This is a genomic window from Kitasatospora sp. NPDC101183, from assembly GCF_044767945.1.
Taxonomy (GTDB): domain Bacteria; phylum Actinomycetota; class Actinomycetes; order Streptomycetales; family Streptomycetaceae; genus Kitasatospora.
Window position 1 is genome coordinate 1 of record NZ_JBIWOW010000015.1, and the last position, 55348, is coordinate 55348.

Genomic DNA, 55348 nt, shown 5'->3' on the forward strand with positions numbered 1-55348 from the left:
CACCGGCGCGCAGGCCTTGCTGTCCGACGGCAGGGGCAACACCGCCCAGTGGTGGGTCGTCTGGTTGATCACCCCCCCCCCCGCGCGCCGGCCCGCCCCCGCCGGTCCGGCGCGCACCACCCTCTCCGCGTCACCCTGATCCCCGCCGCGAAGCGGCTCCCCGGCGGCGGGCCCGGAGGCCTGGTCGCAGAACCCGCCGAAAGAGGCGAACCCGCCGATGCGGTGGGAAAGTTCGGATTGCCGCGCATATCGCTTCGTGCACTTCCCTCTCCGAATCGGCTGCCGCTACAGTCGTCGCGCGACCAACGGGCCGCACTCGACACGATAGGTAACCACCATGCGCAACAAGGTAGTTGGATTATTCGTCGTCGCCGCGGCGGCCGTCGGGGCCCTGCTCCCCACCACCGCCTCGGCGGCGACCCTCGACCCGCCCGAGCGCCACTACGGTTCGCTCGGCTCTCTCGGGACATCCCAGTGCATGGTCGTCCTGGCCAACGGCTCCAACGGGAACCACCCGACGCTCTACGACTGCCTCCCGTTCGCCGACCAGAAGTGGTACTACCCCGCTCCGGGCAGCACCGGCCCGATCACCAACTCGTACTCCGGCGACTTCCTGACCGCCCAGGGCTCCACGCCCGGCACGCCCGCGTTCATGTACCAGTACACCGGCGCTACGGACCAGCAGTGGGCGGCCATCCAGATCGCCCCCGGCGTCATCCGCTTCCGGAACGCCCACAGCGGCCTCTGCCTGACCCTCCAGCGCTCCGCCGGCGCACAGGCCATGGCCTACGTCTGCGCGGACCTCTCGGACCAGGAGTGGGCGGCCGTGTAGGACCCGCCTCCACCGTCCGCGACCTCGGCCCGAGGTGACGCCAGGAGACGCCCGCGCGGGACTGACGGCACCCGTCCGGCGCCCCGGACGTAGCGGGGGCGAATCCGGCCGTGCGGGCGGAAGTTCGGACTGCCAACGGACCACCTCACGATTCAGGGGGAACCATCGTGCGCAAGCAGGTAGTTGGGGCATTCGCCATCGCCGTGGCGGCCACGGGGATGATGCTCCCCGCACCCGCCTCGGCGACGACCGGCTCGGTGGCCGGCGAGCGCGGCTACGGCCAGATCAGGGCCACCGGTCTTGGCTACGACGACTGCATGGTCGTCGTGGCGAGCGGCGCCAACGGGAACCACCCGACACTGTTCGACTGCTACCAGTACGACGATCAGATGTGGTATTACCCCACTCCTGGCAACATCGGCCCGATCGTCAACAAGTACTCGGGCCAGTACCTGACCGCCCAAGGGCTGACACCTTCCCCGGCGTTCATGTACCAGAACACCGGGCAGCCCGACCAACAGTGGTCGGCCGAGTCCGCCGATTCGGTCAACGGCCTCATCGTCCGGTTCCGGAACATCAACAGCGGTCTCTGCCTGGTCATCCAGCAGAGCGCGGGCGCCCAGGCCATGCAGTACGACTGCCACAACTACGCCGACCAGAAGTGGTACCTCCCGTAGATCCGGCCGGCCGCGCGCCGGACCGGCCCATCCGGTCCGGCGCGCACTAGCCTCTCCCGTGTCGCCCCACCCCCGGAGAGAGGCCCCCATGCCGCGCCCCACCCTCCTCCTCGTCGCCGCCCCCACGGCCTCCGCCGCCGAGGGCTGGCACGAGATCGAGGGCTACACCAGCTACCAGGCCTGCCAGGACGCGGGCGCCTCCCTGCAACGGAACGACCCCACCGTCGACCAGTGGTACTGCGCCACCTATCCGGACACCCACTCGTGGTACGACCTCGAGTACCACACCACCTCCTGACCCCGGAGCGAACGCGATGCCACTCCAGGGCGAGTACGCACCCAGCCCCGCCCAATGGATCCGCGACCAGGTCGCGCTGTACGAGAGCTCCGGCGGCACCCAGGGCACCACACTCTGGGACACGGGCCTGCCGGTCGTCATCGTCACCATGCGCGGCGCCCGCAGCGGCCACCTCCACAAGATCCCGCTGATGCGCGTCGAACACGACGGCCGCTACGCCGCCGTGGCCTCCAAGGGCGGGCACCCCCGCCACCCCGACTGGTACGTCAACATCAAGGCCAACCCCCAGGTCGACCTCCAGGACGGCCCCACCGTCCGCAGCATGACCGCCCGCGAACTCACCGGCACCGAAAAGACCGAGTGGTGGCACCGCGCCATCGCCGCCTACCCTCCCTACGCCGAGTACCAGGCGAAGACCACCCGCATCATCCCCGTCCTCCTCCTCGAACCCGATCCGCCGCCGAACCGAACCTGACCCCCGCACCCGATGCCGCCACAGCATCGGTGTACAACTCGGTGGTCAAGTCGGCTCCATCGATCCCCAGTTCAGCCAGCAGCCCCCGGACCACCGCCAAGGCCGGCCCCAGCTCGGCCTCCGACGCCGCCGCCGTCTCAACCTCAAGGAACGTGGCACCGCCCAGCTCGGGCAGCTCCACGAGCGTGGCCAACAGCTGACGGCCGTCGCGCTCGAACGCGAAGTTGCGGCACCGCTTCTCGAACACGAGGCACGGAACGAACCCCAGCCCGCGCACGATCTCGTGCACCGCCTCGGCATCCTCGACCCGGGTCTCCGCCTCCGGCTTTGATCCCGATGCCTCATCAACCCGCGCACACTTGTACGTGAGAAGCGTTCGCGTACCAGCCGCTCCGCGCACCGTACGCACCCGCAGCTCTCGATCCGCCCCCATCAGCCCGGCGTCCGGCGCGTCGTAGTACGTGTCCCGATAGACCTCGGCGCACCCCGGCCCGAACCGTGCCTCCAACTGCCGGAGCACGCCCTTCACATCCCGCACGACCGCCTTGAGTTCCGCCTCGATCGCCATCCCTGATCCCTTCACGCTGGTCCTGCACAGCCTCGGGTCGCAATTCTTCACCGATCCGTGTGAGCCGCAGGGCAACCAGGGAAGGGAAGAACCATGGGATTCGGCCTGGTTGTGCGATTCGTCGCCCACGACGCGGCGGCCGCGAGCGCGTTCGACGCGCTCGCGGAGGAAGCGCTGGAGGGCATCCGGGCCGAGGAGCCAGGCACCCTCGTCTACGTCAACCACGCCGTACCGAACGAGCCTCACGTTCGGGTCTTCTACGAGCTGTACCGAGACCGCGGAGCGTTCGAGGAGCACGAACGCCAGCCCCACGTGCGCCGGTTCCTGGCCGAGCGGGGGCAGTACCTGGAATCGGTCGAGGTCACCTTCCTCGACGAGATCGCGGGCACGCACACTACGCTCCACAAAGGGCGTTGAGGCTCCGCGCCGTGCCCCACCCGTGAGTGGGGCACGGCGCTTCGGCTGCCTCCAGCCGCTCGAACCACACCACCTTGCCGCCACCGACCGGGTGCCACCCCCACGCGTGCGTCAGGGAGTCCACCAGCAGCAACCCGCGCCCGCCGGTCGATTCCTCGTCCCGCTCCCGGGTCGGGAGGTCCGCTCGCCGATCGGCGACCTCCACCCGTACGCGCCCGGCCAGGCGCCGGACGGTCACGGTGCAGCGCTCCCCCGTGTGCAGCAGCGCGTTGGCGATCAGCTCGCTCGTGCACAACTCCACCTCCTGCCATGTCTCGCCGGCCAGTGGAACGCCCCACTCCTCCAGGATCGCCACCACCAGGCGACGGGCCGCCGGGACGGCGTCCGCCCCGGGTGTCGCGTCCTGTTCCAGGGGCACCGGGAACCGGGCGGTTCTGAGCGGGCTGACGATCATCGGGGCTCCAGCCGGTCGTGCGTCGAAGGATGTCAGGCGGTCGGCGCCGTGCCGTATCGTGCGGTTCCCCACCACCGTCCGAATGGCTGACAGCAAGTCAACGCGGGTACACAGCCCGGGAGAATCGGTCAAGCCGGTCGAGCTGGTCAAGGCGTTGAACCGGTTGAACAAGGGACGGATCGATGACGCACCGACCGCGCACACCGAACTCCGAACTCGCCTCGCTCATGCACCAGGCCCGGTGGGGCAACGACCAGGTCGCCCGCGCGGTCAACCGTGTCGGCGCCGAGGCCGGGCTGCGACTCACGTACGACAAGTCGGCCGTCTCGCACTGGCTCTCCGGCACCCGCCCGCGGACCGAGGTGCGGGAGGTGGTCCGGGAGGCGTTCGCCCGCAGGCTCGGGCGGCCGGTGACGCCCGGCGAGACCGGCTTCGAGTCGGAGGCCGACTCCCGGGCCGACCGGGGCGTCCTCGCCGACCTCATGTCCATCGGCAAGGCCGACATGGACCCGTCCCGCCGTAGCGTGCTGACAGCCGGGCTCTACTCACTCGCACTCACGATCCCGGTGTTCGACGACACCCCCGACCGGGCCGCGCACGCCGCAGCGGGCCGGACCGTACGCGTCGGCGCAGGTGAGGTCCAGACCGTCCGGACCATGACGGACCGGATCGCCGGAATCCTCGACGAACTCGGCGCCGCCCACGCCCGTCCGATGGCGGCGGCGTTCCTGGTCAACTCCGTCGGGCCGTGGCTCCAGGCCTCCGGCTCCGCGAAGGTGAAGGCCGAGCTGCTGGCGGCGTCGGCCGACCTCACCTACCTGACCGGCTGGATGGCGATGTACGAGACCGCCCACGGCCTCGGCCAGAAGTACTACATCCAGGCCCTCAAGCTCGCGCGCGAGGCCCAGGACCACGTGACGTACTGCCGCACCCTGCGCGGCATGGCCCTCCAGGCATCCAACCTGGGCTACGGCCCCAAGGCCCTGGAGCTGGCCGACTCCGCCGCCGAGGCCGCACCCGCCTCCGGACCACGCCTGCGGGCCTTCCTCACCGGCCAGCAGGCGCACGGCGCCGCCATGGTGAAGGACCGGCGGCAGGCCTTCACCCGCCTCGCTGAGACCGAGACGGCCCTGTCCCGGGCCGAGGGCCGCAACGACGCGGTCGGCGGGTACGACCAGACCGCGTACCACTTCCACGTCTCCCACGTGCTCTACGAGCTGGGCGACCTCCCGGGCGCGATCAAGGAACTCCAGCTCTCCAACCGCACCCGCCCCACCAACGAGAAGCAGGGCCGCGTCCACGGCAACGGCCTGCTGGCCCGCCGCCAGATGGAGCACGGCCACGTCGAAGCGGCCTGCGTCACCTGGGACGTCTTCCTCGACGACTACCTCACCATCAGCTCCGTACGGGGCGACGAACACTTCCAGGCCCTCGACCGCTCCCTCCCCGCCCACGCCTCCAGCCGCACCGTTCGCCAACTCCAGCAACGAGCCCGCGAGGTCGCCCACCGGAAGGCGGCATGATGGACCGCCGCGGATTCGTGGCCGCTTCCGGCATGGGCGTGCTCGCGGCGCTCGGGCTGCCCGATCCGGACGTCGTTCTTCGACGGGCGCGGGGTGGTCGAGTAGGGCGGGGCGAGGTCGCGGCTGTGCGGCGGGTGACGAAGTCGCTCGGCGATGTCGCGGCGGAGCACGGCGGCGGGCAGGCCCGGCGCCTTGCCGTCCGCTTCCTCGACGATCGGGTCGCTCCTTGGCTGAGCGACGTCCGCAGCACAGCCGTGGCGTGCGAACTGTTCACAGCGGCTTCCCAGTTGAGCCACCTCGTAGGCTGGATGGAGCAGGACGAAGGCGATCACGAGGCCGCCGGGCTGCACTACGCCCACTCCTTCCACCTGGCCGCCGAGGCAGGAGACGCCGAGTCGGCCGCCACCGCGCGCTGCGTGGGCTGACCGTCCGGGCGATCGACCGCGGGGACGGGCGCGCGGCGATCCGGCTCGCGAAGCAGTGCGTCGACCGGGCCGAGCGCCTCGACGATCCGCGGGCTCTGGCCTACTACCAGGCCACACTTGCCAACGCCGCAGCTCTCGACGGCGACCGTCGCACTGCCACACGTGCCCTCACCGCTTCCCGGACCGCGATCGAGCGTGCCACCAGCACCCCCGGCGAGTCCTGGGCCTCGCACTACAGCGCCGGCCGGTGGGCCCACGAATCCGGCATGGTCCTCGCCCGGCTCGGCGACTTCACCGGCGCGCGGGAGCACCTCCACCGCGCGCTTGACGGTCACGGCCTCGATCGGCGGCGGACCCGTGCGATCGTGCTCGCCGACCTCGGCGCCGTACGCCTGCGCCAAGGTGACGTCAGCGGTGCTCTTGCCGCGTGGCACGACTTCCTGGGTTGCGCGGACGGCATCCGCTCGGCCAGAGTCCACAGGGCAATCGGCGACATGAGAGCTGACCTTCGCTCTCACCGTGGCGTCTCCGGCGTCGCGGAGCTGGACGAGCGGGCCGCAGGCTTGGAGTGAAGCGTGACGGATGAGCAGGAGCAGTGGCGGCGGGTTCGCGGGTACCTCAACGAGAATCGGTACGCGCTGACGCAGCAACTGCTGGGGGCGGACGGCGAGTTGCCGCTGCTCACCCGGCCGCATTGGGTGCCGGTGCAGCCTGTTCCGTTGGAGCGTGTGCGGTTGCGGTGGGAGGCCGATGCGCCTGCCGCTGCGATCGATGGGCGTGACGGGGTGGGGTCTGGGCTCTACTCAGACGCGGTAAGGAACTTGGCGAGGCCGAGGCTGTTCGAGAACCGGGTCTGTTATCGGTTGCTGGAGGTTGCCGAGGGTGAGCCGTCGTTGACCTTCGGGCGGGGGCGGTACTTCGATGTCATCGACATCTGTGAGGCGGTGGCGCACGAGTACGCTGCCGCTGTTCTGGCGGGAAAGCCGGGAGATACGCCCTTCCGAGACGCGATTGCCGATCCGACGGATCTGGCGCGCCGGCCCGTCATGGCGGCCGTCACCACGTTGACCATCCGGCACGACCGCCGTACCGGCGAGGCCGAGTTCCTCCTGCACTGGCGGGACCCCGCGAAGGTCGCGACCGGTGGCGGCCTCTACCAGGTGATGCCGTGCGGGATGTTCCAGCCCTCGCACGACGCGCCCTGGAACGAGGGGAACGACTTCGATCTCTGGCGTGCGATCCTCCGGGAACTGAACGAGGAGCTTCTCGGCGGGAGTGAGGATTACGGGAGCGGCAACTCGCCGATCGATTATGCGGATTGGCCGCTCAACGAGGAACTTTCGGAAGCGCGTGAGGACGGCAGGCTGCGCCTCTTCTGGCTCGGCCTCGGCATGGACCCCCTGACCTACGTCACCGACCTCCTCACCGTCGCCGTCTTCGACGCCGACCTCTTCGACGCGACGTTCCGACTCCTCGTCACCACCAACGACGAGGGCCACCGCGTCGCCCTCGACGACGCCACCGGCCGCTCCGCCGGCATTCCCTTCACCGCCGCGCACGTGGACCGGTTCACCACCGCCGAGCCGATGCAGCCCGCCGGGGCGGCGCTGCTGCGGCTCGCGTGGCAGCACCGGGACACGTTGCTGCCTCCGGAGAGCAAATAGCTTGACCATCACACTGGTGGAAGTGTTGGAGGATCTTCATCAGAACGATCACCAACTCACCATCATGGGGGAACAGATGAGCGAGCTGACCGGCAAGGTCGCCCTCGTCACCGGCGGCAGCCGAGGCATCGGTGCCGCCGTCGCCAAGCGCCTGGCCGCCGCCGGAGCTGCTGTGGCGCTGACGTACGTGCAGGCCGAGGAGCAGGCGCGGAACATCGCCAAGGAGATCGAGGCGGACGGCGGAAAGGTCCTGGTCATCAAGGCCGATCTCACGGAGGCGACTGCCGCCAAGGACGTGGTGGAGCAGACCGTACGGGAGTTGGGCCGCCTCGACATCCTGGTCAACAACGCGAGCTTCCTCGCCTACGGCCCGATCGAGGAGGTCACCCCCGAGGACCTGGACCGCGTCCTGGCCGTCGACGTGAAGTCCGTCTTCCTCGCCGCCCAGGCCGCCTCCCCCCACCTCACCGAGGGCGGCCGGATCATCAACATCGGCTCCTGCTTCAACGGCCGCGTCCCCGGCTCCAACTTCGTCCTCCAGGCCACGGCCAAGACCGCACTGATCGGCCTGACCAAGGCCCTGGCACGGGAGTTGGGCCCGCGCGGGATCAACGTCACCACCGTTGACCCGGGCCCGATCGACACCGACATGAACCCGGCGGACGGCGACAGCGGCGACTTCCAGCGCGGCCTCACCGCCCTCGGGCGGTTCGGGGAGGCGGAGGACATCGCCGCCGCCGTGGAGTTCCTGGCGGGCCCGGGCGGGCGGTACGTGACGGGCACCAGCCTGGCCGTCGACGGCGGCTACACCGCGTAGGACCCCATCAGGGCCGCTGCTCGAAGACCACCTCCGGTTCGGCCGGCGAGGGGCCGTCGAGCAGCGGCTGCGGCACGCCCTTCAGTTGCTCGTCGAAGAACGCCGCGACGTACTCCCGCGTGAGCTGTTCGGCGCGCAGCGACGGGATCGTGCCGTCCACGCCGGGGATGCCCGCCGCGTCGGCGAGGGCGGGGACGTCGGTGAAGCTGACGTGGTTGGTGCCGGTGACGGTCAGCCAGCGCTTCCAGCCGTCGAGGGCCGCCCAGTTGGCGGCCCAGCTCGGCTCGTCGCCGGTGGCGGCGTGGTTGGCCGGGTTGCCGAGGAGCAGCACGGGGCGGTGGCCGAGGCCGTCGGCCGGGACGGGCAGGAAGAACCTGCCGTCCAGGTCGGCGGCGGCCCGTACGCGCTGGTCGGCGGCCATGGTGGCGACGGCCGCGTTGCCGCCGAGGGAGTGCCCGGCTGTGCCGATCCGGGCCCGGTCGATCAACTCGGCGTGTTTCCAGGCGGGGTGGCGTCCGGCGAGCTGGTCCAGGACGAAGGAGAGGTCCTGGGCCCGGCTGCGCACGTTGTCGGCGTCCTTCACCTGCGGCTGGGAGCAGAGTGCGCAGCCGAGCGTCCGCCCGTCGGGGAAGGTGGTGCCGGAGTCCTCGTAGGTGTGGTTGACGAGCGCGACCACGTAACCGCGGCCGGCCAGGTCGACGGCGAGGCCGGTGAGGGTCTGGCGCGGCAGCTGGAAGCCGGGCGAGAGCAGGACCAGCGGGTATCTGCCGTGTTCCGGGCGGGCCCCGGCGTTGGCATGGGTGCGGGCACCGGCGAGTGAGCTGACCGGGAAGGGGGTGCCGATGCCCTCCATGGCCAGGAAGTCCGTCGCCTCCTCGGTGGTCATGAAGGGCGCGGCCTCACCGGTCCCGGGCCGGGCGGGGTAGTACATCGACACCATCAGCTGCCGTGGCCCGGCGCTCGGCACCCACGGGTCCGGGCGGTCGCGGTCGACGAGGTGCAGCGTGTCGACGCCGACGGCGTGGGGCCCGCTCGGGCGGGGCAGTTCCAGGGAGGAGGCGGCCGACGCGGCGGCCGTTCCGGCGGCGGCGATCGGCAGCGGCAGGGCGGCCCCGAGGGCGATGGCGACGGCAACGGCCGTACGGCGCAGGCGAGTCATGGCCTCGACGGTAGGCCCGGCCGCCCCGCGCGGCCTCACCCCGGCGGCGGAGGCGACCCCCGAGATCCAAGGGGCCCGCCGGCCCGGGAACCCCTAGGGCGTGTCTTTCGGATCACGCCAGGCGGACGCCGCCGGGGCACGCACCTCGCCGGCTTCTCGTCAGTCGCCGATGCTCCGCATGGACTCCCTCCTCGGCGCCGCCGATGCACGCACCCCAACGACGCCCGCTGATCCGACGTGATCCGAAAGACACGCCCTAGTCCGAAAGCCCGTCCAGCAGCGCGAGCGCCTCCTCCACCGATCCGGCCGGGTCGGGGATCGGGTAGAGCACGCCGCGGATCGTCCGGGAGGCGTCGAGCACGAGGGTGAGCCGCTTGAGCCGGTCCACGCCGGCCGCGCGGAAGGTGGGCAGCCGCAGGGTGGCGGCGAGGCCGAGCGCGGCGTCCGACAGCAGCGGGAAGGGCAGCCGGGCGTGCTCGGCGAAGGCGGCGAGCTGGTCGGGCCGCTGGGTGCTGACCCCGTACACGGCGGCGGAGCGGGCGGCGAACTCGCCCATGCGGTCGCGGTAGGTGCAGGACTCCAGGGTGCAGCCGGCCGCGCCGGGGATGTCGCCCCAGCCGGGCGGGTTGCCGTTGCCGCCGGGGCCGCCGGGGGCGAAGGCGCCGGGGTAGCAGTAGAGGACGGTCCAGGCGTGCTCGGCGGAGACGGGGTCGACGGCCGTGCCGTCGACGGCGACGAGGTCGAGGGCGGGTAGCCGCCGCCCGACCAGCCCCAGCACCCGCCGCGTCTCGGCGGAGTCGGCGGCGCTGGTGGCGGTCAGGGTGCCGTCGCCCAGGAGGTGGCGCCCGCCCCAGTCCTGGAGCGCGACGAGGACGGGCAGCAGCCCGCGGCCGCGCTCGGTCAGGTGGTACTCGTAGCGCGGCGGGTGCGGGTGGTAGAGCCGCTTCTCCAGGACCTCGTCCGCGACCAGGCCCTTCAGTCGTTCGGCGAGGACCTTGCGGCTGATGCCGAGGCCGTTCTGCAGGGCGTCGAAGTGGTGGGTGCCCCCTGCCACGTCCCGCAACAACAGCAGGGTCCAGGTGTCGCCGACCACGCTCAGGGCCTGCGAGATCGCGCAGTCGGGGTCGCCCGCTTCCGTGTGCCGCATGGTCACCCATTATAGTGAGTTCCCAAAAGGAACTCACTACCAGCGACGGGCGGGGCGTGCATGGCGACGGCAATGGAACAGGAAGAACGGACGCACACGAAGGACACCGGCGTCTTCTGGCGCTACTGGGCGGCCTCCACGGTCACCCGCCTCGGCGACCAAGTGACGGCGGTGGCGCTGCCCCTGGTCGCCGTCGTCACCCTGCACGCCTCCGCGATCGAGGTCGGCCTGATCACCGCCGCCGCCTACGTCGCCTGGCTGGTGCTCGGCCTGCCCGCCGGCGTCCTCGTCCAGCGGCTGCCGCTGCGCGCCACGCAGGTCGCGATGGACCTCCTCCGCGCCGCCGCCATCGCCTCCGTCCCCCTCGCCTCCGCGTTCGGGGTGCTGAGCCTGCCCCAACTCGTCGTCGTGGCCCTGGTGGTGGGCTTCGCGAGCGTCCTGTTCGACGTCGGCAACATGAGCTTCCTGCCCTCGATCGTCCCCAAGGAGCAGCTCACCGCCCGCAACAGCCTGATGTCCGGCAGCGTCGCCGCGACCGAGACGGCCGGGCCCTCCCTCGGCGGCGTCCTCGTCCAACTCGTGGGCGGCGCGGGCGCGATGCTGCTGGACGCCGTCAGCTACCTCGCCTCCGCCGCACTCCTCAACAGCCTGCCGCGCGGACGGCGCGAGGAGCCCTCCGCCGACCGCCCCCGGATGCGCGAACAGGTGCGCGAGGGCTGGCGGTTCGTGGTCGAGCACCCGGTGATCAGGCCCTGCGTGGCCGACGCCACCGCCATCAACTTCGTCTGCGGCGGGCTGATGACGCTCACCCCGGTGTTCCTGGTCCGCACCCTCGACGCCCCGGCCGTCGCCGTCGGCGCGCTGATGGCCACCGGCGGCCTCGGCAGCGTGATCGGCGCCGCCCTCACCCCGCGCGTGGTCGCGCGGTACGGCAGCGCCCGGGCGCTGCTCGGGGCGACGGTCGTCGCCACCGCGTTCCTGCTGGTCCTGCCCCTGGCGGGCTCCGGCTGGGCGACGCTGCTCTTCGCCCTCGGCAACGCCGGCTTCTCCGGCGGCGTGGTCGTCACCGCCATCATCACCCGCACCCACCGGATGACCCACACCCCGCCGGAGCTGCTCTCCCGGGTGGTCGCCACCGTACGGTTCGTCTCCTGGGGCGCCATCCCGGTCGGCGCCGTCGCCGCCGGGGCGGCCGCCGAGGCCCTGGGGACGCGGACGGCGCTGCTGGTGGTCGCGCTGGTGGGGATCGCCAGCCCGGCCGTCCTCTTCACCAGCTCGATCCGGCGGCTGCGCGACCTGGCCTGATCAGCCACGACCGGTTACGAGGCCCAGGCGGAGCCCTGGATCGTCTCCACGAAGTCCCCCCGCACGAACCCGGGGACGAAGTGCGCGAGCACGTCCGCCTTGACGTTGCCGAACGTGGTCTGCGGCCGGCCCTCGATCCCGGCGGTGAACGCGGCGAGGATCCGGTTCTTGAAGTCCGGCCGCGGGTGGGCCGCGACCACGGCGGCGCGCTGCTCCTCGGTGATCGCGTCGTAGCCGATGCCCAGCACGTCCAGTTCCACCCCCCGGGTGACGAGGGCGATCTCCGGCGCCATGTGCAGCGGGATCTCGGGGGTCGTGTGCAGGGCGATCGCCGTCCAGACCCGCTCGGCGGGCTCCCCGCCGAGGCCGTGCGACTCCAGGAAGCGGCGGGCCTCGTCGGCGCCGTCGACCTCGAAGCGCTGGTCCGTACGGGCGTAGCGCTCGGTGAGGCCGAGGTCGTGGAACATCGCGCCCACGTAGAGCAGCTCGGGATCGAAGGCGAGCCCCTGTTCGGCGCCGCGCAGGGCGCCGAACAGGTACACCCGGCGCGAGTGGTCGAAGATCAGCGGCGTGGCCGTCTCCCGGACGAGTTCGGTGGCCTCGCGGGCCAGGGTGCTGTCGGGGATGCGGATGCCGGCGACGGTCTCGGTCATGGCGGGTTCCTTTCCGGGGAGGTCTTCGATGTCTCCACTCTCTCCCGGCGGCGTAGGCTGGAGCCATGTCCGTACAGACACACATCCCTCGGATCAGGACATGACCCGGCGCGTCGCCCTCCTCGTGTTCGACGGCGTGACGCTGCTCGACGTCAGCGGCCCGATGGAGGTCCTGCACCAGGCCGGCGCGTACGAGGCCCAACTCGTCTCCCCCGCCGGCGGGGCCGTCACCGCCTCGAACGGCGTCGTGCTCGGCGCCACCGCGCCGCCGGAGGCCGTCGGCCCCCTCGACACCCTGGTGATCGCGGGCGCCGACCACCTCGCCGCCGCCGGACCGGACGAGGAACTCCTCACGGCGGCAGGGAGGTTGACCGCCCAGGCCCGGCGTACGGCCTCCGTGTGCAGCGGCGCCTTCGTCCTCGCCGCGCTCGGCCTGCTCGACGGGCGCCGCGCCACCACCCACTGGCGCCACGCCCGCACCCTCGCGCTGCGCCACCCGCGCGTGCGCGTCGAACCGGACGCGCTGCACATCGCCGACGGCCCCTTCCACACCAGCGCCGGCATCAGCGCGGGCATCGACCTCACGCTCGCGCTCGTCGAGCACGACCTCGGCGCGGAGGCGGCCCGCGCCGTCGCCCGTGAGCTGGTCGTCTTCATGCAACGGCCGGGCGGGCAGTCCCAGTTCTCCACCGCGCTCGCCACGCCGCCCGCCCGCAGCGACCTGCTGCGCACCCTCACTGACGCCGTCCTCGCCGACCCGGCCGCCGACCACGGCCTGCCCGCGATGGCCGCGGCCGCCGCCGTGAGCACCCGGCACCTGGGCCGGTTGTTCCAGGCCGAGCTGGGCACCACCCCGGCGCGCTGGGTGGAGCGCGTCCGCCTCGACCGCGCGCAGCAGCTGCTCCTGGACGGGCACGGCGTCACCGCGACCGCGCGGCTGAGCGGGCTGGGCAGCGACGAGACCCTCCGCCGCGCCTTCGCCCGGCACCTGGGGACCACGCCGAGCGAGTTCCGGGAGCGCTTCGGGTCCGCGCAGGGCGCACCGGTCAGCGGACGGTGACCAGGAAGCTCTTGGTGACCCTGCCGCACGGGTCCACCGGTGGGGTCCGGCAGCCGCCCTGCGGCTCGTACGTCCAGGTCAGCGTGGTGGTCCCGGCGGCGCGGGCGGTGAAGACCTGGTCGACGCCCGGGGAGCAGCCGGTCTCGCCGCCGCAGGGTTCGACGACGACGTCCGAGCCTTGCCGGACCAGGGCGGCGTCGCCGGAGGAGGTGAGCTTCCAGCGGTACGGCGTCGTGCTGTCGACGCCCTTGACCCCGAACCGCTCACCGACTGCCACGCTCACCGGCGTGGCCGGGTACGGGCCCGTGGCCTGCCCGGCCTCCCGGAGGGTGGGCAGGGCCACCTCGGTGGACGGCCGGGCGCCGATGGGCTTGTCGGCCCCCGGCGTGGCGGGCACCTCGGTGCCGCTGTCGCAGGCGGCGAGCAGCGGGGCCGCCGCGAGCAGTGCCGCCGCCAGGACGATCGGGCTACGGCGCATCGGTGCCCCTCCCACTCCCTGAGGTCGCGGGGTTCCCCGCCTCCGCCGGCCCGACGGGCGGGGCGGTGTCCCGCACCCGCCGCCGGAGCCCGATGAACAGGGCCACCGCCTCCAGCCACCGCGAGAACAACACCTCGCGGTGCAGGTCCGCGCCCGTGGCGGCCGCCGCCCGCACCCAGCCGCGCACGAGCTCGCCCGCCTCCCGGCCCATCACCGGTTCCGGCAGGTCGAGCGCGGCGGCGAACCCGCCGGCGCGGACGATCCGGGCCAGGACGGCGAGCGGGCGGGGGCCGGTGCCCAGCGCGTCGGCCTGGTAGCAGGCCGCGATGGCGGCCTCGCCGAACAGCACCCGGCGCGGGGTGCCTTCGAGCAGCAGACCCCGGGTGAGAGCGGCCTCGACGTGGTAACCGATGACCAGCTCGGCATCGGACACGGCGGTCGCGGGCACGGCGGTCGCGGGCACGGCGGTCGCAGGCGGGATGGTCGCACGCACGACGGTCGTAGGCACAGCGGTCGCAGACGGGATGGTCGTCATTTCGGCAGTTCCACTCCGTAGGCCCGGTCGGCCTGGAAGCTCCCCGTGTTCTGCCCGGCGTTCATGTGGTTGTCGAGGAACTGGTCCCTCGTCACCCACTCCGAGTGACCCCAGGGGTTCCAGACCTGGTACCGATCGCCGTCCCGGGCGACGATCACCATTTCGTGGAAGCCCTTTCCGTCCCCGACGGCGATCGGGACGGGCTTGCCCGCATCCACGGCCTGGTCGATGCGCGGGAGGGCCGCGCGCCGGTCCTCCTCGTCCTTGAGGCTGACGTTCTGGTACCCGTTGCCGGTGGACGCGAGGTTGTGGTCGACGATCGCCCTGGTGCCCTTGTCCCCGATCCCGGGGTCGGCCTCCGGGTACGGCTTGCTGCCGTCCGCCTGGGTGCCCACGTTGTACGCGCCGATGTAGTAGTCCGAGAGGCGCTTGCTGAAGTTGGCCGAGGAGTCGGCTCCGGGGACCTCGGGCGTGTTGCCCGTGGTGAGCTGGAGCATCGTCACCGGGTCGAGCTTGAGGTGCGCGAGGCTGGTGGAGGCGGCGACGCAGTCGTTGACCTGGCCCTGGCCGTAGCCGTCGCCGGGCAGCGACTCGCCCTTGTACGTCAGGTCGACGGTGCGGGTGGTCGACTCCGAGGCGGAGGCGTCGGACCCGAGCGTCGGGACGAGGTGCTGTGCGAGCCAGGTCGGATCGTCGCCGTGCGGGTGGATCAGGGCGGCGAACTGCTGGACCTCGGCCGGGGAACGGCCGGCGGCGAGGGCCTTCCAGAGGTAGGCGGACTCCTCGGGCGACTTGGCGTCGGCCAGCAGCTTCTTGAAGGCGGCCTGGTCGGCGGCGTTCATTCCGGACAGGAACTGGTCGGCGCGTTCGAGCTGGTAGGGCGAGAGGATGTAGTCGCCGTCCTCGGAGCCGCCGGGGCCCTTCTCGTTGGCGAGGACGAGCGCGGCGAGCGGGTCGATCGCGCCGTTGTCGGCGCGTTCGGCGCGGGCCTTGGCGGCGAGCTGGCCGAGCCGGCTCGCCGCGTGGGTGCCGCCGGCCTCCGCCCGCTGGGCGGCCGTGATCCGGCCGCCCATGGCGGCGTGGGCGGGCTCGATCGCGCCGATCGCCGTCGTCACGTCGAAGAGGTCGTGGCCGACCGCCTTCTGGAGGGTCTCCAGCGCGGCGACACTGCGCGCGTCGACGCCCTGGGCCCCTTCGAGGTCGTCGGCCCAGGCGTTGAGGACGGTGGAAGCCTCCTCCAACGTCCGTTGGGAGACGGCGAGTTCGCTCGCGAGCGCCTTGACGGCCTGGGTGGCGTGCTCGGCGACGGTGCCGGTCCAGTTGTTCGGCAGCTGGTCGACGGCGACGGTACGGAGGTCACCGGAGGCGTTGGCGTACGAGGCGGCCGTGTCCGCGTACGTCTTGGCCCGTTCGCGTATGGTGCCCGGGTTCCCGGCCGGCGCCGGGACGGCCAGGGCCTTGGCGATCGCGGCGATCACCGTGGCCCCCATGAGGAACGGGCTGCTGCTTGGCTTCGTGACCGCCTGCTGGGCGGCCTGGAGGTCCTTGACCTTGCTCATCGGTCCCGCCCCTGGGCCAGCGAGGTGGCGTTCCTGTTCTCGGCGGCACGGTAGTTGGCGCCGGTGGCCGCGACCTTCTGGACCAGCTCGTCCACCGCGCGCCGGGTGACGTGGAGTTCCTTCGACCAGTTGGTGTCGAAGGTCGCCCAGGCCTGGTCCACGCCGAACTCGCCGAAGTCGGTGGAGACGTAGGGCTTCTGCGCCGTGTAGGTGCCGTTCGCCTCGCTCAGGTCCTTGACCACCGCGCCGAGGGAACCCTTGATCCGTTCCAGCCCGTCGAGATTGACCGTGTAGCCGGTCGACTGGTCCCCCACCCGGTGCCCCTTCCACTCCCCCGATGCCCGCCCCGATGCCCGCCCCGATGGGACGGGTACGCCCGATGAGCATAGACGCCGTCGCCGGGGCCCGGGTTTCGGGATCGGCGAAGTGATCGTCACCGCTCGTCGGCACGAGGGGGGTTGAGGGCCCGCGCGTCAGCGCCGGACGGCCTTGCGGGCCCTGCGCGCCAGCCTGTGGGCGCGCTGCACGGCGACGAAGCCGCCCATCGAACCGCCCAGCGTGAGGCGGTACTTGAGGCGCAGCTGCCCGTTGAGCTCGGCGACGCGCTCCGGGCCGATGGCCTCGACGAGGCGGCTGACGTTGCGCTGGTAGGCCGCCCGGTAGGCGCGGTCGCCGTCCGGGACGGACCAGAAGAACATCGGGATCTCCTCGACCAGGCAGTTGTGGTCGTAGGCCCGCAGGTACTCGGTGAACTTCGGCTCGCTCTGGGCGAGCAGCCACTCCCGGACGAGCTCCATCGAGCGGACCCGGTCGACGACCCCGCGCGGGTCGGTCTTCTTCTGGGTGATGGAGAGGTCCCCGTCCTCGCGCACGCGCCAGTGGTAGACCGGCTCGGAGATCACGTCGACGTGGTCGGCGAGGAAGTGGTGGGGCACGCTGACCGGCGCGTCCTCGTACAGGATGCCCTCGGGGTAGAGGAGGCCGGCGGCGTCGAAGAAGGAGCGCCGGTAGACCTTGTTCCAGGCGGTGCGGTCGGTGACGAGGGCGGGCAGTTCGCTGACGTGGGTGCGCAGCCTGGTCTCGCGGAAGGGGCGGCGGTGGCCGTGCGAGGGGGTGAGGCCGGTGGTGCGCAGGCGCATGGCGTTGCCGGTGGCGAAGGCGGAGCCGGTCTCGTCGAGGGTGCTGATCATCAGCCGGTAGGCGTGCGCGGGCACGACGTCGTCGCTGTCGACGAAGGTGAGGTAGTCGGTGCCGGGGGTGAGGTGGCGCCAGCCGGTGTTGCGGGCGGCGCCGAGGCCCTGGTTCTCCTGCCGCACGAGCCGGAAGCGCCGGTCCGAGGCCGCGTACTCCTCGGCGATGCGGGGGCCGCCATCGGTGGAGCCGTCGTCGACCATGACGCATTCGAAGTCGTCGAAGGTCTGCGCCGCGATCGAGTCGAGGCATTCCCTGAGGTAGCGCTCGACGTTGTAGACCGGGACGACGACGGACAGACGCGGGGCCATCAACAGGCCTTTCGCTCAGCGGATCTGCGGCGGACGGGCCCGGCGGCCGGCGACGGCCGGTCACCGGCGGTGGCCCGAGCGTAGGGATCGCGCGCGACCGTTCGGCGAACTCCGGGTGACGTCCAGCCTGCGCGGCGGTGAGGCGGCCGTGTGCGCCGTCCACTCGGAACGTCAGTCCAAGGTACCGGAATTCACACGAACGGCGCCCCGGGCCGACCGGCCCGGGGCGCCGAAGGTCACGCGTCAGGCGGAGGTGACCGCCGCGAAGCGGGTCGAGACGTCCTGCCAGTTGACGACGTCCCACAGGCGGGTGACGTAGTCCGGGCGGACGTTGCGGTACTGCAGGTAGTAGGCGTGCTCCCAGGCGTCGAAGGCCAGCAGCGGGGTGGTGCCCTGGCCGACGTTGCCGTGGTGGTCGTAGACCTGCTCGACGATCAGGCGCTGACCGGTCGGCTCCCAGGACAGGATGCCCCAGCCGGAGCCCTGCACGCCGGTGGTGGCGTTGGTGAGCTGCTTCTTGAAGGCCTCGAAGCTGCCGAAGTGCTCGGTGATGGCGTCGGCCAGCTCGCCCTCGGGGCGCTCGCCGCCCTCCGGGGAGAGGTTCTGCCAGAACAGCGAGTGCAGCACGTGGCCGGACAGGTGGAAGGCGAAGGTCTTCTGCAGGCCGACCAGGCCGCCGAACTGCTCCTTGTCGCGGGCCTCGGCCAGCTGCTCGAGGGTGTCGTTGGCGCCCTTGACGTACGCCGCGTGGTGCTTGGAGTGGTGCAGCTCCAGGATCTCGGCCGACATCGCCCGCTCCAGCGCGGAGTAGTCGTACGGAAGGTCGGGAAGCGTGTAGGTGCCCATCAGGACACTGCCCCTTTCGGCTGGTTGAACGGTGGTGATCGTGCCGGGTCCACACTATTGCGTACGGCTTGCAGGAACGAAGCATGGGCTCCTGCTTATTCCGCTCATCCGGTCGGGCACAATGGTGCTCGGACTGTGTAATGACCGACAAGGGTGAGTGACCATGACAGGATCGCCGGTGGTGCTGGGGATCGAATCCTCCTGCGACGAGACCGGCGCCGCCCTGGTGCGCGACGGCGTGCTGCTCGGGCAGGCCGTCGCCTCCTCGATGGACGAGCACGCCCGCTTCGGCGGCGTCGTGCCGGAGATCGCGGCGCGGGCGCACGTCCACGCGATGGCGCCGGTGGTCCAGCAGGCGCTGGCGGACGCCGGGCTCGGCCTCGCCGACATCGGCGCCGTCGCCGTGACCACCGGGCCCGGGCTCTCCGGGGCGCTGCAGGTCGGGGTGGCCGCCGCCAAGGGGTACGCGTACTCGCTCGGCGTGCCGCTGTACGGGGTCCACCACCTCGCCGGGCACGTCGCCGCCGCGACGCTCGACGGCGGGCCGCTGCCGAACCCGTGCGTGGTGCTGATCGTCTCCGGCGGCCACACCTCGCTGCTGCTGGTGCGCGACCTCGTCCGCGACCGGATCGTCCACCTCGGCGACACCCTGGACGACGCGGCCGGCGAGTGCTTCGACAAGGTCGCCCGCATCCTCGGCCTGCCCTACCCCGGCGGCCCCGCGATCGACCGCGCCGCCCGCGAGGGCGACCCGTCGGCCGTCCGGCTGCCGCGACCGCTCACCGGGGCGAAGGACGATCCGTACGCCTTCTCCTTCTCCGGCCTCAAGACGGCCGCCGCGCGCTGGGTGGAGGCGCAGAGCGAGCCGAACGTGCCGGACGCGGCGGCCTCGCTCCAGGAGGCGATCGCCGACGTGCTGACGCGCAAGGCGGTGCGGGCCTGCCTCGACCACGGGATCGGCACCCTGGTGGTGGTCGGCGGAGTGGCGGCCAACTCTCGGGTGCGGGCGCTGGCCGAGGAGCGGTGCGCGCGGGCGGGGATCGCCCTGCGGGTGCCGCCGCTGCGGCTGTGCACGGACAACGGGGCGATGGTGGCCGCGGTCGGGGACCTGCTGGTCAGGGCGGGTGCGGAGCCCGCGCCGGCCGATCTGTCCATCGATCCGTCGGCGCCGCTGGAGTTCGCGGCGCTCGCTCCGAGGGCGGCCGTCCGGGCCTGACATCCGGACCTGACATCCGGTCCGCTTCTTGACCGTCTCTTGGCGGAATCTGGAAGGTTCTGACAACTAATCCGGCCCAGGGGGTTCCCGAGTTCCGGCGCCATGTGCCATTTTACATGTCACACATTTAGAGCGGTCGTGCCCCCAACACCACGACCGCAACCGGCTTCCGGAGACCCTCACCCATGCGTCCCTTCCGCATAGCGAAGGCGAACGCGCGCAGACTCCCTGCGCTCGGCGCCGCCTTCTTCCTCGCGCTCGGCCTGTTCGCACCCCAGGCCCACGCGACCCCCGCCAAGACCCCCGCCCCCACGACCCCCACCACGACCAAGAGCGGCACGCCGCGGTCGATCCCCCTCCCCAAGTCCCCCGACACCCCGCGCGACGCCCGTCCGCTCGTCTCCGACGCGCAGGCGAAGCCGACCGCCCCGGCGGCGGGCAGCGCCGCCGAACACCGCGTCGCCGCACGGCAGTTGGCCGCCGCGCCCTGCGACGTGTCCGGCTTCACCGGCAAGACCGGCGCCGCGCTCGTCCAGCAGGTCAAGGGCGCGAGCCTCGACTGCGTCAACACGCTGTTCCAGCTCACCGGCAACGACGCCAAGGCCGCGTTCAACGAGGCCCAGATGGTGACGGTCGCCAACGCGCTGCGCGACACCTCCGCCACCTACCCCGGCGACAACTCCACCTCCGCCTCGCAGCTGGTGTTCTTCCTGCGCGCCGGCTACTACGTGCAGTGGTACAACCCCGACGCGGTGGGCGCCTACGGCACCAACCTGCAGAGCGCCGTCCGCGGCGCCCTGGACGGCTTCTTCGCCGCCCCGCACAGCAAGGACGTCACCGAGGCCAACGGCGGCACCCTCGCCGAGGCCGTCACCCTGATCGACAGCGCCCGCGAGAACGCCCGCTACACCGGCGTCGTCAAGCGGCTGCTCGCCGACTACACCACCTCCTGGTCCGGCTCGATGGCGGCGGCCGTCGGCAACACCGAGACCGTCATCTCCCGCGGCTTCGAACTCCCCGAGTTCACCGCCGCGCTGAAGGCCGACCCGTCCTTCGCGACGACGGTCTCCTCCTTCGTCACCCGCAACAGCGCCCAGATCGACGGCGGCGACATCGTCACCAAGATCGGCATCGACCTCGGCAACTGGGTCGCCGACGACACGCTGCGCGCCCAGGGCCGCCCGCTCGTCAAGGACCTGATCAACCGCTACCCGCTGGTCGGCAAGACCGGTCCGCTCACCATGAACCTGCTCTGGTTCACGGAGAAGAAGGACGGCGGCAACTGCTCCTACTACGGCACCTGTGACGTGCCGGCCAAGCTCGTGCCGCTGGTCCTCACCAGCAACCACGTCTGCAACCCGAACCTCAGCATCCGCTCGCAGAGCATGACGGACCAGCAGTTCGCGGACACCTGCACCAGCCTCGTCAACCAGGACGCGTTCTTCCACAAGATCGTGAAGGACAACGGCCCGGTCAAGGACGACCGCAACACCAGCCTCGAGGTCGTCGTCTTCGACGACTACTACAACTACAGCCTCTACGCCTGGTCCATGTACGGCATCGACGTCGACAACGGCGGCGACTACGAGGAGGGCCACCCCGACCAGGCCGGCAACCAGGCCCGGTTCATCGCCCACCAGGCCTCCTGGCTGCGCCCCGCCTTCCAGATCTGGAACCTCAACCACGAGTACACCCACTACCTGGACGGCCGCTACGACATGTACGGCGACTTCGACGCCGGCATGACCACCCCGACCATCTGGTGGGTCGAGGGCCTGGCCGAGTACGTCTCGTACAGCTACCGCGGCGTGCACTACGACGACGCCGTCACCCAGGCCGGCAAGGGCACGTACAAGCTGAGCGAGCTCTTCGACACCACCTACGCCAACTCCAACCAGGTTCGTACGTACAACTGGGGCTACCTGGCGGTGCGTTACATGCTGCAGTCGCACCCGCAGGACGTCGACGCGGTCCTCGCCAAGTACCGCGCGGGCGACTGGGCCGGCGCCCGCACCCTGCTCAAGACCACCATCGGCACCTCGTACGACGCCGACTTCGCCACCTGGCTGAAGGCCTGCGCCGCCGACAACTGCGGCTCCCTGCCCACCACCCAGGCCCCGCTGTGCACGGCCGCCGACACCCGCAGCTACGACAAGAACTGCCGCCGCGACGGCGTCGCCGCCACCACCGGCAACTACAGCTACAACTTCCTCAACCTGCCGGCCGGCGTGAAGCAGCTGACCATCACCACCACCGGCGGCACCGGCAACGCCGACCTGTACTACAACGGCCCCTCCTGGGCCACGACGTCCTCGTACCAGTCGAAGTCCGCCGGGTCGGGCAACGCCGAGACCCTCACCATCACCAACCCGCCCGCGGGTTACGTCTACTTCAGCCTGTACGCGCAGCAGGGCTTCAACGGGGTCACCGTCACCACGACCTACAACTGAGCCCGCCACCGATGACAGGGGCCCCGCGTACGCGCTACGCGGGGCCCCCGCCGCGTTCCTCCGCGCTCCAGACGACCAGCGGCGGGCGGACGGCGGCGCAGAGCGGGTGGCCCTTGGCGTCCGTCAGCCCGAGCCGGGCCACCAGCAGACCGCTCACGGCGGCCGCCTCGACCGTCTCCCGGTCCACGGCCGCCAGCATCAGCTTCGCCCGGCGGAACAGCGAGAAGCGCTCCTCGCCGCCGCCCGTCAGCCAGTTGAGGTAGACGAACCGCGCACCCGGCACGCCCTGTACGTACCTGCCGGTGACATCCGGGCCGCCGTCCGGCAGACGCTTCACCTCGCACTCCAGCGACCAGTGCGCCGACTCCGCGTCCCCCGGCTGCGGGTCCAGCAACTCGGCCGGACGGCCCCGGCGTTGGACCGCCACGTGGATGCCGGTGTACCCCGGGAAGCCAGGGGCGCCGCCACAGGTGAGCCCGGGAAGGTCGGTGGCCTCGATCCTCAGTTCCATGCCTGCATTGTGCGCTGCCCGCAGGCGGACGGGCCGACGCCAGGGCCCGCGCGTCGTCAGCCTGCCACGCCCTGCGGCTCGGGAGTGCTCTCCGGTGTCAGCGATCGGATACGCGGTATCGGCGAAGGCAGCAGCCAGAGCACGCACAGCGCCCCGCCCACCGCGCCCACGACCAGCGTCGCCCGCAGCCCGACGAGCGTCGCGAGGAGCCCGCCGGCCAGGGCGCCCAGCGACCGGACACCGTAGTTGACCGTGCCGAACGCCCCGGCGACGCGACTGCGCATCCCGTCCGGGATCACCGACGCCTGAAGCGAGTTGAGGTTGACGTCGAACAGCATCACGCCGACCCCGGAGAGGAACTCCACCGCCGCCAGCACCCCGGCCCGCGCCCACGGCGGCCCGCCCGCGGCCGCCGCGAGCGCGATCGGCAGCGGGTAGAACACCGCACCCACGGCGATGCTGCGGCCCACACCGAACCGTCGCGACACCCTCGGGGCGAGCACGGCGCCGAGCAGCGAACCGGTCGCGCCGATCCCGAAGGCCAGACCGATGACGCTCGGGCCCAACCCGAGCCCGCGACTGGCGAACAGCACGATCAGCCCGCTGCCCGCGAGGAAGGTGAAGAAGTTGACCGTCGCCGCGCACCCCAGGGCCGCCCGCAGCACCGGGTGCCGCAGGACGAACCGCAGCCCCTCCCGGGCCCGCCGCCGCAGCGGCTCCCGCTCCCGCACGACCACCGGTTCCTCGACGGCGGTCCGGCCGACCAGCAGCGCGGAGACCAGGAACGTCAGTGCGTCGACGACCAGGGCGCCGGGCGCGGTCAGCGCCTGGACGAGGGGGCCGCCGACCGCCGGCCCGACCACGTAGGAGGCCGAACGGCTCGCGCCGAGGCGGCTGTTGGCGTCGATGTAGGACGAGCGCGGCACCAGGTGCACGAAGAAGGACGGGTACGCGGTGTTGAACAGCACCCCGGCCGTGCCGGTGAGCACCGCGACGGCGCACAGCTGGCCGAAGGTGACCACGCCGAGGAGGTGGGCCACCGGGAGGGAGAGCAGCACCGCCGCCCGCACCAGGTCCGCCGCCACCATCACCCGCCTCTTGCGGGGGCGCCGGTCGACCCAGGCGCCGAGCACGAGGGCGAGCAGGTTCGGCGCCCAGATCAGCGCCGTCAGCGCGGCCACCTGGCCGGCCGACGCGTTCAGCGCCGTCACCGCGATGAGCGGCAGCGCGAGTTCGGTGATGCGGTCGCCGAACTGCGAAACCGTCTGCCCGGCCCAGAAGCGGCGGAAGGGGCGCAGGTCCGCGGTCACTCCGCACCCTCCGGCAGGACGTGACGCAGCAGCCGGACGCCGCGCGCGTCGGCCGGGCGCTCGGCCTCCTCGCGGGTCACGTACGGGGCGAGGACCGCCTCGATCGCGTCCTCGATGGCCGCGAGCTCCTCGGCGGAGACGACGACCCGGGTGTTGGCCAGGCCCGCGAGCCGACGCCACCGCGGTTCGAGCCCCGGCTCGACCTCGGCGGCCCATCGGTTCGGCAGCTCCCCCGCCCGCAGGAACATCTCCCGGGAGAGGACGCTCGCGGCGGCCCGGCCCTCCTCGTCCGCCGGGTCCTCCGGCGTCTCGAACCGGAAGCCCCGTGCCACCGCCTCCCACCGCCGCTGGCGGCGGTCCGGGCCCGGCTCGGCGTCGCGGACCAGCCCGAAGCCGGCGAGGTGGCGCAGGTGCCAGCTGGTCACCGAGGGGGTCGCGCCCACCTCGGGCGCGAGCTGCGTGGCGGTGGCCGGGCCGTGGCGCTGGAGGCGTTCGAGGATCGCCAGCCGCACGGGGTGCGCCAGGGCCCGCATGGCCTGCGGGTCGGTGATCTCGATGTCGCCGAGTCGGTTGCTGGAGTCCATGACGTGAGAGTGTCCTCTCAGGAATTGTGAGAGTCAACTCTCAGGTATTGGGCGGGAGCCTCCTGGCCCCGGTCCGTGCGATCGGCTAGGTTGACGGGCATGACGACCGGGACGGCCTTGCGCCACACACGAATTGGCGACCCGGCCCCGCTCTGACCGGCGCCCGGGCACCCCCTCCGTCGTGATGGACCGCAGCTCCGCGCATCCACCACGACTGGAGACCCCGATGCCCACCACCGACCTGACGATCCCCACCCCCGACGGCCCCGCCGACGGCTTCGCCGCCTTCCCCGAGGGCGGCGGGCAGCACCCCGGAGTGCTGATGTACCCCGACGCGTTCGGGATCCGGCCCGTGATCCGCGCGATGGCGGAGGAACTGGCCGCGCACGGCTACTACGTGCTCGTGCCCAACTACTTCTTCCGGCACGGCGCGACGCCGCTGTTCGACCTGCCGGACTTCATCGGCGGGGAGGCCCGGGCCGGCGTCTTCGAGCAGGTGATGCCCGTACTCAGGGCTCACACCCGCGAACAGGCCCTGAGCGACGCGGACGCCTACCTCGCGTTCCTCGCCGACCGGGCCGAGGTCGCCCCCGGCCCGGTCGCCGTGACCGGCTACTGCTTCGGCGGCCTCCTCGCCGTCCGCGCCGCCGCCTCCCGTCCGGACCGGGTGGCGGCCGTCGGCGCGTTCCACGCCCCCGTGGCGGCGGACGGGCCGGAGCAGTTCGAGCGGCTCTCGGCCGAGGCCTGCTTCGGCCACGCGGCGACGGACGTGACCCCCGAGACCCTGGCGGACCTCAACCGGGCCCTGGACGCGGCGGGCGTCACGCACACCTCGGCGATCTACCCGGGGACGGTCCACGGCTTCACGATGGCGGACACGGACGCGTTCGACGCCGGGGCGCTGAAGCGCCACTGGGAGGAACTGCTGACCCTCCTCCAGCGCACCCTGCCCCAGGGCTGAAGCCGGCGTGCCCCCGGCCCGAGGGCCCTCAGGCCGGGGGTTGGAGGCCGAGGACGGAGGGGGTGCTCTTCGGGGCTGCGAGGCGGAGGAGGCCGTGGCCGATGCCTGCGAGGCCGACCATGAGGGAGGGGCTGTGGGCGCCGTGGGGGAGGCCGCAGACGAAGCCGCGGGTGTCGAGGGTGTCCAGGGCGGCGGCGGCCCGGGTGAGGGCGGAGTGGCGCCAGGTGGGGCCGGAGAGGAGGAGGGTGTCGAGGTTGCCCAGGTCGCCGTGGCAGAGCGAGGAGTTGGAGCCGAAGCCCTCGCGCAGGACGGTGGCGGCGGCGGTGTCCCGTTCGGCGAGGAGGGCCTTGGCCTCGGACGGGAGGAGGGCCGCGAGTTCGGTGCGGGCGAGGGCGATGCCCGCCGCGCCGTGGCACCAGAGGGCGGGGTAGGCGGGGCCGTCGGGGGTGCCGTCCTCGCGGACGTCGCGCCAGTTGCCCGCCTCGGCGCTGTAGAGGGTGCGCTCGTACGCGACGGCGGCGAGGGCGAGTTCGGCCGCGCGGGCGTCGCCGAGGCGGTGGCCGGCGCGGGCGAGGGACCAGGCGATGCCGGAGCCGCCGTGGGCGAGGCCGGCGAGGGGGCGGGTGACGGTGCCGGCGAGGGAGGCGGGCAGCCAGCCGACGCCGCCCTCGGGGTGCGGGAGGGCGGCGGCCGCGAGCCGGTCGACGCAGGCGGCGAGGGCGGCGGTGACGGCCGGGCCGGGGCGGACGGCCTCCCAGGCGAGCAGGCCGCCGATGGTGCCCGCGTTCCCGGCGACGAGGTCGTGGTACTCGTCCTCGCCCGCCGTGGCGACGACCCGGGCGAGCACCGCCCGCGCCAGCTCGTCCAGCTCGAAGTCGTCCTGGTGAGCGGCGAGATGGGCGAGGACGTAGAGCACCCCGCCCGTGCCGGAGAGCCCGCCGCCGAGGCGGTCGGCCCGGCGGCGGACCTGGTGGCGCAGGGTGACCCCGGCGGCGGTGGCGGCCGCGCGGTGCTCGGAGTCGCCGGTGGCGAGGGCGAGTTGGTGCAGGAAGAGGGTGACCCCTGCGGTGCCGCTGTAGAGGTCGGGGCCGAGTTCGGCGGGCGCCCAGCGGCCGGGCGGGGTCCAGTTGGGGCCGACCCAGGCGAGGTCGGCCTCGCCCCGGAAGGCCTCGGCCAGGAGCAGCGAGCCCACCTCGACGGCCTTGGCCAGCGCCCGCTCCTCCAGCCGGTCGACGGCTCCCGTACCCGGGGCGACGGGCACCGCCGCCGGGGAGCGCCGGGGCTCGCGCGCCCCGTCCGCCGTGGTCACCGAGATGCGCAGCAGCCGGAGTTGGCGCGCGAGGTCCGCCTCCCCGAGGCCGTCGACCTTGGCGAGCGCGAGGTCGAGCACCGGCCGGTCCGTCACGTCGGGGACGAGGGCGCCGGTGCCGCTGCGGGCATCCGTGCCGTCGGGCCGGATGGTGAAGAGGGGCACGTCCCCGCGCCACAGGTCGGCGCGTTCGTGGGCGAGGTAGGCGACGGCGTGCTCCTCCCAGGCGGCGAGGGCCCAGAGCCGGTCGAGGTGGCGTTCCTGGTCGAGGCCGTCGCGCAGCAGGTCGGGGTGGCAGGCGGTGGCGAGGAGGCTGCGGTACTCGAAGGTGTCGCGGCGCAGCATCCTGGTCTCGTCGGCGCCGAACGCCCGTACCAGCTTCCGCACTTCGGCCTTGTGATCGGCGAGCAGCCGGTACGCCTCGGTGAAGCCCGCCTCCAACTCCCCCACGTGGTCCGCCAGCCGCAGCGGTTGGCCGGGCGGGACGGGTCGGCTGCCGGGCGCGCGCACGGGCATCCGCCGGTACTCCAGGCGCAGTTGGTCCGTCCCCTCGTCGACGAGGACGGGCGCGGGGCGCGGCGGCAGGTTGTCCGGGTCCCAGCCGAGGGCGGAGAGGTCGGCGCCGCCGTTGCCCTCGTCCCACATGCGTTCGGGCAGCAGGCCGGAGCGCAGCACCGAGTGCTGCGCCTGGTGGCGGGCGAGGCGTTCGGAGCGGGAGAGCTCCTTGACGGGCTCGGGCAGGTCGGGGTGGAGCACGGCCTCCAGGTCGATGAGGACGGGCTGGTCGCGGACGGCGAGGAGGTTCTGGGCGTGGCAGTCGACGGCGTCGAGGAGGTACAGCAGGGCGGCGAGCGAGCCGGCGCGGTGGTAGAAGGCACTCAACTCGGCGTCGTCGCACGCCGGTTCGGCGGTGACGAAGGCGACCCAGCCGTAGCCCTCGCGGCCGAGGTGGGCGAGGTCGTGCAGCGGCAGCCGCAGCTTCGGGTTGAGCCAGTGCAGCAGGTGCTGGAAGTGCGTCTCGGCGCCGAGCGGGCGGGGCTTGTAGACGATCCGGGTGCCGCCCTCGAAGCGCAGGGAGCTGACGGTGGCGCCGCCCCGGTGGGGGTCGCCGAGGCCGGTGGCGAGTTCGACGAGGGGGCCCAACGGGCGGCCGTCGGCGAAGGTGCGGGCGAGGGCGGGCAGGTCGGCGGCGAGGCGGCGGTAGAGGGCGAGGCAGGTGTCGGCCCACTGGTCGGCGCCGGTGGCGAGGCGGTACGCGAGCACCGGGTAGTCGGCGAGCAGACGGACGGACCGGTCGGGCGCGGTGAGCCGGTCGAGGAAGTCGCGGTAGCGCGCCGCGGGGGTGTCGCCGGTCAACTCCCCGCCGAGCCGGGCGATGTGGAGTTCCGTGATGACGGTACGGACGGCGCTCGCGTGCGCGGCCTCGGTGAGCGCGGGCAGCACGAGGGCGGTCAGGGCCTCCGGTGTGCCGACCTCCGCGAGGCCGGGCAGTGCGGCGAGCCCGGCGCGCAGCCGGTCGCGGGCGGCGGCGAGGGCGGGGGCGGCGATCCGGGCGAAGGCCTGGTCCTCGGGGACGTCGAGGGTGAGCCCGGCCTCGAAGGCGTCGGCGAGGCGGACGGCCCATGCGGGGGTGCCGAGGCGGTCGGCGAGGGAGTCCGGGCTCTCGGCGAGCAGGGCGCGCAGCCCGTCCTGGTCGAGGCCGACGGCGGCGAGGCGGCGGTCGAACCAGCCGGGTTGGTCGAACGGCGCCTGGGCGCGCCAGCGGTCGAGGACGCGCCCCGCGCGGTCGGGGTCCGTCCCCTCGGCGCCGGCGGGGGCGGTGCCCCGGGCGTCGAGCGGGAGGGCCCGGGCGGCGGCGCGGCGGAGTGCGGACGTGTCGACCACGGGCGGTGCGGCCTTTCCTCGTCGGAGCGGGGTGACCGGCGGTGCGGGCCGCGAGCGGCGCGCACCGCCGGGGGTGGCGCGGGCTCAGAAGGAGCTGCACACCCGGTAACAACTGGACGCGTACTCACAGGTGTTGAGCTGCTGGCTCGCGCTCACGTACACCTCGCTCGCCGGGTCCCCGGCCGGGTGGGCGGCCTGACCGGCACCGAGACCGAGCCGGAAGTCCTCGTCCTGGAGGGCGCGGAGCTGCGCGCTGGTGGTCGGCATGCCGATTCCTCCCGGACTCAGAAGCTGCAGACGTGGGCGCAGCTGCTCCAGCCGCCGCAGGTGCTGGCCTGCACGGCGGCGGTGACGTAGACCTCGTCGGAGAGGTCGCCGGCCGGGTGGGCCTGGCCTCCCTGGCCGAGGGTGAGCCGGAAGTCCTCGTCCTTGAGCGCGCGGACCTGGTCGGCCGTGGGCTGCATGGTGCCTCCTTCTGACGTACGGTGCGGGCACGGTCGTGCCGGGTGGGGATACTGGCACCGCCCCACCGGCGGCACCAGGGTCGTGCGCGGGGCCGTACGTGATTCGGCCAGGATCGAACTAGCACCCCGGCGGCGCCCCGACCTGCCCGGCCTCCTGTCACGGCCACCGCCCCGGAGTGCCACCGGGCCCCGTACACCTGGCCGGAAACCCGGTGCCGGAGCGGCCCCCTTGTTTGAACCGTCCACGACAGGGGCAGCGGTGGCCGTGCGGGCCACCCCGGGCGCAGGATGGAAGCCACCCCTGCCCGCCCGGCCCGATCGGAGTGCGATGAGCGACCGCCACCACGTCGTCCTGCTGACCTTCCCGGACACCGCCGCCTGGCGCCCGGCCTTCGAGGAGGCCCGCCACCTGCCGGGCCTGCGGTTCGCGGCGGCCATGGAGCGCAGCGCCGACGGCCTGCTGGAGATCGAGGACACCTACACCAAGGGCGCGGGAGTGGCCACCGTCGGCTCCGGCGTGCTGGGCGGCCTGGTCGGGCTGCTCGGCGGCCCGGTCGGCGTGCTGCTCGGCTTCGCGGCGGGCGCGGCGCTGGGCAACGCGGCCGAGGAGCACGCGGCCACCGAGGGAGGCGCGGCGCTGATCGTGCTCTCCCCGCGCGTCCCGGACGGCGGGGCGCTGGTCGCCCTGGAGGCCGTCGAGCCCTCCCCCGAGGCGGCGGACGAGCTGGCGGCCCGGCACGGCGCCTCGGTCGAGCGGATCGACGCGCACGCCTTCGCCGAGCAGGTCCGCAAGGCCGAGGAGGCGGCCGAACCCGGGAAGGACCCGGAGAAGGACCCCGAGAAGGAGCCCGAGAAGGACTAGGTCATCCGGTAGAGCACGGGCATCGCGCCCACCCGGTTGACCAGCAGGTTCTGCTGCACGTACCCCCGGAAGCTGGGCCGGCTCACCTGCCGCAGCAGCAGCCGCAGCGCGCCGGTGTCCCAGCGGGCGTGGTTGACGAACACGTAGTCCGCCTCCGTGCCCTCCAGCGGTTCGAGCAGCGTGGAGTTGTCCAGCCCCGTCTTGCGGACGTACCAGCCGGCCAGGTGGTCCCACAGCTCCAGCGCCACCTCGCGGTCCTCGGCGACGAAGTGGTTGAACAGGAACAGGCCCGGCCGGCTCCGGTCCACCTCGCCGAGCGAGCGGGCGCAGCGGGCGCGCAGTTCGTGGGTGTCGGTGGCCGCGCCGGCGACGGCGGCGGCCAGCTCCCCGTACGCCTCCCCCGCCGCGACCGGCCCGAGGTCCTCGGGGGTGTCGGTCTCGACGAGGACGGCGACGTCGAACCGGGCCGGGTGGAAGCGCGGCTGCCGGGCGTAGCCGCCGGGCGGCGGCACCACCAGCGCCCGGTAGACGGTGACCCGCCGCACCGCCGGCTGCCCCTGGAGGGCGGTGGCCAGCGGCTTGAGCCGGTCGAGCAGGGCGCTGCGCGCGGCGTCGGTGCGGACGAGGGGCGGCCCGGACGGCGGTGCCACGGCGGCGGCCAGGTGCAGGTAGCCGTAGGGCGGCGGGTCGACCAGCCGCGCCCGGGGGTAGGCGGAGTTCGGGTTGAGGAGTTCGAACTGCATGATCGCTCCACAGGCGGAAGGCGGGTGGCACCCCCCTCGGGGTCGCCTACCCGACTCCCGCCCCCGCAAGCACGACCGGCGCGCCTACTCCGCCCGCAGCGCGTCCACCGTCCGCGCCCGCGCCGCCCGTACGGCCGGGAGCAGCGCGCCGACCAGGGCGATCAGCAGCCCGCCGAGGGCGAGCAGGGCCAGCAGCGGGGTGCCGAGGACGTGCAGGGCCCCGGCCGGGAAGTTGAGCCCGGAGGCGTGGCCCATGGCCGGCACGGTGAGGCCGTGCAGCAGCAGTCCGACGGGCAGGCCGACCGCCCCGCCGACGGCTCCGGTGACCAGCACCGAGGAGAGCACCACGCCGACGGTCTGCGCGGGGGTCATGCCGAGGGCCTTGGCGACGCCCGTGTCCCGGGTGCGCTCGCGGATCTCCAGGACGACGGTGTTGAACACCCCGAGCCCGGCGACGACGACCAGCAGCACGGTCAGGGTCGCGGTGAGCGAGTTGAGCGCCACGATCGAGTCCGAGGTGTGCGTCTGCCCCCCGTCGGCGGCCATGTGCAGCGGGCCGAGGGCCTCGTTGAGCGCGGTGGTGTACGCGGCCCGGTCGGTGCCGGGCCTGAGCTTGACGAACCACTGGTCCGGCTCGGGGGCCGAACCGCCGGGGTAGCTCGCGGCGTCGGTGAACAGCTCGTTGGTCTGCGTGTGCGGGTCGAAGACCTCGCCGACGATCCGGACGGTGACGGGCCGGCCGTGGTCGGTGAAGGTGACCTGGTCGCCCAGCTTCACCGCCGCCTCGGTGAGGAAGGTGGAGGGTGCGACGGCCTCGCCGGGGCCCTGGTACCAGCGGCCGGAGACCATCGCGTAGCCCGCCCAGGAGGAGTCGCCCCAGAAGGCCGTCACCAGGGTGCTCCCTGCCACGCCCGGCACGGCCGTGTCCCCGCCGCCGACCCCGTACGAGTGCTGGGCGCCCGGCTGCGCGTTCAGCGCGGCGGTGACGGCGGCCGGATCGGCCGGGGTGGTCAGGGCGGGCGGCCCGCCGGGGCGGTCGGCGCGCTCGGGGTGCACCACGACGTCGGCCGCCGCGTGGTTCTTGGCCTCCTGCACCCAGGACATGGTGCCGCCCATGCCCACCGCGAAGGTCGCCGCCGCCGTGCCGAACAGCACCGCCGCGAACATCCCGGCCGCGCGGGCCGGTCGGGCGAAGGGCTGGGCCAGGCCCAGGCTCACCGCCCGGGGCAGCGGCAGCCGGGCGGTCAGCGCGGCAGCCCGTCGGGCGAGGGCGTCCCGCCGGGTGCCTCCGCCCGTACGGCCCACGGCCAGCGCGTCGACGGTGCGCAGCCGTCCGGCGCGGGCGGCGGCGGCCCAGGCGACGAGGGCGACGGTGGCGAGGGTGCCGCCCGCGACGGCCGCGTCCACCCAGGGCGCCGCCAGGCCCGAGGTGTTGGTGCCGTACATCCGGCTCGTGGTGGCGAGCACCGGGATGGTCAGCAGGTTGCCCGCCACCAGCCCGAGCAGCGTGCCCGTCCCCGCCGGGATCAGCGCCTGGGCGACGTAGGCGCGCACCACCTGGGCGGGGGTGCAGCCGAGCGCCTTGAGCACCCCGATGCGGCGGGTGGCGGTGCCGACGGCTCCGGCGACCACGTTGCCCGCGACCAGGACGGACATCGCGAGGCCGAGCAGGCCGAAGGCGACCATGAACGGCAGGAACAGCGCGGTGTTGCGGTCCGAGCCGTGCTTGGCGTCGAGCCAGGACTGCGCGCCGGTCAGCGCCCCGGCGGGGGCTGCGGCGGCCACGGCGGCGCGGTCGGCGGCCATCGCGGCGGTGGTCCCGGAGGAGGTGAAGCGGTACAGCATCTCGTAGCCGGGGGTGCTGCCGGGCGCGGTGAGGGCGGCGAGGCCCTCCGGGCTCACCCAGGCGTCGGCGGTCCGGCCGACAGACCGGGTGAAGCCGACGATCTTGAGCGTGGGAGCGCCGGGGAGGCCGGGGAGGCGCAGGACCGCGCCGAGGTCCGTGTTGCCCTCGGCATACCCCTTGTCGATCACCACCTCCCCCGGATTCTTCGCCCAACTCCCGCTCGTCAGCGTAAGGTTGTCGACGCCACCGGCGGGCTCCGCCCGACCGGCCACGGCCATGGGCGACATCGTCGCTCCTTGCGGGACGGGGAACTTCGGCGTGACCCACTCCGGGTCGACGGTGACGGTGCGGAACGGGCCCGCCGCCTCCGCCACCCCGGCCGCGTGGGCCGTCGCGGCGAGCTGCTCGGCGCTCGTCCGGCTGCCGTCGAAGCGGGCGGTGAGGTGGGCGCCGTGCTGGGCGTCGAAGGCCTGGTCGAAGGGGGCCTGGGAGGCGACCAGCAGCGAACCGCCCAGCACCGAGCAGGTGGTGGCGACCATGGCGGCCAGCCCCACGGCGACGGACTGCGTCCGCCGTCGGCGCACCCCGGCCCTCACCACTCTCCCGAGCGCGCTCATGCCGCCACCACCGAGGAGTCCGACTCCACGCGGCCGTCGCGCATCCGCACGGTGCGGGTGGCGCAGTCCCGGGCCAGGGTCAGGTCGTGGGTGACCAGCAGGATCGTCTGCCCGTCCTGGTGCAGTTCGCGCAGCAGTTCCTTGACGTCCTCGCCGGAGGCGGAGTCCAGGGCGCCGGTCGGCTCGTCGGCCAGCAGCAGGGCCGGGCGGTTCATCAACGCCCGTGCCACGGCGACGCGTTGGCGCTCGCCGCCGGAGAGACGCCCGGGGTGGGCGCGGGCGTGGCGGTCGATGCCGAGCGACTCCAGGAGCTCGGCCGCCCGCCTCCGGGCCTCGGCGCGCGGGACGCCGGCCAGCTCGCCGGCCAGCACCACGTTGTCCGCCACCGTCAGGTCGTCCAGCAGGTTGAAGAACTGGAACACCATGCCGATGGTCCCGCGCCGGAAGCGGGCCGAGCCGGCCTCGCCCAGCTGGTCCACCCGCGTCCCGGCGACGGTCACCGTGCCCTCGCTCGGCCGGTCCAGCCCGGCCACCAGGTTGAGCAGGGTGGACTTCCCGCTCCCCGAGGGCCCGAGCACGGCCACCGACTCCCCCTCCCGCACCGTCAGCGACACCCCGTCCAGGGCCGCCCGCGCCCCCTCGTAGTGGCGGCTGACACCGCTCAGTTCGATCACCGGCTCGCTGCCCATGCCCCGCTCCTCAGCCCGTCCATCGGTTGACGTGGACGAAGGTACGGACGGGCGGCCCGCCCCCGCGTCCGCCGCTCGCGGCAGATTCCGTACCGCGCAGGAGGTACACCGCGCGCCGTCATCCCTGCGATGTAGTCGCCGGGTGTACGGGCCGCAGCCACCCGCAGGGCTGTGCCGGGCGCGGCCGGGCCGTCACAATGGCCCGGTGATCATCCATCCGACGGTGCGACGCCTGCTCGTGCCCGCAGACGCGAGGCCGCTGCCGCCGCGCAGTCTCGCCTTCGACGCGGCGCTGGCGCTGTTCCTGGCGCTGGCCGCCGGCCGCTACGCCTCGATCGCGCACGGGCCGGACGAGACCGCGTGGAAGGGGCTGCTCCCGCTGGTGCCGTTCGTCCCGCTGCCGCTGGTGCTGCGCCGACGCCACCCGCTGGCGGTGCTGTGGGCGGTGCTGCCGGCCGCGCTGCTGCTGCACCGCGCCTCCGAGGACATCGCCTACACGCTGGGCGAGGCGGTGATCATCGCCGCCTACAGCGCCGCCGCGTACGGGCGCGGGCGCCGGCCCGTGCTGCTGAGCCTGGCGGCCGCCACCGCCGCCCTGGTGGTGGTGTTCGGCGCCGCGAAGCTGCCGCACTTCCCGAACTCGGTGATCGCCGTTCTCGCCATGGTGCCCGTGCTCGCGGTGGCCTGGGAGCTGCGGATGTGGCGCCGGCGCGTCGACGAGGAGCGCGAGCGGCGCTCGGACCTGGAGCGGGCCCAGCTGGCCGCCCTGGAACGTGCGGTGGAGCTCGAACGGGCCCGCATCGCCCGGGAGTTGCACGACGTGGTGACGCACAACGTGAGCATGATGACCATCCAGGCCGGCGCCGCCCGCAAGATCCTGGACACCGCCCCGGACAGGGCCCGCGAGGCGATGTCCGCCGTGGAGGCCGGAGGGCGGGCGGCGATGACCGAACTGCGGCACGTGATGGGCCTGTTGACGATCGACTCGGAGACGGCCGAGGACCCGGCGGCAGGCGCCGACCTCAGCCCGCAGCCCGGCCTGGACCGGCTCGACGCCCTGCTCGACGGAGTCCGCCGGGCCGGCCTGCCGGTGGCGCTGACCGTCCGGGGCGAGCCGAGGCCAGTCCCCTCCGGCGTCGGGCTGGCCGCCTACCGCGTCGTCCAGGAGGCCCTGACCAACACCGTCAAGCACGCGGGCGGAGCCGAGGCCGCCGTGACCGTCGAGTACGCCCCCGACCGCCTGCGGGTGGAGGTCGTCGACTCCGGGGGCCGACGCACCGGCGCCGCCTCCACCGGCAACGGCCGCGGCCTGCTCGGCCTGCGCGAACGCCTCGCCGTCTACGGCGGCACCCTGCACACCGGCCCCCGCACCCGCGGCGGCTACCGCGTCAAGGCCCTGATCCCGCTGGAGATTTCGTGAGCGCGCTGCGCGTGGTGGTGGCCGACGACCAGGCCCTGGTCCGCACCGGGTTCCGGCTGATCCTGGAGTCGGAGGGCATCGAGGTGGTGGCCGAGGCCGAGGACGGCGAGCAGGCCGTGGCCGCCGTGCGCCGCACCCGGCCGGACGTGGTGCTGATGGACATCCGGATGCCCGGCCTGGACGGTCTGGAGGCCACCCGGCGCATCCTCGCGGAGCCGTCCGCCGACGCGCCCCGGATCATCATGCTGACCACCTTCGACCTGGACCACTACGTGTACGCGGCGATGGCCGCCGGGGCGAGCGGCTTCCTGCTGAAGGACGTCACCCCCGAGCACCTGGCCGCCGCCGTCCGCCTGGTGCGCACCGGGGACGCGCTGCTCGCCCCCGCGATCACCCGTCGACTCGTCGAGCGCTTCGCCCGTCCCGACACCGGACCGGAAGCGGCCTCGGCCCCGCACCGGGAGCTGTCCACGCTCACCCCGCGCGAGCTGGAGGTGACCACCCTGCTGGCGCGCGGGCTCAGCAACGCCGAACTCGCCGCCCGGCTGGGCCTGTCGGAGGCGACGGTGAAGACCCACGTCGCCCGCATCCTCGCCAAGCTGGGCCTGCGCGACCGCGCCCAGGTGGTGGTCGCCGCGTACGAGACGGGGCTGGTCAGCGTGGGCTCGGCGCAGGCCTGAGAAGCAGTGGCAGCGGGAACCCTCCCGGGTTCCCGCCGCCGGAGCGCTCAGGTCACACCAGGTCGAACCGGTCCGCGTTCATGACCTTGACCCAGGCCGCGACGAAGTCCGCGACGAACTTCTCCTTGGCGTCGTCCGAGCCGTACACCTCGGCCACGGCCCGCAGTTCGGCGTTGGAGCCGAACACCAGGTCCGCCCGACTGCCGGTCCAGCGCACGGCGCCGGACTCGTCCCGGCCCTCGAACACGTCGGCGGCCTCCGAGACGGCCTTCCAACTGGTGCCCAGGTCCAGCAGGTTGACGAAGAAGTCGTTCGTCAGCACGCCGGGGGTGTCGGTCAGGACGCCCAGCGCGGACTGCTGGTGGTTGGCACCCAGCACACGCAAGCCCCCGACCAGGACGGTCAGTTCGGGCGCGCTGAGGTTCAGCAGGTTCGCCTTGTCGAGCAGCAGGTACTCGGCCGGCAGCCGGTTGCCCTTGCCGACCCAGTTGCGGAAGCCGTCCGCCTTGGGCTCCAGGGCGGCGAAGGACTCGACGTCGGTGAGCTCCTGCGGGGCGTCGACGCGGCCGGCCGCGAACGGCACCTCGACGGCCAGGCCGGCCGCGCGGGCCGCCTGCTCGACGCCGACGCCGCCGGCCAGCACGATCAGGTCGGCCAGGGAGACCTTCACCGCGCCGGACTGCGCGTTGAACTCCTGCTGGACGCCTTCGAGGGCGCGCAGCACCCCGGCCAGGCGGTCGGGCTCGTTGACCTCCCAGCCGCTCTGCGGCTGCAGCCGGATGCGGCCGCCGTTGGCGCCGCCGCGCTTGTCGCTGCCGCGGAAGGAGGAGGCGGCGGCCCAGGCGGTGGAGACCAGTTCGGAGACGGACAGGCCGGTGGCGGCGATGCGGCGCTTGAGGTCGGCGACGTCCGCCGCTCCCACCTGGTCGTACTCGACGGCGGGCAGCGGGTCCTGCCACAGCAGGTGCTCGGCGGGAACCTCCGGGCCGAGGTAGCGCACGACCGGGCCCATGTCGCGGTGGGTGAGCTTGTACCAGGCGCGGGCGAAGGCGTCGGCGAAGGCCGCCGGGTCCTCCAGGAAGCGCCGGGAGATGGGCTCGTAGACCGGGTCGAAGCGCAGCGACAGGTCGGTGGTGAGCATGATCGGCGTGTGGCGCTTCGACGGGTCGTGCGCGTCCGGGACGGTGCCCTCGCCGGCGCCGTCCTTGGGCTTCCACTGGTGGGCGCCGGCGGGGCTCTTCGTGAGCTCCCACTCGTAGCCGAACAGCGTCTCGAAGAAGCTGTTGTCCCAGGTGATCGGGGTGGCCGTCCAGATGCCCTCCAGACCACTGGTGATCGCGTCGCCGCCGACGCCGGTGCCGAAGCTGCTCTTCCAGCCGAGGCCCTGCTGCTCGATGGGCGCGGCCTCCGGGTCCGGGCCGACGTTGTCGGCCGGGCCGGCGCCGTGGGTCTTGCCGAAGGTGTGACCGCCGGCGATGAGCGCGACGGTCTCCTCGTCGTTCATCGCCATCCGGTAGAAGGTCTCGCGGATGTCGCGGGCTGCGGCGATCGGGTCGGGATTGCCGTTGGGGCCTTCGGGGTTGACGTAGATGAGGCCCATCTGGACAGCGGCGAGCGGGTTCTCCAGCTCGCGGTCGCCGGTGTAGCGCTCGTCGCCGAGCCAGGTGGTCTCGGGGCCCCAGTAGACGTCCTCGTCGGGCTCCCACTCGTCGACGCGGCCGCCGCCGAAGCCGAAGGTCTCGAAGCCCATGCCCTCCAGGGCGACGTTGCCGGTGAGGACGATCAGGTCGGCCCAGGAGAGGGCGCGGCCGTACTTCTTCTTCACCGGCCAGAGCAGGCGGCGGGCCTTGTCCAGGCTGGCGTTGTCGGGCCAGCTGTTGAGCGGGGCGAAGCGCTGCTGGCCCCCGCCGGCGCCGCCGCGCCCGTCGCTGATCCGGTAGGTGCCGGCGCTGTGCCAGGCCATGCGGATCATGAACGGGCCGTAGTACCCGAAGTCGGCCGGCCACCACTCCTTGGAGGTGGTCAGCACCTCCTGGATGTCCCGTTTGACGGCGGGCAGGTCGAGGGTGCCGAACGCGGCCGCGTAGTCGAAGTCGCCGCCGAGCGGGTTGGCCACGGCGGGGTTCTTCGCGAGGATCTTGAGGTTGAGGCGCTCCGGCCACCACTGGCGGTTTCCGCCGCCCTGCGTGGGGTGCGGGGCCCGGCCGTGGATCACCGGGCAGCCTTCCGCCTTCGCCGCCTCGCCGGTTGCATCGTGGTTGTCAGACATGGGAATCCTTCCGTACAAGGCGGATCACGGTGTCTTCTCTGCTACCTAGGCTATCGCCGGAGCTGATCCTACGATGGACGTAATCCAGGTCAAGAACGACACCAATCCCGTATCCGCTCGGCAACCGGACGACCTCGGACACCGTTGGTAAAATCCGTTCTTCCCATTGACCTGAATAGGTGAACCGATATGAGTGACCTGCTGGAAAGACTGCGCGGGCGCGGCTGGCGCCTCACCTCCCAGCGGCGTGTCGTGGCCGAGGTGCTGGACGGCGACCACGTCCACCTGACCGCGGACGAGGTGCACGCCCGGGCGGCCGCGCGCCTGCCGGAGATCTCCCGGGCGACGGTCTACAACACGCTCGGCGAGCTGGTCACCCTCGGCGAGGTCATCGAGGTCTCCACCGACGGGCGGGCCAAGCGCTACGACCCCAACGCGCACCACCCGCACCACCACCTCGTCTGCACCCGCTGCGGCACCATCCGCGACGTCCACCCCACCGGGGACCCGCTGGCGGAACTGCCCGCCGACGAGCGCTTCGGCTTCGCCGTCTCGGGCGCCGAGGTCACCTACCGCGGGCTCTGCCCGACCTGCGCGGGCTGACGGCGGCGGAGTCCCTCAGGGCGGGACTTCCGGGCCGGAACCAGGACGTGTAGTGTCCCGGTTATGCGGATGGGCGAAGGCGTCGAGTGGGGGCTGCACTGCTGCCTCACCCTGGCCTGGCTGGGCGATGAACACCCCGTGCCCACGGCCCGGTTGGCGGCCTGGTTCGACCTGCCGCCCGCCTACCTGACCAAGCGCCTACAGGCGCTCGTACGGGCCGGCGTCCTCACCTCCACCCCGGGCGCGAAGGGCGGCTTCCGGCTCGGCCGGGCTCCCGAGCGGATCACGCTCATGGACGTGGTCGCCGCGATCGAGGGCACCGAGGAGGCCTTCCGCTGCACCGAGATCCGGCAGCGCACCGAGGGCGCCGCGGCGGCGGGCGGCGACTTCCGCCACGCCTGCGGCGTCGCCACCGCGATGCGCCGGGCCGAACTGGCCTGGCGCCGCGAACTCGCCGCCCAGACGGTGGCCGACCTGATGGCCGCCGCGCCCGCCGGCGCAGCCGAGCGCACCCGGCGCCACTACGCCCGCGGCTGATCCCCCGCACCACGAACACCACGAACAGCCTCCTCCTTCACTTGCCGGGAGAACCTGGATGTCCAATGTCTCGATTAAGCCCGCGCCGCCGCAGGCCCCGCCCGCCGGCCTCTCCGCCACCCTCGTCCTCGCCCTCGGCACCTTCGCCGTCGGCACCGACGCCTTCGTGGTCGCCGGGTTCCTGCCGCCCATGGCCGAGGACCTGCACGTCGGCACGGCCACCGCCGGCTGGTCCGTGACCGCCTTCGCCGCCGCCTACGCCCTCCTCTCCCCCGTCCTCGCCACCCTCCTCGCCCGCCTCCCGCGCCGGACGCTGCTGATCGCCGCCCTGGCCACCCTCGGCCTCGCCAACCTCGGCTCCGCGCTCGCCCCCTCGATGGCCGTCCTGCTCCTCACCCGGGTCCTCGCGGCCGCCGGAGCCGCCGCCTACACCCCCAACGCCGGTGCGGCGGCGGCCTCCCTCGTCCGCCCCGAGCAGCGCGCCCGCGCCCTGGCGGTGGTGGTCGGCGGGCTCACCGTGGCCACGGCCGTCGGCGTACCGCTGGGCAACGCGGCCAGCCACTGGGCGAGTTGGCGGGTGACGCTCGCGATCGTCGCGGGCCTGTGCCTGGCCGTCGCGGCCGTGCTCGCCCCGATCATGCCGCCCGTCCCGGGCAGCCCCCGGGTGCCGCTGCGCACCCGCCTCGCCGTGCTGCGCCGCCCGGCCGTGCTGACCGTCCTGCCGCTGACCGTCCTCGGCATGGCCGCCGGGTACACCGCGTACGCGTACAGCGTCCCGGTGCTGACGGCCGTTCACGTCCCCGAGCACGCCGTGCTGTGGATGCTCCTCCTGTACGGGCTGGGCGCGGTGGGCGGCAACCTCGCCTCCGGCTGGGCCACCGACCGGTTCGGCTCCTCCGTCGTCCTGACCGCCGGCTACGCGGTGATGGCCCTCGCCCTCGGCGCGCTCGCCTGGCTCGCCGCCTCCGGGGCCGACGCGGTGCCCCTGGTGGGTGCACTGGTCCTGCTGTGGGGGGCGAGTTGCTGGTGCCAGACCCCGCCGCAGCAGCACCGGCTGATCGAAGTCGCCCCCCAGGAGGCCCCGTTGGTGGTCTCGCTCAACTCCTCGGGCATCTACGCGGGCATCGGCCTCGGGGCGACCCTCGGCGGCTCCGCGCTCGGTTCGGGCGCCGGGCCGGTGTACGGGCTGGGCGCGGCCCTCTCGGTGGCGGCGCTGCTCTTCCTCCGGCTGAGCCTGCGCCGGTCGCGCCCGTCCTGAAGCCCCTCCCTGACGGCCGGTCCTGACGCCCCGTGAGCCGAGCAGGTGATTCCGTGGCGATCATCGGACCGTCGCGGCTTCGTCACCCGGACCGGTGAGCGCGCTCACTGTACGTTGCGCCCGTCGTCTGACTCGCGCGCCGCCCCCGCACGGGGGCGGCGCGCCCAGGTTGCGAGGAGCGCCCCGAGTGATCCCCCTCTTCCGATTCCGCCCCCGGTGGCCCTCCCGGCCGCTCTGGGCGCCACCCCGCAGACGGCCCGGAACGAACCGGGCACGGCGCGGCGCGGCGGCGCTCACGGCGGCGCTGGCGCTGACGGCGGTGTCCGCACCGGCCGTCGCCTACGAGGATCCGAGCGGCGCGGGAACGGGGGTCCAGGGCAAGAACGGCTACCGGGTGCTCCCCTTCCCCTCCGGGATGGAGATGACCGCCGCCGTCAGCGGCAACAACGACGTGCTGCAGGGCCTGACCCTGAGCGCCATCGGCAGCCCGGCGGCCTCGAACTACCAGCCCCAGGTGAACCCCGCCACCGCGTGGGCGGCCAATATCAAGACCGTACCGGCGCAGAACTGCCCGGCGAACTCCACCTGCCCCGCCGGAGTGCTGACACTCATCTTCAAGCACCCCGTACGCGATCCGATCCTGAACATCGGCGGTCTGGGCGCCGGCCTCGTCAACAACGGGGTCAACGGCGGCGCCTACACCCAGCTCAGGCTGACCGGCACGGACCAGCCCGCGACCATCGGCCCGGCCAACGCGGGAGCCACTCTGCTGGTGGACGGTCAGACGATCCGCCCCAGGAGCCGCACCGCGAGGGCGAACTGCCAGGACGCCGACGTGGCGCTCCGGGCCGGCTGCGGCAGCGTGCCCGTGCAGGGCACGGTCAAGAGCCTCACCTTCCTGATCGAGTTCGTCACCCAGAACGTCGGGGCGGCCTCGGACGCGAGCAACGGCAACGACCAGTGGACGATCTCCTCGGTCGTCCGCAACGACTGCTCCAACGCCCCGGCCTCGTACGGCAACGCCTCCCACGTGCTCAGCGACCTGACCCTGGGCCGGACCGTCGGCGAGGACGTGGCGAACACCTCGATCACGCAGGCGTGCCGGGCGGACGGGTCGGCCAACGACCTCAACCCGGACTTCTCGGGCCTCAACGTGGACCAGGCCGGGAAGACGTACTCCCTGACCGTCCCGGTCAACGGCGTGAGCGCCGACGCCTACGCCGCCGCGTGGATCGACTTCACGGGCTCCGGCTCCTTCTCCACCGCCCAGCGCGCCACCGCCGCCGTCGCGCCGGGGCAGACCAGCGCGACCTTCACCTGGACCGTCCCGGCCGGGGTGGTGCCCGGGCCCACGTGGAGCCGCTTCCGGCTCGGCTACGACCAGGCGCAGGTGGAGTCGGCGACGGGCATGGCCGACTCCGGCGAGGTCGAGGACTGGCCGCTGCGGATCATCGGCCCGGCGAAGCTGACCCTGGCGAAGTCCGCCGACCCGGCCACCGTGGCCAAGGCCGGCGAGACCGTCACGTACTCGTTCAAGGTGACCAACAGCGGCGACGTCCCGGTGACCGACGTCCGGATCGACGAGAGCGCGTTCTCCGGCACGGGCGGCGCCCCGCGGATCAGCTGCCCCACCGGGAGCGTGGCGCCGGGGGACTCGGTGACCTGTACGGCGCGGTACACGGTGACACAGGCGGACGTGAACGCCGGCCGGATCACCAACACGGCCACCGCCACCGCGACGCCACCGGCCGGGATGAGGACCCCGGTCTCCGACCCGTCGACGACCACCGTCACCGCGACGCCGAGCCCCGCGCTCACCCTCGACAAGACCGTGGCCGAGACCGGCGCCCTGCGGGTCGGCGAGGTGCTGCACTACTCCTTCCTCCTCACCAACACCGGCAACGTCACCCTCACGGGGGCCGGCGTCGACGAGGGGACGTTCACCGGCAGCGGCGGCGCCCCCAAGGTCACCTGCCCGCCGGAGGCCGCCACCCTGGCCCCGGGTGCCACCGCGACCTGCACCGCGCAGTACACGGTGACGCAGGCGGACGTGGACGCGGGCAAGATCTCCAACACCGCGACCGGCACCGGCACTCCGCCCGGCGGCGGGACACCGGTCACCTCTCCCCCGTCCAGCACGGTGGTGCCGTTCGCCCCGACGCCCTCGCTCGAACTCGACAAGAAGGCCACCCCGGCCACCACGGGCAAGGGCGGTGACACCGTCACCTACGCGTTCACCGTCACCAACACCGGCAACGTCACCCTCACCGACGTCACGGTCGCCGAGGGCGCCTTCACCGGCACCGGGACGATGTCCGCCGTCACCTGCCCGGCCGGGGCCAAGTCCCTGGCCCCCGGCGCGCAGATCGTCTGCACCGCCACCTACACCCTGACCCAGGCGGACGCCGACGCGGGCAAGGTCGACAACGCGGCCACGGCCACCGGCACCCCGCCCGGCGGCGGCACCCCCGTCACCTCCCCGCCCGGCAGCTCGACGGTGACGGTGCCGCCGGCGCCGGCGCTGACGGTGGACAAGTCCTCCGACAGGACCGGGATCGTCGCGGGCGAGACCATCACGTACGCGTTCACCGTCACCAACACCGGCAACGTCACGCTGACCAACGTCGGTGTGAACGAGACGAGTTGGACGGGCTCCGGCCCGGCCCCGCAGGCCACCTGCCCGGACGGCGCCACGTCGCTGGCCCCGGGTGCGCAGGTGGTGTGCACCGCCACGTACACGGTGACCCAGGCCGACGCCGACCGGGGCACCCTGCACAACGCGGCCACCACGACGGGCACCCCGCCCGGCGGGAACCCCCCGGTGACCTCCCCGCCCTCCTCCGTCGACCTCCCGCACGACTCCCAGCCGGCGCTGTCACTGGCGAAGAAGGCGACCCCGGCCACCGTCGGCAAGGCCGGTGACACCGTCACCTACACCTTCACCGCCACCAACACCGGCAACGTCACCCTCACCGACGTCACCGTCGCCGAGGGCGCGTTCACCGGCACCGGGACGATGTCCGCCGTCGCCTGCCCGCCCGGCGCGACCTCGCTCGCGCCCGGCCAGAAGACCGACTGCACCGCCACGTACACGGTGACGCAGGCGGACGTGGACGCCGGGAAGATCGACAACAGCGCCACCGCCACCGGCACCCCGCCCGGCGGCGGCACCCCGGTCACCTCCCCGCCCGGCACCACCGAGGTCACCGCCAAGCCCGCGCCCGGGCTGACCATCGCCAAGAAGGCGGACCCGGCGACCGCCGGCAGGGCCGGTGACACGATCACCTACTCCTTCACCGCCACCAACACCGGCAACGTCACCCTGACCAACGTCTCCGTCACGGAGGGCGCCTTCTCCGGCACCGGGACGATGTCCGCCGTGACCTGTCCGGAGGGCGCGAAGTCGCTCGCACCCGGCGCGCAGGTCGTCTGCACCACCACCTACACCGTCACCCAGGCCGACGTGGACGCCGGGAAGATCGACAACAGCGCCACCGCCACCGGCACCCCGCCCGGCGGCGGGACCCCGGTCACCTCCCCGCCCGGCACCACCACCGTGACGGTGCCCCCGGCGCCCGGGCTGGGCATCGCCAAGAGCTCCGACACCAACGACCTCAAGGCGGGCGAGACCGTCACCTACTCGTTCACGGTGACCAACACCGGCAACGTCACACTGGCGAACGTCGCGGTGGCGGAGGGCTCGTTCTCCGGCGCCGGGAAGATGTCCGCGATCACCTGCCCGGACGCGGCGAAGTCGCTGGCGCCGGGCGCGCAGGTCGTCTGCACCGCCACCTACACGGTGACGCAGGCCGACGTGGACCGGGGCAGCATCGGCAACAGCGCGACCGCCACCGGCACCCCGCCCGGCGGCGGCACTCCGGTCACCTCCCCGCCGGGGACGACCACCGTCCCCTCGCAGCCGGCTCCGGCGCTGAGCGTCGTGAAGTCCTCGGACCGGACGCAGCTCGTGGCGGGCGAGACCATCACCTACGCGTTCACCGTCACCAACACCGGCAACGTCACCCTCGCCGATGTGACGGTCGCCGAGGGCGCCTTCACCGGCAGCGGGACGATGCCTGCCGCCACCTGCCCGGACGGCGCGAAGTCGCTCGCACCCGGCGCGCAGGTCGTCTGCACCGCCGCCTACACCGTCACCCAGGCCGACGCCGACCGGGGCACCCTGCACAACGCGGCCACCGCCACCGGCACCCCGCCCGGCGGGAACCCCCCGGTGACCTCCCCGCCCTCCTCCGTCGACCTCCCGCACGACTCCAGGCCGGCGCTCAGCATCACCAAGGCGGCCTCACCGGCCCTCGTCCACAAGGCCGGTGACACCGTCACCTACACCTTCACGATCACCAACACCGGCAACGTCACCGTCAAGGACGCCGCCGTCGCGGAGGGCTCGTTCTCCGGCACCGGCGGCGCCCCGCAGGTGACCTGCCCGGACGCGGCGAAGTCGCTGGTGCCCGGCCAGAAGGTCGTCTGCACCGCCGTCTACACGGCGACGCAGGCGGACGTGGACGCGGGCCGGGTCGACAACACGGCCACCGCGACGGGCACCCCGCCCGGCGGCGGGACGCCCGTCACCTCGCCGCCCGCCACGACGGAGTTCAGCTCGGTGCCCGCGCCGGGTCTGAGCGTGGTCAAGAGCTCCGACAAGAGCGACCTCGTCGCCGGTGAGACGATCACCTACGCGTTCACCGTCACCAACACCGGCAACGTCACCCTGCACGCCGTCACCGTGACGGAGGGGAGGTTCTCCGGCAGCGGCACCCTGTCGCCGGTCCGCTGCCCGGAGCAGCCGCTCGCTCCCGGCGCCCAACTGGTCTGCACGGCCACGTACGTGGTGACCCAGGCCGACGTGGACCACGGCTCGCTGACCAACAGCGTCACCGCCACCGGCACCCCGCCGCACGGCGACCCGGTCACCTCCCCGCCCTCGGACGCGAAGGTGCCCGCCACGCCGACGGCGGGCCTGGAGCTGGTGAAGAAGGCGAGCACCGACCGGGCCGAGAAGGCCGGGCAGGTCATCACCTACACCTTCACCCTCACCAACACCGGCAACGTCACCCTCACCCAACCGGCCGTCCAGGAGGGCGAGTTCAGCGGCCACGGCACCCTGAGCCCGGCCACCTGCCCGGACGGGCCGCTCGCCCCGGGCCGCAGCCTGGAGTGCACGGCCACCTACACCGTCACCGCCGCCGACCTCACCGGCCGGCCGCTGCGCAACACGGCGACCGCCACGAGCCACGGGCCGGACGGCAACCCCGTGGTCTCCGACCCATCCACCGCGACGGTCGACGCCCCGGCCCCCGTTCCGCCGCTGCCGCCCACCGGCGGCCACGGCGAACTCGCGGGCACGGCGGCCGTGCTGGTCCTGACGGGCGGCGCGCTGAGCCTGCTGGTCGTCCGGCAGCGCAGGCGCCGTGAGCAGTAGCCGGGCCCCGGCCTGACGCAGGAGGAGAGGGGCACCCGCCAGGCGGCGGGTGCCCCTCTCCCCTTGTGTCCCGGACTAGTTGAACACCAGGACGTCGGTGCGCATCGGGATCGAGCTGCCCCAGTCGATGTTGATCTTGAAGGTCACGATCCCGTTGGCGGGGGCGATGCTCGACACCTGGAACGGCGCGGCTCCGACGAAGCGGTGCCCGTTCCCGTCGATCTCGGAGGCCGTGATCACGACGGTCGAGTCGATCCCGATGACGTTCCACGGGAGCTGGAGGTTGAAGACCCCGTGCGACGGGGTCCACGTCCACCAGGCCCGCCACACCGCTCCGACGTTGCCGCCGATCTGCGTGAGGCCCTGGTCGAGGGTGGGCACCGAGGTGTCGAGGATCTCGGGGGCGGAGGATTCGGTCATGACGTCACTCCTTACGCCGGGAGGGCCTTCGAGCCCTCCGAACACTTTGAGTGTCGGTCAGTGTGCGGAGCGTCTGCAATCACTCGTGAGAGTGAACTCCGGCGCACCGCTGTGTCATTGCCGGCCCCGCCGGACGGGCCCTAAGCGGTCCGGCGGGCCCCCTCGGCGGGGACGGCGGTGAGGGTGCGCGGCTCGGTGAGGCCGGCGCGGCGGAAGGCCGCGGCCACCTCGGCGGCGACGCGCTCGGCCTCGGCCGCGTCGACCAGGGCGATGACGGAACCGCCGAAGCCGCCGCCCGTCATCCGTGCGCCGTGGGCCCCGGCGGCGACGGCGGCCTCGACGGCGAGGTCCGTCTCGCGGCAGGAGACCCGGTAGTCGTCGCGCAGGGAGGCGTGGCCGGCGGTGAGAATCGGGCCGAGTCCGGTGAGGCGGCCGGCGTCCAGACAGTCGACGGCCGCCTCGACGCGCGCGTTCTCCGTCACCACGTGCCGCACCAGCGGGACCAGCTCGGCGGGGAGTCGCCCCAGGGCCGACGGCAGGTCGGCGGGCGCGAGGGAGCGCAGGGCGGGCAGCCCGAGGAGGGCGGCCGCGCGTTCGCAGCCCGCGCGCAGGGCGGCGTAGGCGCCGTCGGCCAGGTCGTGCTTGACCCGGGTGTCGAGCACCAGCAGGGCCAGGCCCGCGCCCGCCAGGTCGATCGGTACCTGACGCATCGTCAGGTCGCGGCTGTCCAGGAAGAGCGCGGCGCCCGGGCGGCAGCACATCGAGGCCATCTGGTCCATGATCCCGCAGGGCACGCCGACGAAGGCGTTCTCCGCCCGCTGGGCGAGCAGGGCCAGCTCGGGCGCCGAAAGGCCCAGCCCGTACAGGTCGTTGTACGCGGCGGCGACGGCGCACTCCAGGGCGGCGGAGGAGGAGAGCCCGGCGCCGGTGGGCACCTCGCTGTCCAGCCGCAGGTCGGCGCCGCCGACCTCGTACCCCGCCTCGCGCAGGGCCCAGACGACGGCGGCCGGGTAGGCGGCCCAGCCGGGCACCGACCCGGGGACGAGGCCGGCCACGGCCAGCTCCACGACCGGACCCCCGGCCTGGGCGGACCACAGGCGCAGCAGGCCGTCCGCACGGCGGCGGGCCTGGGCGCGGACGGACTGCGGGAGGGCGATCGGGAGGACGAACCCGCCGTTGTAGTCGGTGTGTTCGCCGATCAGGTTGACCCGGCCGGGGGCGGCCCACTCCCCCTCGGGGGCCTGGCCGAAGAGCTGCTCAAACGTGCTCATGCTGCGACCTCCCGCAGCCGGCGGGCCGCGTCCTCGGGGGTGACGTCGTTGACGAAGGCGTCCATGCCGGACTCCACGCCGGCCAGGTACTTGAGCTTGTCGGCGGTGCGCCGGATGGTGAACAGCTCCAGGTGCAGGGCGAGTTCCTCGCCGTGGGCGGCCGGGGCCTGGTGCCAGGCGGAGATGTACGGGGTGCGGCCGCCGCCGAAGAGGCGGTCGAAGCGGCGCAGCAACTCCAGGTAGAGGTACGGGAATTCGGAGCGCTGCTGCTCGTCCAGGGCGGTGAGGTCGGGGACCCGGCGGTGCGGGTGGAGGTGCACCTCGTAGGGCCAGCGGGCGGCGAAGGGGACGAAGGCCGTCCAGTGCTCGCCGCTGAGCACCACCCGTTCGCCGTGGGCCCGTTCGGCGGCGAGCAGGTCCTCGAAGAGGTTGCGGCCGGTGGCGGCGCGGTGGGCGGCGGCCCGGTCGACGGCGCGGGCCGTGCGCGGGGCGGTGAAGGGGAAGGCGTAGATCTGGCCGTGCGGGTGGGCGAGGGTGACGCCGATCTCCGTGCCCCGGTTCTCGAAGCAGTAGACCTGCTCGACGCCCGGCAGCGCGGAGAGTTCGGCGGTGCGGTCCGTCCAGGCGTCGAGGACGAGCCGGGCGCGCTCGGGGGTGAGGTCGGCGAAGGAGGCGTCGTGGTCGGCGGTGAAGCAGACCACCTCGCAGCGGCCGGCGCCGGGGCCGCTGCGCCACAACCCGTCGGCGGCATCGGTGAGTTCGGCGGGCGGGCCGGCCAGGGAGGGGAAGCGGTTCTCGAAGACGGCGACCTGGTAGTCCTCCGCCGGGATCTCGCTGAGCCGGCCGTCGCGGGACGGGCAGAGCGGGCACTCCTCGGCCGGGGGGCGGTAGGTGCGGGCCTGGCGGTGGGCGGCGATGGTGACCCAGTCGCCGGTGGCGGGGTCGAGCCGCACCTCGGAGCCGTGGGAGGCCGGGTCGAGGGGCCGCCGGTCGACGCTCTCGCGGGGCACGGCGGCGCCCCGGTCGTAGTAGGTCAGCCGGCGTCCGTCCGCGAGGGAGGTGACGGTCCTGGCGGTGGGCTGGGGCATGGGCGGGCTCGTCTTCCTCGTCCTCGGCCGGGAGTGATCCAACAGGATTCAACAGGCTCGAACAGTATCCAACGAAACCCGGTGTCCGGAAGTGTTGGGTTCCTGCGATGATGGGCGTGCCGCGCTTTCCGCCCCGACCCGAGGAGTCGTGCATGACCGACCGCGCCCAGCCGCTCGCCGACCGGCGCAGGGCGGTGATCCTGCAACGGGTCCGCCAGGAGGGCGGGGTCCGGGTCGCGGAGCTCGTCCAGGAACTCGGCGTCTCCGACATGACCGTGCGGCGGGACCTGGAGGTCCTCGCCGGGCGCGGGCTCGTCCACAAGGTGCACGGCGGCGCCGTACGGGCCGAGGCGACGACCGGGCGCGATCCCGGGTTCGCCGCGAAGGCCGTCCGGGAGCAGCCCGCCAAGGAGGCCGCCGCCCGGGCCGCCGCCGCGCTGGTGCCGCCCGGCTCGGCCGTCGCGCTGGCGGGCGGGACGAGCGTCTACGCCGTGGCCCGGCACCTGCGGGCCGTCGAGGGCCTGAGCGTGGTCACCAACTCGCTGCCGACCGCCGACCTCCTCGAACAGCCCGGGGAGGACGGCGCCCCCGCCCGGGCCGACGTCATCCTCACCGGCGGCGTCCGCACCCCCTCGCACACCCTCGTCGGGCCGATCGCCGACCTGACGATCCGCGCGCTCAACGTGGACGTGCTCGTGCTCGGCTGCCACGGCCTCTCCGCCGAGGCCGGGCTGACCACGCCCAACCCCCTGGAGGCCGAGACCAACCGCGCGTTCCTGCGGTCGGCCCGCCGGGTCGTGGTGGTCGCCGACCACACCAAGTGGAACGCCCTGGGGCTGGCCTCCTTCGCGCCGCTGGAGCAGGTGGACGTGCTGGTCACGGACGACGGCCTGGCCGCCGAACTTCGCTCGGAAGCCGCCGAGTTGGTCGGGGAGCTGATCGTGGCGCCGGTGTCGCCGATCTGAGGGACGCCCGAGAAGGGTGAGGTGCGGTGTCTTGTCCCGTTGCCCGTGCGGGGTGCCCGCCGTCAGGCTCGACTCCGGGACGGCGACCCGCGCCGCCCCTCCCGGAGGGAAGATGCCCATGTCCCGTACCCGCGCCCTGGGCGGCCGTTCGGCGGCCGCGCTCCTGGCCGCCTTCGCCCTGCTCGGCACCGGCACGGCGGCGAGCCAGGCGGCGCCCGTGCCGCAGGGCTCCGCTGCTGAGACGTCCACTGCTCGGACATCCGCTGCTCAGACATCCGAGCGGACCGCTCTGCAGAAGTCGCTTCAGGCCTTCGTCGACACCGGCGCCACGGCAGCCGTCGGCGAGGTCCGCCAGGACGGGCGGGCGCTCTGGCGCGGTCGGGCCGGCGTCGCCGACCTGACCACCGGCGAGCCCGTCCCCGCGCACGCCCGGTTCAGGATCGGCAGCGTCACCAAGACCTTCGTCGCCACCGTCGTCCTCCAACTCGCGGGCGAGCGGCGGCTCTCCCTCGACGACACGGTCGAGCACCTCCTGCCCGGCGCCGTGCCGAACGGGGGCGGCATCACCCTGCGCCAACTCCTCAACCACAGCAGCGGACTGGTCGACTACACCGATGCCCCGGGCATCGACCCCCAGACCGAGGAGCAGTGGCGCACCTGGCTCGCCGGGCCGCGCTGGCACACGTACCAGCCGGCCGAGCTGCTCGCCCTCGCCACCGCCCGGGCCCCCTACTTCCCTCCCGGACAGGGCTGGCACTACTCCAACACCAACTACCTGCTCGCCGGCATGATCATCGAGAAGATCACCGGGACCACCTGGCAGCAGGAGGTCGACGAGCGCGTCATCCAGCCGCTCGGCCTGCGCGACACCACCGTGCCCGACGTGTCGCCCCGGGTGCCCGGGCCGCACGCGCACGGGTACGTCAAGCTCTCGACCGGGCCGGTGGACATCACCGAGTTCAACCCGAGCGTCACCTCCGCCGCCGGGCGCGGCATCTCCACGGCCGCCGACCTCAACCGGTTCGTCGCCGCCCTGGTCGGCGGCGAACTCCTGGAGCCCGCCCAGCTCGCCGAGATGGAGCGGCTGACACCCGGTGCACCCGGGGGCGGGTACGGCATGGGGCTGATGCGATTCGACACCCCCTGCGGAGTGTTCTGGGGCCACACCGGAGGGGCGCCCGGGTACGAGACGGCGGTCGCCGGATCGGCCGACGGGCGGCGCCAGTTCTCGCTCTCGGTCAACCCGTACGACAACACCGACGCGGACGGCGGCCGGCGGGCGTTCACCACCTTCCTCCGGACGGCGGCCTGCGGCCCCACCGGGTGAACCCCCGACAGCCGCCCGCGTGCCGTCCGCCCGAGGGATGGTCACGGGCGGGGCAAACCCGCCCCGGGGACGACGGGGTGCGGGACCTCGGGGCGATGGCCCCGACCGCACCCCGGCGGCAGGCTCGACTCCAGGGCGGCGAACGGCGCCGGCCCCTCCCGGAGGGAAGCACCCCATGCCCCGTGCGCGCACCCGCAGGCTCGCCCTGCGCTCCACGGCCGCGCTGCTGGCCGCCGCCGCCCTGCTCGGCACGAGCGCGGCGACCGGCCAGGCGGCACCCGTTCCCCGGGCGTCCGAGCGTGCCGCCCTGAAGCAGGCCCTGCAGGGCGTCGTCGACACCGGCTCCTCGGCGGCCCTCGGCGAGGTCCGCCAGGACGGGCGGACGATCTGGCGCGGGGGCGCGGGCGTCGCCGACCTGGCCACCGGCGAGCCCGTCCCCGCGCGCGCCCGGTTCAGGATCGGCAGCGTGACCAAGACCCTCGTCGCCACCGTCGTCCTCCAACTCGCGGGCGAGCGGCGGCTCTCCCTCGACGACACGGTCGAGCACCTCCTGCCGGGCGCCGTGCCGAACGGGGGCGGCATCACCCTGCGCCAGCTGCTCAACCACACCAGCGGGTTGTTCAACTACACCGACGCCCCGGGCATCGACCCCCAGACCGAGGACCAGTGGCGCGCCTGGCTGGCCGGGCCCCGCTGGCACACCTACACGTCCGCCGACCTGCTCGCCCTCGCCACCACCCGCGCCCCGTACTTCCCGCCCGGGCAGGGCTGGCACTACTCCAACACCAACTACCTGCTCGCCGGGATGATCGTCGAGAAGGTCACCGGGAACCCCTGGCAGGAGGAGGTCGAGGAGCGGATCGTCGAGCCGCTCGGCCTGCGCGACACCAGCATGCCGGGCCTCTCCACCCGGCTCCCCGGGCCGCACGCGCACGGGTACGTCAAGCTCTCCACCGGCCCGGTGGACGTCACCGAGCTCGACCCGTCCGTCCTCTCCGCCGCCGGGAGCGGCATCTCCAGCGCCGCCGACCTCGACCGGTTCATCGCCGCCCTGCTCGGCGGCGAGCTCCTGGAGCCCGCCCAACTCGCCGAGATGACACGGACGGTGGAGGCCGGACCGGGCCGCGCGTGGGGGCTGGGGCTCGCCCGGTTCGACACCCCGTGCGGCGCGTTCTGGGGCCACAGCGGCGACCTGCCCGGCTACTCGACCATGCTCGCCGGATCGGCCGACGGGCACCGCCGGTTCACGCTCTCGTACAACCCGTACGACCACACCGACCCCGGCGCCGCCAAGGGCGCGGTCACGGCCTTCCTCGCCACGGCGGCCTGCGGCCCCACGAGATGACCCCGCGCCGCCGCCCTGTCAACCCCCCTCCCGGCGCGGCGCTACCCTGCTGGGCATGACACAGACGCATCCGTCCCCGACCACCGAGGCTGCCGCCCTGGCCGCCGCCGGGGCCGGGGCCCAGCGGTACGACCTGGGTTCGGCGCTGATCGCGGCCGGGGACGACGCCACCGTCGTCCTCGTCGAGCCCGGGGACCGCCCCGGGCTCGACGGCGTGCAGGACGCGGGCACGGTGCTGCTGACCGGCGCGCCCGTCGACGGGCTGCACACGCGGTTCGTCCACCCCGCCGAGCGGCCGATCCACGTCTACGCCCGGCTCGACGGGGCCTGCCTCCCGCTCGGCGCGGCGATCGCCGCACGGACCGAGTCCGCCGCGCCCGCGATCTCCCACGTCCGGCTGCAGTTCGAACAGCCGCTCGGCCGCGCCCTGTTGGACCTCGTACGGCCCGTGCCCGCGCCCGGGCCGACCCCCGCCGTCGACTGGGTGGACGAGGTGGAGGCGCAGCCGCTGCGGGCGCTCGAAGCCTTCGCCCTCGGCTGGTTCCCGGCCGAGCAGCCGCCTGCCGAGGAGCCCGAACTCGGGCCGGTGCCACCGGCATTGGCCGCCTTCCACCGGCTGGCGCGGCGGCGCCCGGCCCTGCTGCGGTTCGGCAACCCGGTGCTGAAGCGCCCGCGCCGGGCCTCCGGGCCGCTCGGGGGCCGGCTGGTGTTCGCCGAGTGGCTCGGCGGCGGGATGGACTGGTCCGTCCCGTGGCCCCCGGAGGGCCCGGCCAAGGCCGACCCCCGGGTGTGGCACACCGAGGACCCGTACGGGGAGCCGGAGAGCGAGGTCGAGGCGGAGCCGCTCAGCCGCTTCCTGCTGCAGTTCACCCTGTACGAGGCGGTCAACTCCGCGCCGTACCAGGCCTGGGCGCTCAGCGCGCCGAACGAGCGGGTGGCGCCACTGCTGCGGATGCTGCGGCCCGTCCCGCTGGGCCCGTACCTGCCGGCGTACGGCGCCGTGCGGTTCCACGTGGCGCCCGGGCTGATCGCGCGCGTCACCGGGGACGAGCAGGAGGCGGTCGTCACCTTCGGTGCACTTCACCGGGCCGTGTTGACGCCGCTGTCGGCGCACGGCTTCGAATGGCACCGCTTCGACGGGTGACGCTCCTCAGATGGCGGCGGCCATGACCGGTCTCCCCGTCAACTCCACGCCCGCGTCCTGCAGTTCGTCGATCGCCTCCCGGGTGCTGCGTGGGGCGAGACCGGCCGTGTAGTCGAGCAGCACCCGGGTGGCGAAACCCGCCCGTACGGCATCCAGGGCCGTCGCCCGGACGCCGTGGTCCACGGCGGGCCCGACCACGTCCACCGCGTCCACGCCCCGGTCGTGCAGCCAGTCGGCGAGCGGGGTGCCGTCCTCGGAGAACCCCTCGAACCCGCTGGGGGAACCGGAGTTGCCCCCGGTCGAGAACACCTCGTCCACCACCCGCCCGTACGCACCCCGCCCCGCGCCCACCCCCAGAGCCGCGATCACCCGCGCCCACCCCTCCCGCTCCGGCCCCCGGATCAACTCGGCGATGGCCCCGGCCCGTTCCGCCCCTCCCCCACACAACTCCTCCTCCACGTCGACCACGATCAGCGCACGCGTCATCGGCAGGCTCTCTCCCTCTCCGGAGGTGAATGGCGGGCCCAGCTTGACGCGTTGACCGAGCGTAGACGAAGCGCCCACCCGACAGTTCACCCGAACGGAGCCCCGGCTCGGTGCCGCTCAGGACCCGCCTGGGGTGCGGCGCTGCTGGCGCGGGGGATCAGGTCGGTGGGGAGTTCCAGGCCGGTCGTCGGTGGGGCCTCGCCGCGGATCTGGGGGAGGAGGCGGGCGATGAGGGCGGTGGCGATGGCGCGGAGGGGGAGGCGGACGGAGGTGAGTGGGGGGTGGAGGTGGCGACTGAGGGGGGTGTCGTGGAAGCCGGTGACGGCGATGGCGGTGGCGGTGGGGCCGACGGTGAGGCCTTCGGCGCGGACGGCCTCGTAGACGTCGAGGGCCAGCAGGTCGTTGCCCGCCGCGAAGGCGGTCGGGCGGTCGGGGCCGCGCAGCAGGGCGCGGACGGCGGGGACGGTGGAGGCCGGTGGGGCCGGGGAGAGGCCGAGGCGGTGGGCCTCGGCGAGGAAGCCGGCCTGTCGGGCGGCCATCCAGGGCGGGGCGGAGGGCACCCCGAGGTAGCCGATGCGGCGGTGGCCCTGCGCCGCCAAGTGCCGTACCACGGTGGACATCGCCGCCTCGTTGGCGATGTCCACCCAGTGCTGCGGCTCCCCCGGGCCGGTGCGGCCGAAGCTGACGAAGGGGACGCCGAGCCCGGCGAGGTGGGCGATCCGCGGGTCCCGTTCCAGGACGTCGGCGACCACGAGCCCGTCGACCTGGCGGGAGGCGACGAGTTCGTCGATCGCGGCCGACGGGGCGGGCCGGCAGAGCAGGACCCGCTGGCCCTCGGCCCCGGCCGCGTCGACCAGCGCCTCCAGGAAGCCGGCCATCAGCGGGTTGGGGTCGAGGGGGTCGCCCACCGGGGCGAGGTAGCCGAGGACGCGCCGGGCGCCGCTGCGCAGGGAGCGGGCGGACTGGTCGGGCTGGTAGCCGAGTTCGCGGATCGCGGCGGTGACCCGTTCGAGGGTCTGCGGGCGGACGCGGTGGGGTGCGTTGATCGCGTTGGAGACGGTCTGCCGGGAGACCCCGGCCGCGCGGGCCACCTCCTCGATGGTGGTGGCGCCGCGCTGCGGCCGGTGCGGTCCCTCGGGCATCCCGTCCTCCGGTGGTCGTGCGGTCAGCGCCGGTGCAGGGTCAGCAGCCCGCCGCGCGGCACGGGGATCGCCTCCGCCCCGCCCAGGTCGACCTCGCCCTGCCTCAGGACGCG

The 55348-nt window shown here is 73.5% G+C and carries 53 protein-coding genes (1 of these 53 cut by a window edge); 26 read left to right on the forward strand and 27 right to left on the reverse strand.

The genetic code is table 11. The features are described from left to right. The first annotated feature begins 337 nt into the window (after nt 1-337). The 4 genes from ACIRRS_RS21650 to ACIRRS_RS21665 all read left to right on the forward strand — a co-directional run bounded on the left by ACIRRS_RS21650 (nt 338) and on the right by ACIRRS_RS21665 (nt 2282). On the forward strand, nt 338-832 hold the full coding sequence (locus ACIRRS_RS21650; protein ID WP_402972951.1) for an RICIN domain-containing protein: 495 nt from the start codon (nt 338-340) through the stop codon (nt 830-832). A 167-nt stretch (nt 833-999) separates the two neighbouring features. Continuing rightward, nucleotides 1000-1509, forward strand: a complete 510-nt coding sequence (locus ACIRRS_RS21655; protein ID WP_402972953.1) for an RICIN domain-containing protein — start codon at nt 1000-1002, stop codon at nt 1507-1509. A gap of 88 nt (nt 1510-1597) precedes the next feature. Further along, the gene (locus ACIRRS_RS21660; RefSeq protein WP_402972955.1) at nt 1598-1807 is read left to right on the forward strand and encodes a hypothetical protein; all 210 of its coding nucleotides are present in this window, start codon (nt 1598-1600) and stop codon (nt 1805-1807) included. A gap of 16 nt (nt 1808-1823) precedes the next feature. Further along, nucleotides 1824-2282, forward strand: coding sequence for a nitroreductase family deazaflavin-dependent oxidoreductase (locus tag ACIRRS_RS21665; RefSeq protein WP_402972957.1), 459 nt, complete (start codon nt 1824-1826; stop codon nt 2280-2282). Here ACIRRS_RS21665 and ACIRRS_RS21670 read toward each other — a convergent pair. Beyond that, nucleotides 2233-2850, reverse strand: coding sequence for a class IV adenylate cyclase (locus tag ACIRRS_RS21670; protein WP_402972959.1), 618 nt, complete (start codon nt 2848-2850; stop codon nt 2233-2235). The genes ACIRRS_RS21665 and ACIRRS_RS21670 overlap by 50 nt on opposite strands. Before the next feature lie 93 nt (nt 2851-2943). Between ACIRRS_RS21670 and ACIRRS_RS21675 the strand changes: the two genes are divergently transcribed. Continuing rightward, nucleotides 2944-3267: a putative quinol monooxygenase gene (locus tag ACIRRS_RS21675; RefSeq protein ID WP_402972961.1), complete on the forward strand. Its 324-nt coding sequence runs from the start codon at nt 2944-2946 to the stop codon at nt 3265-3267. Here ACIRRS_RS21675 and ACIRRS_RS21680 read toward each other — a convergent pair. Further along, nucleotides 3245-3721 (reverse strand): ATP-binding protein, encoded by a 477-nt coding sequence (locus ACIRRS_RS21680; RefSeq protein WP_402972963.1) that lies wholly within the window; start codon nt 3719-3721, stop codon nt 3245-3247. The genes ACIRRS_RS21675 and ACIRRS_RS21680 overlap by 23 nt on opposite strands. Nucleotides 3722-3903: 182 nt before the next feature. Between ACIRRS_RS21680 and ACIRRS_RS21685 the strand changes: the two genes are divergently transcribed. From ACIRRS_RS21685 to ACIRRS_RS21705, 5 genes are all read left to right on the forward strand, one after another. After that, a complete protein-coding gene (locus ACIRRS_RS21685) occupies nt 3904-5244 on the forward strand; it encodes a hypothetical protein (protein WP_402972964.1) in 1341 nt (446 codons plus the stop codon). Continuing rightward, the gene (locus tag ACIRRS_RS21690; RefSeq protein WP_402972966.1) at nt 5241-5669 is read left to right on the forward strand and encodes a hypothetical protein; all 429 of its coding nucleotides are present in this window, start codon (nt 5241-5243) and stop codon (nt 5667-5669) included. Before ACIRRS_RS21685 ends, ACIRRS_RS21690 begins: the two co-directional genes overlap by 4 nt. 266 nt (nt 5670-5935) lie before the next feature. After that, a complete protein-coding gene (locus ACIRRS_RS21695; RefSeq protein ID WP_402972968.1) occupies nt 5936-6241 on the forward strand; it encodes a hypothetical protein in 306 nt (101 codons plus the stop codon). Nucleotides 6242-6244: 3 nt separating this feature from the next. Then, nucleotides 6245-7333 carry a hypothetical protein gene (locus ACIRRS_RS21700; RefSeq protein WP_402972971.1) on the forward strand — a complete coding sequence of 363 codons (1089 nt, stop codon included), beginning with the start codon at nt 6245-6247 and terminating at the stop codon, nt 7331-7333. A gap of 76 nt (nt 7334-7409) precedes the next feature. After that, nucleotides 7410-8150: an SDR family NAD(P)-dependent oxidoreductase gene (locus ACIRRS_RS21705; RefSeq protein WP_402972974.1), complete on the forward strand. Its 741-nt coding sequence runs from the start codon at nt 7410-7412 to the stop codon at nt 8148-8150. 7 nt (nt 8151-8157) lie between these two features. On the opposite strand, the gene ACIRRS_RS21710 is transcribed toward ACIRRS_RS21705, so the two are convergent. Both ACIRRS_RS21710 and ACIRRS_RS21715 read right to left on the reverse strand, forming a co-directional pair. Beyond that, on the reverse strand, nt 8158-9309 hold the full coding sequence (locus tag ACIRRS_RS21710; protein ID WP_402972977.1) for an alpha/beta hydrolase family protein: 1152 nt from the start codon (nt 9307-9309) through the stop codon (nt 8158-8160). Nucleotides 9310-9565: 256 nt separating this feature from the next. Further along, nucleotides 9566-10456, reverse strand: coding sequence for a winged helix-turn-helix transcriptional regulator (locus tag ACIRRS_RS21715; RefSeq protein ID WP_402972980.1), 891 nt, complete (start codon nt 10454-10456; stop codon nt 9566-9568). Between the two features lie 72 nt (nt 10457-10528). Between ACIRRS_RS21715 and ACIRRS_RS21720 the strand changes: the two genes are divergently transcribed. Further along, nucleotides 10529-11761, forward strand: a complete 1233-nt coding sequence (locus tag ACIRRS_RS21720; RefSeq protein WP_402972983.1) for an MFS transporter — start codon at nt 10529-10531, stop codon at nt 11759-11761. A gap of 14 nt (nt 11762-11775) precedes the next feature. Here the strand turns inward: ACIRRS_RS21720 and ACIRRS_RS21725 are convergent, their stop codons facing one another. Continuing rightward, the gene (locus ACIRRS_RS21725; protein WP_402972986.1) at nt 11776-12414 is read right to left on the reverse strand and encodes an HD domain-containing protein; all 639 of its coding nucleotides are present in this window, start codon (nt 12412-12414) and stop codon (nt 11776-11778) included. Between the two features lie 100 nt (nt 12415-12514). On the opposite strand from ACIRRS_RS21725, the gene ACIRRS_RS21730 reads away from it, so the two are divergent. After that, entirely contained in the window at nt 12515-13474 is a 960-nt protein-coding gene (locus ACIRRS_RS21730) for a GlxA family transcriptional regulator (RefSeq protein ID WP_402972988.1), read from the forward strand. Here the strand turns inward: ACIRRS_RS21730 and ACIRRS_RS21735 are convergent. The 6 genes from ACIRRS_RS21735 to ACIRRS_RS21760 form a co-directional block, all read right to left on the reverse strand. Beyond that, a complete protein-coding gene (locus tag ACIRRS_RS21735; protein WP_402972990.1) occupies nt 13461-13952 on the reverse strand; it encodes a hypothetical protein in 492 nt (163 codons plus the stop codon). The two genes, ACIRRS_RS21730 and ACIRRS_RS21735, sit on opposite strands and share 14 nt — an antisense overlap. Further along, on the reverse strand, nt 13942-14445 hold the full coding sequence (locus tag ACIRRS_RS21740) for a hypothetical protein (RefSeq protein WP_402972993.1): 504 nt from the start codon (nt 14443-14445) through the stop codon (nt 13942-13944). Before ACIRRS_RS21740 ends, ACIRRS_RS21735 begins: the two co-directional genes overlap by 11 nt. A 38-nt stretch (nt 14446-14483) precedes the next feature. After that, nucleotides 14484-16046, reverse strand: coding sequence for a hypothetical protein (locus ACIRRS_RS21745; RefSeq protein ID WP_402972995.1), 1563 nt, complete (start codon nt 16044-16046; stop codon nt 14484-14486). After that, nucleotides 16043-16360, reverse strand: coding sequence for a hypothetical protein (locus tag ACIRRS_RS21750; protein WP_402972997.1), 318 nt, complete (start codon nt 16358-16360; stop codon nt 16043-16045). Before ACIRRS_RS21750 ends, ACIRRS_RS21745 begins: the two co-directional genes overlap by 4 nt. A 159-nt stretch (nt 16361-16519) precedes the next feature. After that, nucleotides 16520-17548 (reverse strand): glycosyltransferase family 2 protein, encoded by a 1029-nt coding sequence (locus ACIRRS_RS21755; RefSeq protein WP_402973000.1) that lies wholly within the window; start codon nt 17546-17548, stop codon nt 16520-16522. 243 nt (nt 17549-17791) lie between these two features. Continuing rightward, a complete protein-coding gene (locus ACIRRS_RS21760; RefSeq protein ID WP_402973002.1) occupies nt 17792-18394 on the reverse strand; it encodes a superoxide dismutase in 603 nt (200 codons plus the stop codon). A 163-nt stretch (nt 18395-18557) separates the two neighbouring features. Here ACIRRS_RS21760 and tsaD point away from each other — a divergent pair, with 163 nt between their 5' ends. Beyond that, entirely contained in the window at nt 18558-19610 is a 1053-nt protein-coding gene (gene tsaD / locus ACIRRS_RS21765) for a tRNA (adenosine(37)-N6)-threonylcarbamoyltransferase complex transferase subunit TsaD (protein WP_402973005.1), read from the forward strand. Nucleotides 19611-19795: 185 nt separating this feature from the next. Continuing rightward, nucleotides 19796-22060, forward strand: coding sequence for a M9 family metallopeptidase (locus ACIRRS_RS21770; protein WP_402973007.1), 2265 nt, complete (start codon nt 19796-19798; stop codon nt 22058-22060). 34 nt (nt 22061-22094) lie between these two features. On the opposite strand, the gene ACIRRS_RS21775 is transcribed toward ACIRRS_RS21770, so the two are convergent. Genes ACIRRS_RS21775 through ACIRRS_RS21785 form a run of 3 tightly spaced genes read right to left on the reverse strand, consistent with a single transcriptional unit; the run spans nt 22095 to nt 24465 of the window. Beyond that, nucleotides 22095-22571, reverse strand: a complete 477-nt coding sequence (locus tag ACIRRS_RS21775; protein WP_402973009.1) for a DUF5990 family protein — start codon at nt 22569-22571, stop codon at nt 22095-22097. Nucleotides 22572-22627: 56 nt separating this feature from the next. Next, nucleotides 22628-23881 carry an MFS transporter gene (locus tag ACIRRS_RS21780; protein WP_402973012.1) on the reverse strand — a complete coding sequence of 418 codons (1254 nt, stop codon included), beginning with the start codon at nt 23879-23881 and terminating at the stop codon, nt 22628-22630. Then, the gene (locus ACIRRS_RS21785; protein ID WP_402973015.1) at nt 23878-24465 is read right to left on the reverse strand and encodes an ArsR/SmtB family transcription factor; all 588 of its coding nucleotides are present in this window, start codon (nt 24463-24465) and stop codon (nt 23878-23880) included. The genes ACIRRS_RS21780 and ACIRRS_RS21785 overlap by 4 nt, the downstream gene beginning before the upstream one ends. A gap of 226 nt (nt 24466-24691) precedes the next feature. Between ACIRRS_RS21785 and ACIRRS_RS21790 the strand changes: the two genes are divergently transcribed. Next, entirely contained in the window at nt 24692-25426 is a 735-nt protein-coding gene (locus ACIRRS_RS21790) for a dienelactone hydrolase family protein (protein WP_402973018.1), read from the forward strand. 28 nt (nt 25427-25454) lie between these two features. Here ACIRRS_RS21790 and ACIRRS_RS21795 read toward each other — a convergent pair whose 3' ends face one another. From ACIRRS_RS21795 to ACIRRS_RS21805, 3 genes are all read right to left on the reverse strand, one after another. Beyond that, nucleotides 25455-28619 carry a type 2 lanthipeptide synthetase LanM family protein gene (locus tag ACIRRS_RS21795; protein WP_402973020.1) on the reverse strand — a complete coding sequence of 1055 codons (3165 nt, stop codon included), beginning with the start codon at nt 28617-28619 and terminating at the stop codon, nt 25455-25457. 84 nt (nt 28620-28703) lie between these two features. Then, on the reverse strand, nt 28704-28886 hold the full coding sequence (locus tag ACIRRS_RS21800; RefSeq protein WP_402973023.1) for a hypothetical protein: 183 nt from the start codon (nt 28884-28886) through the stop codon (nt 28704-28706). A 17-nt stretch (nt 28887-28903) separates the two neighbouring features. Then, a complete protein-coding gene (locus ACIRRS_RS21805; protein WP_402973026.1) occupies nt 28904-29083 on the reverse strand; it encodes a hypothetical protein in 180 nt (59 codons plus the stop codon). A gap of 328 nt (nt 29084-29411) precedes the next feature. Here ACIRRS_RS21805 and ACIRRS_RS21810 point away from each other — a divergent pair, with 328 nt between their 5' ends. Further along, nucleotides 29412-29945, forward strand: coding sequence for a histidine kinase (locus ACIRRS_RS21810; RefSeq protein ID WP_402973029.1), 534 nt, complete (start codon nt 29412-29414; stop codon nt 29943-29945). On the opposite strand, the gene ACIRRS_RS21815 is transcribed toward ACIRRS_RS21810, so the two are convergent. The 3 genes from ACIRRS_RS21815 to ACIRRS_RS21825 all read right to left on the reverse strand — a co-directional run bounded on the left by ACIRRS_RS21815 (nt 29942) and on the right by ACIRRS_RS21825 (nt 33840). Beyond that, on the reverse strand, nt 29942-30688 hold the full coding sequence (locus ACIRRS_RS21815) for a hypothetical protein (protein ID WP_402973032.1): 747 nt from the start codon (nt 30686-30688) through the stop codon (nt 29942-29944). The two genes, ACIRRS_RS21810 and ACIRRS_RS21815, sit on opposite strands and share 4 nt — an antisense overlap. Nucleotides 30689-30772: 84 nt before the next feature. After that, nucleotides 30773-33151: an FtsX-like permease family protein gene (locus ACIRRS_RS21820; RefSeq protein ID WP_402973035.1), complete on the reverse strand. Its 2379-nt coding sequence runs from the start codon at nt 33149-33151 to the stop codon at nt 30773-30775. Continuing rightward, complete coding sequence (locus ACIRRS_RS21825) at nt 33148-33840, reverse strand: ABC transporter ATP-binding protein (protein WP_402973038.1); 693 nt, start codon at nt 33838-33840, stop codon at nt 33148-33150. Before ACIRRS_RS21825 ends, ACIRRS_RS21820 begins: the two co-directional genes overlap by 4 nt. Before the next feature lie 205 nt (nt 33841-34045). On the opposite strand from ACIRRS_RS21825, the gene ACIRRS_RS21830 reads away from it, so the two are divergent. Together ACIRRS_RS21830 and ACIRRS_RS21835 are read left to right on the forward strand one after the other, a co-directional pair. After that, nucleotides 34046-35260 (forward strand): sensor histidine kinase, encoded by a 1215-nt coding sequence (locus ACIRRS_RS21830; RefSeq protein ID WP_402973041.1) that lies wholly within the window; start codon nt 34046-34048, stop codon nt 35258-35260. Further along, nucleotides 35257-35940 (forward strand): response regulator, encoded by a 684-nt coding sequence (locus tag ACIRRS_RS21835; protein WP_402973044.1) that lies wholly within the window; start codon nt 35257-35259, stop codon nt 35938-35940. The genes ACIRRS_RS21830 and ACIRRS_RS21835 overlap by 4 nt, the downstream gene beginning before the upstream one ends. A gap of 52 nt (nt 35941-35992) precedes the next feature. Here the strand turns inward: ACIRRS_RS21835 and katG are convergent, their stop codons facing one another. After that, entirely contained in the window at nt 35993-38209 is a 2217-nt protein-coding gene (gene katG, locus ACIRRS_RS21840) for a catalase/peroxidase HPI (RefSeq protein ID WP_402973047.1), read from the reverse strand. A 189-nt stretch (nt 38210-38398) separates the two neighbouring features. Between katG and ACIRRS_RS21845 the strand changes: the two genes are divergently transcribed. The 4 genes from ACIRRS_RS21845 to ACIRRS_RS21860 all read left to right on the forward strand — a co-directional run bounded on the left by ACIRRS_RS21845 (nt 38399) and on the right by ACIRRS_RS21860 (nt 46047). Beyond that, on the forward strand, nt 38399-38812 hold the full coding sequence (locus ACIRRS_RS21845) for a Fur family transcriptional regulator (RefSeq protein WP_402973049.1): 414 nt from the start codon (nt 38399-38401) through the stop codon (nt 38810-38812). Nucleotides 38813-38875: 63 nt separating this feature from the next. After that, nucleotides 38876-39349, forward strand: a complete 474-nt coding sequence (locus tag ACIRRS_RS21850) for an RrF2 family transcriptional regulator (protein ID WP_402973052.1) — start codon at nt 38876-38878, stop codon at nt 39347-39349. Between the two features lie 58 nt (nt 39350-39407). Then, nucleotides 39408-40607 carry an MFS transporter gene (locus ACIRRS_RS21855; protein WP_402973055.1) on the forward strand — a complete coding sequence of 400 codons (1200 nt, stop codon included), beginning with the start codon at nt 39408-39410 and terminating at the stop codon, nt 40605-40607. A gap of 187 nt (nt 40608-40794) precedes the next feature. After that, nucleotides 40795-46047, forward strand: coding sequence for a GEVED domain-containing protein (locus ACIRRS_RS21860; RefSeq protein WP_402973058.1), 5253 nt, complete (start codon nt 40795-40797; stop codon nt 46045-46047). A gap of 75 nt (nt 46048-46122) precedes the next feature. Here the strand turns inward: ACIRRS_RS21860 and ACIRRS_RS21865 are convergent, their stop codons facing one another. From ACIRRS_RS21865 to galT, 3 genes are all read right to left on the reverse strand, one after another. Next, entirely contained in the window at nt 46123-46467 is a 345-nt protein-coding gene (locus ACIRRS_RS21865; protein WP_402973061.1) for a hypothetical protein, read from the reverse strand. Between the two features lie 140 nt (nt 46468-46607). Further along, the gene (gene galK, locus ACIRRS_RS21870) at nt 46608-47738 is read right to left on the reverse strand and encodes a galactokinase (RefSeq protein WP_402973064.1); all 1131 of its coding nucleotides are present in this window, start codon (nt 47736-47738) and stop codon (nt 46608-46610) included. Continuing rightward, a complete protein-coding gene (gene galT / locus ACIRRS_RS21875; protein WP_402973067.1) occupies nt 47735-48826 on the reverse strand; it encodes a galactose-1-phosphate uridylyltransferase in 1092 nt (363 codons plus the stop codon). The genes galK and galT overlap by 4 nt, the downstream gene beginning before the upstream one ends. Nucleotides 48827-48978: 152 nt before the next feature. Here galT and ACIRRS_RS21880 point away from each other — a divergent pair, with 152 nt between their 5' ends. The 4 genes from ACIRRS_RS21880 to ACIRRS_RS21895 all read left to right on the forward strand — a co-directional run bounded on the left by ACIRRS_RS21880 (nt 48979) and on the right by ACIRRS_RS21895 (nt 53607). Beyond that, a complete protein-coding gene (locus ACIRRS_RS21880) occupies nt 48979-49791 on the forward strand; it encodes a DeoR/GlpR family DNA-binding transcription regulator (RefSeq protein WP_402973070.1) in 813 nt (270 codons plus the stop codon). 118 nt (nt 49792-49909) lie between these two features. Further along, nucleotides 49910-51118 carry a serine hydrolase domain-containing protein gene (locus ACIRRS_RS21885; RefSeq protein ID WP_402973073.1) on the forward strand — a complete coding sequence of 403 codons (1209 nt, stop codon included), beginning with the start codon at nt 49910-49912 and terminating at the stop codon, nt 51116-51118. Between the two features lie 175 nt (nt 51119-51293). Next, nucleotides 51294-52463: a serine hydrolase domain-containing protein gene (locus tag ACIRRS_RS21890; RefSeq protein ID WP_402973076.1), complete on the forward strand. Its 1170-nt coding sequence runs from the start codon at nt 51294-51296 to the stop codon at nt 52461-52463. Nucleotides 52464-52518: 55 nt separating this feature from the next. Next, nucleotides 52519-53607 (forward strand): hypothetical protein, encoded by a 1089-nt coding sequence (locus ACIRRS_RS21895; RefSeq protein ID WP_402973078.1) that lies wholly within the window; start codon nt 52519-52521, stop codon nt 53605-53607. Between the two features lie 6 nt (nt 53608-53613). On the opposite strand, the gene ACIRRS_RS21900 is transcribed toward ACIRRS_RS21895, so the two are convergent. The 3 genes from ACIRRS_RS21900 to ACIRRS_RS21910 form a co-directional block, all read right to left on the reverse strand. Beyond that, complete coding sequence (locus ACIRRS_RS21900) at nt 53614-54093, reverse strand: isochorismatase family protein (RefSeq protein WP_402973081.1); 480 nt, start codon at nt 54091-54093, stop codon at nt 53614-53616. An 86-nt stretch (nt 54094-54179) separates the two neighbouring features. After that, nucleotides 54180-55235, reverse strand: coding sequence for a LacI family DNA-binding transcriptional regulator (locus ACIRRS_RS21905; RefSeq protein WP_402973083.1), 1056 nt, complete (start codon nt 55233-55235; stop codon nt 54180-54182). 23 nt (nt 55236-55258) lie between these two features. Next, nucleotides 55259-55348: the 3' end of a glycoside hydrolase family 36 protein gene (locus ACIRRS_RS21910; protein ID WP_402973085.1), read on the reverse strand. Its footprint extends 1635 nt past the window's final position; only the last 90 of its 1725 coding nucleotides appear in the window; the start codon falls outside the window, past its right edge; the stop codon is at nt 55259-55261.

Bases quoted from the DNA above. Each gene is read 5' to 3' on its own strand.
- ACIRRS_RS21715 (WP_402972980.1), bottom strand. From the start codon at position 10,456: ATGCGGCACACGGAAGCGGGCGACCCCGACTGCGCGATCTCGCAGGCC.
- ACIRRS_RS21705 (WP_402972974.1), top strand. From the start codon at position 7,410: ATGAGCGAGCTGACCGGCAAGGTCGCCCTCGTCACCGGCGGCAGCCGA.
- ACIRRS_RS21775 (WP_402973009.1), bottom strand. From the start codon at position 22,571: ATGGAACTGAGGATCGAGGCCACCGACCTTCCCGGGCTCACCTGTGGC.
- ACIRRS_RS21695 (WP_402972968.1), top strand. From the start codon at position 5,936: ATGGTCCTCGCCCGGCTCGGCGACTTCACCGGCGCGCGGGAGCACCTC.
- ACIRRS_RS21665 (WP_402972957.1), top strand. From the start codon at position 1,824: ATGCCACTCCAGGGCGAGTACGCACCCAGCCCCGCCCAATGGATCCGC.
- ACIRRS_RS21895 (WP_402973078.1), top strand. From the start codon at position 52,519: ATGACACAGACGCATCCGTCCCCGACCACCGAGGCTGCCGCCCTGGCC.
- ACIRRS_RS21825 (WP_402973038.1), bottom strand. From the start codon at position 33,840: ATGGGCAGCGAGCCGGTGATCGAACTGAGCGGTGTCAGCCGCCACTAC.
- ACIRRS_RS21660 (WP_402972955.1), top strand. From the start codon at position 1,598: ATGCCGCGCCCCACCCTCCTCCTCGTCGCCGCCCCCACGGCCTCCGCC.
- ACIRRS_RS21785 (WP_402973015.1), bottom strand. From the start codon at position 24,465: ATGGACTCCAGCAACCGACTCGGCGACATCGAGATCACCGACCCGCAG.
- ACIRRS_RS21680 (WP_402972963.1), bottom strand. From the start codon at position 3,721: ATGATCGTCAGCCCGCTCAGAACCGCCCGGTTCCCGGTGCCCCTGGAA.
- ACIRRS_RS21770 (WP_402973007.1), top strand. From the start codon at position 19,796: ATGCGTCCCTTCCGCATAGCGAAGGCGAACGCGCGCAGACTCCCTGCG.
- galT (WP_402973067.1), bottom strand. From the start codon at position 48,826: ATGCCCCAGCCCACCGCCAGGACCGTCACCTCCCTCGCGGACGGACGC.
- ACIRRS_RS21755 (WP_402973000.1), bottom strand. From the start codon at position 17,548: ATGGCCCCGCGTCTGTCCGTCGTCGTCCCGGTCTACAACGTCGAGCGC.
- ACIRRS_RS21725 (WP_402972986.1), bottom strand. From the start codon at position 12,414: ATGACCGAGACCGTCGCCGGCATCCGCATCCCCGACAGCACCCTGGCC.
- galK (WP_402973064.1), bottom strand. From the start codon at position 47,738: ATGAGCACGTTTGAGCAGCTCTTCGGCCAGGCCCCCGAGGGGGAGTGG.
- ACIRRS_RS21690 (WP_402972966.1), top strand. From the start codon at position 5,241: ATGATGGACCGCCGCGGATTCGTGGCCGCTTCCGGCATGGGCGTGCTC.
- ACIRRS_RS21850 (WP_402973052.1), top strand. From the start codon at position 38,876: ATGCGGATGGGCGAAGGCGTCGAGTGGGGGCTGCACTGCTGCCTCACC.
- ACIRRS_RS21650 (WP_402972951.1), top strand. From the start codon at position 338: ATGCGCAACAAGGTAGTTGGATTATTCGTCGTCGCCGCGGCGGCCGTC.
- ACIRRS_RS21880 (WP_402973070.1), top strand. From the start codon at position 48,979: ATGACCGACCGCGCCCAGCCGCTCGCCGACCGGCGCAGGGCGGTGATC.
- ACIRRS_RS21685 (WP_402972964.1), top strand. From the start codon at position 3,904: ATGACGCACCGACCGCGCACACCGAACTCCGAACTCGCCTCGCTCATG.
- katG (WP_402973047.1), bottom strand. From the start codon at position 38,209: ATGTCTGACAACCACGATGCAACCGGCGAGGCGGCGAAGGCGGAAGGC.
- ACIRRS_RS21675 (WP_402972961.1), top strand. From the start codon at position 2,944: ATGGGATTCGGCCTGGTTGTGCGATTCGTCGCCCACGACGCGGCGGCC.
- ACIRRS_RS21790 (WP_402973018.1), top strand. From the start codon at position 24,692: ATGCCCACCACCGACCTGACGATCCCCACCCCCGACGGCCCCGCCGAC.
- ACIRRS_RS21710 (WP_402972977.1), bottom strand. From the start codon at position 9,309: ATGACTCGCCTGCGCCGTACGGCCGTTGCCGTCGCCATCGCCCTCGGG.
- ACIRRS_RS21735 (WP_402972990.1), bottom strand. From the start codon at position 13,952: ATGCGCCGTAGCCCGATCGTCCTGGCGGCGGCACTGCTCGCGGCGGCC.
- ACIRRS_RS21800 (WP_402973023.1), bottom strand. From the start codon at position 28,886: ATGCCGACCACCAGCGCGCAGCTCCGCGCCCTCCAGGACGAGGACTTC.
- ACIRRS_RS21805 (WP_402973026.1), bottom strand. From the start codon at position 29,083: ATGCAGCCCACGGCCGACCAGGTCCGCGCGCTCAAGGACGAGGACTTC.
- ACIRRS_RS21730 (WP_402972988.1), top strand. From the start codon at position 12,515: ATGACCCGGCGCGTCGCCCTCCTCGTGTTCGACGGCGTGACGCTGCTC.
- ACIRRS_RS21745 (WP_402972995.1), bottom strand. From the start codon at position 16,046: ATGAGCAAGGTCAAGGACCTCCAGGCCGCCCAGCAGGCGGTCACGAAG.
- ACIRRS_RS21900 (WP_402973081.1), bottom strand. From the start codon at position 54,093: ATGACGCGTGCGCTGATCGTGGTCGACGTGGAGGAGGAGTTGTGTGGG.
- ACIRRS_RS21885 (WP_402973073.1), top strand. From the start codon at position 49,910: ATGTCCCGTACCCGCGCCCTGGGCGGCCGTTCGGCGGCCGCGCTCCTG.
- ACIRRS_RS21855 (WP_402973055.1), top strand. From the start codon at position 39,408: ATGTCCAATGTCTCGATTAAGCCCGCGCCGCCGCAGGCCCCGCCCGCC.
- ACIRRS_RS21865 (WP_402973061.1), bottom strand. From the start codon at position 46,467: ATGACCGAATCCTCCGCCCCCGAGATCCTCGACACCTCGGTGCCCACC.
- ACIRRS_RS21810 (WP_402973029.1), top strand. From the start codon at position 29,412: ATGAGCGACCGCCACCACGTCGTCCTGCTGACCTTCCCGGACACCGCC.
- tsaD (WP_402973005.1), top strand. From the start codon at position 18,558: ATGACAGGATCGCCGGTGGTGCTGGGGATCGAATCCTCCTGCGACGAG.
- ACIRRS_RS21720 (WP_402972983.1), top strand. From the start codon at position 10,529: ATGGAACAGGAAGAACGGACGCACACGAAGGACACCGGCGTCTTCTGG.
- ACIRRS_RS21890 (WP_402973076.1), top strand. From the start codon at position 51,294: ATGCCCCGTGCGCGCACCCGCAGGCTCGCCCTGCGCTCCACGGCCGCG.
- ACIRRS_RS21815 (WP_402973032.1), bottom strand. From the start codon at position 30,688: ATGCAGTTCGAACTCCTCAACCCGAACTCCGCCTACCCCCGGGCGCGG.
- ACIRRS_RS21820 (WP_402973035.1), bottom strand. From the start codon at position 33,151: ATGAGCGCGCTCGGGAGAGTGGTGAGGGCCGGGGTGCGCCGACGGCGG.
- ACIRRS_RS21845 (WP_402973049.1), top strand. From the start codon at position 38,399: ATGAGTGACCTGCTGGAAAGACTGCGCGGGCGCGGCTGGCGCCTCACC.
- ACIRRS_RS21905 (WP_402973083.1), bottom strand. From the start codon at position 55,235: ATGCCCGAGGGACCGCACCGGCCGCAGCGCGGCGCCACCACCATCGAG.
- ACIRRS_RS21760 (WP_402973002.1), bottom strand. From the start codon at position 18,394: ATGGGCACCTACACGCTTCCCGACCTTCCGTACGACTACTCCGCGCTG.
- ACIRRS_RS21670 (WP_402972959.1), bottom strand. From the start codon at position 2,850: ATGGCGATCGAGGCGGAACTCAAGGCGGTCGTGCGGGATGTGAAGGGC.